The sequence below is a fragment of the Streptomyces sp. TG1A-8 genome (genome assembly GCF_030499535.1).
GTDB lineage: Bacteria > Actinomycetota > Actinomycetes > Streptomycetales > Streptomycetaceae > Streptomyces.
In genome coordinates this window covers 57,672-115,342 of the sequence record NZ_JASTLB010000004.1, presented here as the reverse complement: position 1 = coordinate 115,342, position 57,671 = coordinate 57,672, and the positions used below count along the sequence as shown (strand labels likewise).

At 70.7% G+C, this 57,671-nt stretch carries 34 protein-coding genes and 5 pseudogenes (2 of these 39 cut by a window edge); 20 read left to right on the top strand and 19 right to left on the bottom strand.

From position 1 onward, the window contains the following. The 3 genes from QQY24_RS32490 to QQY24_RS32480 form a co-directional block, all read left to right on the top strand. A protein-coding gene (locus tag QQY24_RS32490; protein WP_301976857.1) for a tyrosine-type recombinase/integrase crosses the window boundary here: on the top strand, window positions 1-496 show its 3' portion. 554 nt of this gene lie to the left of the window's left edge; only the last 496 of its 1,050 coding nucleotides appear in the window; its start codon lies beyond the left edge, outside the window; its stop codon occupies window positions 494-496. Window positions 497-626: 130 nt separating this feature from the next. Further along, on the top strand, window positions 627-2,939 hold the full coding sequence (locus tag QQY24_RS32485) for a site-specific integrase (protein WP_301976548.1): 2,313 nt from the start codon (window positions 627-629) through the stop codon (window positions 2,937-2,939). A 72-nt stretch (window positions 2,940-3,011) separates the two neighbouring features. Beyond that, a complete protein-coding gene (locus tag QQY24_RS32480) occupies window positions 3,012-3,521 on the top strand; it encodes a GNAT family N-acetyltransferase (RefSeq protein ID WP_301976547.1) in 510 nt (169 codons plus the stop codon). On the opposite strand, the gene QQY24_RS32475 is transcribed toward QQY24_RS32480, so the two are convergent. After that, window positions 3,493-3,765 (bottom strand): hypothetical protein, encoded by a 273-nt coding sequence (locus QQY24_RS32475; protein WP_301976546.1) that lies wholly within the window; start codon window positions 3,763-3,765, stop codon window positions 3,493-3,495. The genes QQY24_RS32480 and QQY24_RS32475 overlap by 29 nt on opposite strands. Before the next feature lie 256 nt (window positions 3,766-4,021). On the opposite strand from QQY24_RS32475, the gene QQY24_RS32470 reads away from it, so the two are divergent. The 3 genes from QQY24_RS32470 (at window position 4,022) to QQY24_RS32460 (ending at window position 6,034) form a co-directional block, all read left to right on the top strand. After that, complete coding sequence (locus QQY24_RS32470; protein WP_367658066.1) at window positions 4,022-4,510, top strand: hypothetical protein; 489 nt, start codon at window positions 4,022-4,024, stop codon at window positions 4,508-4,510. 200 nt (window positions 4,511-4,710) lie between these two features. Next, window positions 4,711-5,891 (top strand): IS3 family transposase gene (locus QQY24_RS32465; RefSeq protein ID WP_301976545.1). Its coding sequence is split into 2 segments (ribosomal slippage): window positions 4,711-4,995 and window positions 4,998-5,891, totalling 1,179 coding nucleotides; the frame shifts between segments, so codons are not numbered across the junction. A gap of 35 nt (window positions 5,892-5,926) precedes the next feature. Then, window positions 5,927-6,034, top strand: coding sequence for a DUF6000 family protein (locus QQY24_RS32460; protein ID WP_301976544.1), 108 nt, complete (start codon window positions 5,927-5,929; stop codon window positions 6,032-6,034). A 5-nt stretch (window positions 6,035-6,039) separates the two neighbouring features. On the opposite strand, the gene QQY24_RS32455 is transcribed toward QQY24_RS32460, so the two are convergent. Together QQY24_RS32455 and murJ are read right to left on the bottom strand one after the other, a co-directional pair. Then, window positions 6,040-7,292, bottom strand: a protein-coding gene (locus QQY24_RS32455; RefSeq protein WP_301976543.1) for an IS3 family transposase whose coding sequence is annotated in 2 segments (ribosomal slippage) — window positions 6,040-7,010 and window positions 7,010-7,292 — 1,254 coding nt in all. Because the reading frame shifts where the segments join, the coding sequence is not laid out codon by codon here. 274 nt (window positions 7,293-7,566) lie between these two features. After that, entirely contained in the window at window positions 7,567-9,249 is a 1,683-nt protein-coding gene (gene murJ, locus QQY24_RS32450; RefSeq protein WP_301976542.1) for a murein biosynthesis integral membrane protein MurJ, read from the bottom strand. Between the two features lie 561 nt (window positions 9,250-9,810). On the opposite strand from murJ, the gene QQY24_RS32445 reads away from it, so the two are divergent. After that, the gene (locus QQY24_RS32445; protein WP_301976541.1) at window positions 9,811-10,449 is read left to right on the top strand and encodes an HAD family phosphatase; all 639 of its coding nucleotides are present in this window, start codon (window positions 9,811-9,813) and stop codon (window positions 10,447-10,449) included. A 52-nt stretch (window positions 10,450-10,501) separates the two neighbouring features. Here the strand turns inward: QQY24_RS32445 and istB are convergent, their stop codons facing one another. Beyond that, window positions 10,502-11,284 (bottom strand): IS21-like element helper ATPase IstB, encoded by a 783-nt coding sequence (istB, locus tag QQY24_RS32440; RefSeq protein ID WP_301976856.1) that lies wholly within the window; start codon window positions 11,282-11,284, stop codon window positions 10,502-10,504. A gap of 156 nt (window positions 11,285-11,440) precedes the next feature. Between istB and galE the strand changes: the two genes are divergently transcribed. Then, a complete protein-coding gene (galE, locus tag QQY24_RS32435; protein WP_301976540.1) occupies window positions 11,441-12,436 on the top strand; it encodes a UDP-glucose 4-epimerase GalE in 996 nt (331 codons plus the stop codon). Between the two features lie 64 nt (window positions 12,437-12,500). Beyond that, a protein-coding gene (locus QQY24_RS32430) for an IS5 family transposase (protein ID WP_301976855.1) occupies window positions 12,501-13,306 on the top strand; the annotation gives its coding sequence in 2 pieces (ribosomal slippage) (window positions 12,501-12,846 and window positions 12,846-13,306; 807 coding nt in all). 103 nt (window positions 13,307-13,409) lie between these two features. Here QQY24_RS32430 and QQY24_RS32425 read toward each other — a convergent pair. The 4 genes and pseudogenes from QQY24_RS32425 to QQY24_RS32410 all read right to left on the bottom strand — a co-directional run bounded on the left by QQY24_RS32425 (window position 13,410) and on the right by QQY24_RS32410 (window position 16,905). Beyond that, complete coding sequence (locus QQY24_RS32425; protein ID WP_301970644.1) at window positions 13,410-14,666, bottom strand: IS701 family transposase; 1,257 nt, start codon at window positions 14,664-14,666, stop codon at window positions 13,410-13,412. A 238-nt stretch (window positions 14,667-14,904) separates the two neighbouring features. Then, window positions 14,905-15,120, bottom strand: a pseudogene (locus QQY24_RS32420) (transposase); the annotation flags it as partial. Between the two features lie 43 nt (window positions 15,121-15,163). Then, window positions 15,164-15,766, bottom strand: coding sequence for a recombinase family protein (locus tag QQY24_RS32415; RefSeq protein ID WP_301976539.1), 603 nt, complete (start codon window positions 15,764-15,766; stop codon window positions 15,164-15,166). 89 nt (window positions 15,767-15,855) lie between these two features. Continuing rightward, window positions 15,856-16,905, bottom strand: coding sequence for a LysR family transcriptional regulator (locus QQY24_RS32410; RefSeq protein ID WP_301976538.1), 1,050 nt, complete (start codon window positions 16,903-16,905; stop codon window positions 15,856-15,858). Between the two features lie 137 nt (window positions 16,906-17,042). Between QQY24_RS32410 and QQY24_RS32405 the strand changes: the two genes are divergently transcribed. The 7 genes and pseudogenes from QQY24_RS32405 to QQY24_RS34920 form a co-directional block, all read left to right on the top strand. Continuing rightward, window positions 17,043-17,804, top strand: coding sequence for an SDR family oxidoreductase (locus QQY24_RS32405; protein WP_301976537.1), 762 nt, complete (start codon window positions 17,043-17,045; stop codon window positions 17,802-17,804). Between the two features lie 183 nt (window positions 17,805-17,987). Beyond that, window positions 17,988-18,737 carry an SDR family NAD(P)-dependent oxidoreductase gene (locus QQY24_RS32400; protein WP_367658077.1) on the top strand — a complete coding sequence of 250 codons (750 nt, stop codon included), beginning with the start codon at window positions 17,988-17,990 and terminating at the stop codon, window positions 18,735-18,737. Between the two features lie 132 nt (window positions 18,738-18,869). Further along, window positions 18,870-19,691 (top strand): alpha/beta hydrolase fold domain-containing protein, encoded by an 822-nt coding sequence (locus QQY24_RS32395; RefSeq protein ID WP_301976536.1) that lies wholly within the window; start codon window positions 18,870-18,872, stop codon window positions 19,689-19,691. Between the two features lie 3 nt (window positions 19,692-19,694). After that, on the top strand, window positions 19,695-20,669 hold the full coding sequence (locus tag QQY24_RS32390) for an NADP-dependent oxidoreductase (RefSeq protein ID WP_301976535.1): 975 nt from the start codon (window positions 19,695-19,697) through the stop codon (window positions 20,667-20,669). Between the two features lie 32 nt (window positions 20,670-20,701). After that, the gene (locus QQY24_RS32385) at window positions 20,702-20,857 is read left to right on the top strand and encodes a hypothetical protein (protein ID WP_301976534.1); all 156 of its coding nucleotides are present in this window, start codon (window positions 20,702-20,704) and stop codon (window positions 20,855-20,857) included. Window positions 20,858-20,990: 133 nt separating this feature from the next. Further along, window positions 20,991-21,698, top strand: coding sequence for an IS6 family transposase (locus tag QQY24_RS32380; RefSeq protein WP_301976533.1), 708 nt, complete (start codon window positions 20,991-20,993; stop codon window positions 21,696-21,698). Between the two features lie 63 nt (window positions 21,699-21,761). Next, a pseudogene (locus tag QQY24_RS34920) lies at window positions 21,762-22,481 on the top strand (NAD(P)/FAD-dependent oxidoreductase); the annotation flags it as partial. Between the two features lie 77 nt (window positions 22,482-22,558). On the opposite strand, the gene QQY24_RS32375 reads toward QQY24_RS34920, so the two are convergent. Continuing rightward, the gene (locus QQY24_RS32375) at window positions 22,559-23,905 is read right to left on the bottom strand and encodes a PLP-dependent aminotransferase family protein (RefSeq protein WP_301976532.1); all 1,347 of its coding nucleotides are present in this window, start codon (window positions 23,903-23,905) and stop codon (window positions 22,559-22,561) included. A gap of 511 nt (window positions 23,906-24,416) precedes the next feature. Here QQY24_RS32375 and QQY24_RS32370 point away from each other — a divergent pair. Continuing rightward, window positions 24,417-24,665 carry a hypothetical protein gene (locus tag QQY24_RS32370; RefSeq protein ID WP_301976531.1) on the top strand — a complete coding sequence of 83 codons (249 nt, stop codon included), beginning with the start codon at window positions 24,417-24,419 and terminating at the stop codon, window positions 24,663-24,665. After that, window positions 24,658-25,305 (top strand): LysE family translocator, encoded by a 648-nt coding sequence (locus QQY24_RS32365; protein ID WP_301976530.1) that lies wholly within the window; start codon window positions 24,658-24,660, stop codon window positions 25,303-25,305. Before QQY24_RS32370 ends, QQY24_RS32365 begins: the two co-directional genes overlap by 8 nt. A 71-nt stretch (window positions 25,306-25,376) precedes the next feature. On the opposite strand, the pseudogene QQY24_RS32360 reads toward QQY24_RS32365, so the two are convergent. Together QQY24_RS32360 and QQY24_RS32355 are read right to left on the bottom strand one after the other, a co-directional pair. Continuing rightward, window positions 25,377-25,659, bottom strand: a pseudogene (locus QQY24_RS32360) (hypothetical protein); the annotation flags it as partial. Between the two features lie 73 nt (window positions 25,660-25,732). After that, window positions 25,733-26,439 (bottom strand): annotated as a pseudogene (locus QQY24_RS32355) (IS6 family transposase). Between the two features lie 61 nt (window positions 26,440-26,500). On the opposite strand from QQY24_RS32355, the gene QQY24_RS32350 reads away from it, so the two are divergent. Next, complete coding sequence (locus tag QQY24_RS32350; protein ID WP_301976529.1) at window positions 26,501-27,448, top strand: ParA family protein; 948 nt, start codon at window positions 26,501-26,503, stop codon at window positions 27,446-27,448. After that, window positions 27,445-28,749, top strand: a complete 1,305-nt coding sequence (locus tag QQY24_RS32345; RefSeq protein ID WP_301976528.1) for a plasmid partitioning protein — start codon at window positions 27,445-27,447, stop codon at window positions 28,747-28,749. The genes QQY24_RS32350 and QQY24_RS32345 overlap by 4 nt, the downstream gene beginning before the upstream one ends. A 438-nt stretch (window positions 28,750-29,187) precedes the next feature. Here the strand turns inward: QQY24_RS32345 and QQY24_RS32340 are convergent, their stop codons facing one another. The 8 genes and pseudogenes from QQY24_RS32340 to QQY24_RS32305 form a co-directional block, all read right to left on the bottom strand. Next, window positions 29,188-29,856 carry an O-methyltransferase gene (locus QQY24_RS32340; protein ID WP_301976527.1) on the bottom strand — a complete coding sequence of 223 codons (669 nt, stop codon included), beginning with the start codon at window positions 29,854-29,856 and terminating at the stop codon, window positions 29,188-29,190. Between the two features lie 37 nt (window positions 29,857-29,893). After that, the gene (locus QQY24_RS32335) at window positions 29,894-30,679 is read right to left on the bottom strand and encodes a thioesterase II family protein (RefSeq protein WP_301976526.1); all 786 of its coding nucleotides are present in this window, start codon (window positions 30,677-30,679) and stop codon (window positions 29,894-29,896) included. Continuing rightward, window positions 30,676-30,987 (bottom strand): acyl carrier protein, encoded by a 312-nt coding sequence (locus QQY24_RS32330; protein WP_301976525.1) that lies wholly within the window; start codon window positions 30,985-30,987, stop codon window positions 30,676-30,678. The genes QQY24_RS32335 and QQY24_RS32330 overlap by 4 nt, the downstream gene beginning before the upstream one ends. A gap of 50 nt (window positions 30,988-31,037) precedes the next feature. Beyond that, a pseudogene (locus QQY24_RS32325) lies at window positions 31,038-33,845 on the bottom strand (type I polyketide synthase); the annotation flags it as partial. Window positions 33,846-33,888: 43 nt separating this feature from the next. Beyond that, window positions 33,889-39,693 carry a type I polyketide synthase gene (locus tag QQY24_RS32320; RefSeq protein WP_301976524.1) on the bottom strand — a complete coding sequence of 1,935 codons (5,805 nt, stop codon included), beginning with the start codon at window positions 39,691-39,693 and terminating at the stop codon, window positions 33,889-33,891. Beyond that, the gene (locus QQY24_RS32315; RefSeq protein ID WP_301976523.1) at window positions 39,690-44,735 is read right to left on the bottom strand and encodes a type I polyketide synthase; all 5,046 of its coding nucleotides are present in this window, start codon (window positions 44,733-44,735) and stop codon (window positions 39,690-39,692) included. The genes QQY24_RS32320 and QQY24_RS32315 overlap by 4 nt, the downstream gene beginning before the upstream one ends. Window positions 44,736-44,805: 70 nt before the next feature. Further along, the gene (locus tag QQY24_RS32310) at window positions 44,806-51,480 is read right to left on the bottom strand and encodes a type I polyketide synthase (RefSeq protein WP_301976522.1); all 6,675 of its coding nucleotides are present in this window, start codon (window positions 51,478-51,480) and stop codon (window positions 44,806-44,808) included. Between the two features lie 53 nt (window positions 51,481-51,533). Continuing rightward, window positions 51,534-57,671, bottom strand: partial view of a type I polyketide synthase gene (locus tag QQY24_RS32305; protein WP_301976521.1) — the 3' portion only. Its footprint extends 7,854 nt past the window's final position; 6,138 of the gene's 13,992 nt are visible here — the last part of the coding sequence; its start codon lies off the right edge, out of view; the stop codon is at window positions 51,534-51,536.

Sequence of the window (57,671 nt, the reverse complement as noted above, 5' to 3'; positions counted from 1 at the left end):
GGTTGAACTCGGAGACGTCAACTGGACCAAGGGCCAGTTGTGGGTGATCTCCAAAGGCAGCCGGGCCCGACAACCGGTTCCGGTATCGCCCGAGGCCCTCGCCCACCTCGCCGCCTACCTGGAGGAGGCTGGGCTCCCACCCGACGGCATGCCGCTCTGGCGCACCCGCCGCGGCCAGCCGAGACCGCTGACCTATTGGGCGGCCCGCCGCATCATCCAGCGCGCGGACGAAGCGATCGGGGCGAACTGGACACTGCACGACCTGCGGCACACCGCCGCGACGCGACTCGCCCGCGACCCGGAGCTGACGCTGGTGGAGGTGCAGACGATCCTGCGACATGCCCATATCAGCACCACGGCCCTTTACACCGTGGTCGGACTGGACGACCTGGTGGACAAGCTCGCAGAGCACTACGCACGGCCGGTCCAGCCGGCCACATGGCCGCAGCGATACGAGGCGAGCGACATCGAGGCGGTGTTCGGTGCCGGGCGCTAAAGTCGGCGACAGCCTGCGGCTTCAAGGCCCGACGACCAACCGGGTCCGCCGTCATGAGAGTGCCGAAGGCCGGGTGTCGACCGGAAACTTCGAGCCTACTGCCATCGTTCCCGCCCCTCCGCCACGGCCGATGCGGCCGCCTCGCTCGCTTGGGGACTTCGCGACGGCCTCGGTGGAGGAGATCACCGAGGTGGTCATCGGGCACTTCCTGCCTGCCGGCTCCAAGACGTGGCGAGCACGTCAAGAAATGCAGGAGTTCCTCGGCTACCTGACCGGTTTTCCCGGAGATACCTGGCAGGAGCGCTGGGAAGCGACCGGCCACGATGCGGGCATTCCCGTCGGCCGGGTCGCTGGGGACGACCGTGCCCTGAGTCGTCGGCTGAGCGCGGCGGCAGGCCGTTGCTTCGCCATGCGGTTGATCCGACCCACACTGCTGGGCCTGCGCTCCAACACCTTCACCCGCTACACCCCGTGGTTCCGCAGTATCGCGAATGATCCGTGGCTGGAGGAGTTCTGCGAGCGGGTCGATCAGCTGCCCGTCGGCTCCTCCCGTCGTGGCCGGGCGAAGTCCGACGTCTGCTACGCGTTGACGGTCTTCGGGATCGACCTGGACGGGCTCACGCCCGAGGCCCTGCTGCACTACGCCGTCGAATGCCGAGCCCATGCTCTGGCCGGGGAAGACGCCGAGTCGGGCACCTTCTCCGGCACACTGGCCTGGCCGGTGTTGCACGAGATGGGGCAGTTTCCGCGCTCCGCTCCGCGAACTCTGCGGGCTGCTGTCACCCGCGGGCAGTTGTCGATCGAGGAAGCCGTGGACCGCCATCAGCTGCGCAACCGCGAGGTGCGGGACCTGTTGGTGGAGTACGTACGCCGCCGCTCCGCCGAGCTGAACTACTCGACCCTGCGGCACCTGATCACCCGCCTGGTCAAGACGTTCTGGAAGGTGATCGAGGAGATCAATCCTGAGCAGGCCGACCTGCGGCTGTCGGAGGAGACCTTCACACAGTGGAAGGAGAAGCTGCTGGTCCTGCCCGGCGGCAAGCCGCGTCTGGACATGGACGGCCCGCTGCTGGCGGTCCGGTCCCTCTACCTCGACCTGCACACCTGGTCCGTCGCCGAGCCCGAGCGGTGGGCGAAATGGGTCGCGCCCTGCCCGGTCCGGGACGCCGACCTGCGTCACTTCCAGCTGCGTCGACGCCGCCTCAACGAACGGATCGCCAACCGCACGCGAGTCCGCCAGCCGCTGCTGCCGATCCTCTCCCAGCACGTCAACGACACCTGGCACCAGCGCAGAGAACTGCTCAAGGCCGCGCAGAGCGTGAACCCCGGCGAAGAGTTCGTACAGGACGGCACCACGTGGCTTCGGGTGTCCTGCAACGAGCGCCACAACCGGCCACCAGTCCGTGTGGTCAACCGCTCCACTGGCGACCTCGTACGCGTCTCCCAGGACGAGAACGCCGCGTTTTGGCAGTGGGCCGTCGTGGAGACACTCCGGCTGGCTGGCCTGCGCGCCGAGGAACTCACCGAACTGAGTCACCTCAGCGTCCGGCAGTACCAGCGCCCGAACGGCGAGGTCGTCGCGCTCCTGGTCGTCAGCCCGTCCAAGAGCGACCGTGAACGCGTCATCCCCATGTCGGCCGAGCTGTTCCACGTCATTGCCCAGGTCATCCGCCGCCACCGCGAGGAACACGGCACCGTCCCGGTCTGCGCCCGATACGACCTGCACGAGAAGGTGTGGAGCGAGGAACTGCCCTACCTCTTCCAGACCGTCCACAGCAGCAGCCAGCGCGGCATGTCCAGCACGACGGTGTGGCGCATCGTGCGACGTGCGTGCAATGAGCTGGCCGCCACGCACCCGGAGTTCGCCAACGTGCACTTCGCCCTGCACGACTTCCGACGGCTGTTCGCCACCGAGCTGGTGAACAACGGCCTGCCCATTCACATCGGCGCCGCCCTGCTCGGGCACCTCGACATCCGCACCACTCGCGGTTATGTCGCGGTCTTCGACGAGGACGTCATCAGCCACTATCACCAGTTCCTCGCCCGACGCCGAGCAGCACGGCCGACGGACGAGTACCGAGAGCCCACCCGCGACGAGTGGGAGGACTTCCAGGAGCACTTCGACAAGCGTCGCGTCGAGCTCGGCTCCTGCGGCCGTCCCTACGGCACTCCGTGCGCGCACGAGCACGCCTGCATCCGCTGCCCGATGCTCAGCATCAACCCGAAGATGCTGCCCCGCCTGGACGAGTTGGAGGAGGACCTCCTCGCCCGCCGCGAGCGCGCTGTCGCTGAGGACTGGCGGGGTGAGATCGACGGACTCGATCTCACCCTCACCTTCCTGCGCAGCAAGCGCGAGCAGGCCCGCCGTTTCCAGCGGAGTGGCCAGGTTTCGCTTGGGCTTCCCGTCGTCCCACATCAGAAGTCCCAGATCACAGGGGGGTGAGAGGAGCACAGACGCCAGCAGTGCGAGCTGCGTGATCACATTGGACAATCGCTGCCAACCAGGAGGCCCAGAATGCTGTTGCGCAATGTGGTGCTTGAGGATGTCGACGCTTACATCCGGATGCGATGCGATCCCGACATGATGAAAGATCTCGGGGGTCCACTGCCGCGAGAAGGCATGGATGAGAAGGTGCAGCGCGATGTCCGCCGGGCTGCCGAGGACACCGCCTGGACCAAAATGATCACCCCCGAAGCGGCTGACCCCTCGGTCGTCGCCGGAACTGTCTCGCTGTGGTCCCACGAAGCCGACGACCAGTACATATCCGAAATCGGTTGGATGGTCCTGCCCGCCTTCCAAGGCCAGGGCTACGGCAAGCGAGCCGTGCGGGCACTGCTTGAGATGGCCAGGGAGGACGGCCGCTGGGGACTCATCCACGCCTTCCCCGCAACCAGCAACCTGCCTTCCAATGGCATCTGCCGCGCTGTCGGCTTTACGTTCGTTGAAGAACAGAGCCTGGAGTTCGCCGGTCGCGTTCTGGACACCAATCACTGGATCATCGACCCACGCACCGATTTGACCTGACCATCACTGAGCCGTTGGTGCAGAGAAGGTCCAGCTCCATCAGCGCGGTTCCGGGACCGGAGACGTCCTGGACGGCCTTCGGGTATTCGGTGCCCTCGCCGTCGGCCTTGCGGACGACCGTGGCGTGCTTGATGTAGCCGGTCTTCCCGGCCTTCTCCGCGAGTATCGGCAAGTTCGGATATTCGACCGTGCGGAATAGCGTCCGTGAACTCAATCGTGGGGTGGAGTCGGCGTACACCAGCATCTGCTCAGGACGGTACGAAGGTGCTCAGTTCCCATGGCCGAGACGAGGCGCTCGGCGTAATCCGGGGGCGCTACGGGTGCGGGATGCGGAACACTTCGCTGGGTGATCGTGATGTAGCCCGTCCTGGAGATATACGCACCTGACGGCTTCGACCTCTGGCCTGTCGCCGAGGTCCAGTCGTTTGCCTTTCTGCCTCTCAGCGGTGAGCTCTCGCCCGCGGAGGTCGGGACGGCCATGATGCGCATCGCCAGCTGCAATGACATCGACCCCGACGACGATCGGCCGCCTCGTCCGGCCGACGCACTCGACTCCGTTCTTTCACGGACTGCTGACGTTCGACAACCTCTTCGCGGCCGGTGGCCTGCGGGTCACCGACAACTCCACAGGCGTCACCTTCCTACCCGGTTGCTGCGATGGGCTGGAGGACTGGCGCGACTGGCACCAGTTCGTCGACGACGGCGGCCTGCTCGGATTCGGCCACGACCCCGTGTCACCGATTGCGGAGCGTTTCGGCGACACCGTCCGGCTCACTGTCAACGCCGAGCAGAGCGACAGTCCGGTGATCGAGCTGTGCGTATCTGAGCTCCGCCACCTGCTAACCGGTGCCGAGCGCGACCTGGCCGACTTCCTTGCGCTGGCTGCCGATTGGGCCTCCAGGCACCTGCCTGGCCATTGCGCTGCCCTCACAGCCGCCCTTGCCCGCGTTCTCGACCTTCCCGCGTCGGCCATGTCGCCGGAGCCATAGGACGGCACGGGCTTCGCCGGCCACGAAGGCGGGCCCCTGGATTGTCATCGTGTGCGACGCGGTGAGCATGTTCGTGTGTACCTGCCTGGGCACCGACGTGTACGCCGACAGGTGGCTGTGCGACGCCGGGGCGGGGACTGCTGCACGGATAGGTGACACCTGACCTGGCTTGCTGAGAGGCGGCCTGGAAGGATGTCGCAGTGCCCAAGCCGTATCCGAAGGAGTTCCGCGAGGACATCGTGCGGGTCGCGCGCAACCGCGAGCCCGGCGTCACGCTGGAACAGATCGCCGCCGACTTCGGCGTCCACCCGATCACTCTGTCGAAGTGGCTGCGCCGTGCCGACACCGACGAGGGCGCCAGGCCGGCAGCGGCGTCGGGTGAGTCGGCCCAGCTGCGCGAGGCCCGCAAGCGCATCCGGCTGCTGGAGCAGGAGAACGAGGTCCTCAGAAGGGCAGCGGCGTATCTATCGCAGGCGAACCTGCCGGCAAAATGATGTACCCGCTCGTCCGCGAGCTGGCCGCCGCCGCTGCCCCTCACCGGGTGCCGGTGGCGGTGACGTGCCGGGTGCTCGGGCTGGCCCGCCAGCCCTACTACCGGTGGCTGACCAGACCGGTCACCGACGCCGAGATGGCCGAGGCATACCGGGCCAACGCCCTGTTCGACGCGCACCGCGACGATCCAGAGTTCGGCCACCGCTTCCTGCTCGACGAGGCCCGCGCCGCCGGCGAGGCGATGGCCGAGCGGACCGCCTGGCGGATCTGCCGGGACAACGGCTGGTGGAGCGCCTTCGGCAAGCGAAGAGGCCGCGGCAAGAACGCCAAAGCCGGGCCACCGGTCCACGATGACCTGGTGCGGCGGAACTTCACCACCGACGGGCCGAACCGGTTGTGGCTGACAGACATCACCGAGCACCCAACCGGCGAGGGCAAGCTGTATCTGTGTGCCATCAAGGACGTGTACTCCGGCCGCATCGTGGGCTATTCCATCGACGCCCGAATGAAATCCAGCCTCGCGGTGAGAGCCCTTGAATCCGCAGTGGCCCGTCGCGGCCAGGTCGCCGGATGCATTGTTCATTCCGACCGCGGGTCGCAGTTCCGCTCACGGAAGTTCGTGTCCGTTGTCGTACGTCACAACATGGTCGGCTCCATGGGCCGGGTCGGTGCGGCCGGCGACAACGCGGCCATGGAGAGCTTCTTCGCGCTGCTGCAGAAGAACGTCCTCGACCGCCGTGCCTGGGCCACCCGCCAGGAGCTGCGGATCGCGATCGTCACCTGGATCGAGCGCACCTACCACCGACGCCGGCGTCAAAGACGCCTGGCCCGATTGACCCCCGTCGAGTACGAGACCATCATGACCCCAGCCGCAGCCTTGGCTGCATAAACCCCGCTGTCACCCGATCATGCAGCAGTCCCTTTATGCGAGACCTTCGTGAGGACGCGGGACTCATCACCGCAGATGAGGTCGCCAAGCTTCTTGAGGGCGGCTGGCGGGAGCGGAGAACTGAACCGCCCCGGGTTCGGTAGAGATCTCAGATTGTGGGTGTGACCTGTGGTTTCGTGAGTTCCGTGTAGTAGTTGGTCTCGTACTCAACGGGTGGGACGTGGCCTATCTCACCGTGCAGGCGTCGGTGGCGGTACCAGTCGACCCACTCGGCGGTGGCCAGCTCGACCTGGGAGAGTGTCTTCCAGGGTCGCTGTGGCTTGATCAACTCGGTTTTGAACAGGCCGATCGTGCTCTCCATCAGGGCGTTGTCGTAGGCGTCGCCGACGGAGCCGATCGAGGCCGCGATGCCGGCCGCGTCGAGGTGTTCGGCCAGCTTGAAACTGGTGTATTGGCTGCCCGCATCGCTGTGGTGTATCAACTCGCCCCGAATGTGGGGGCGTTCATCGCGGTCGCGCTGCCACAGCGCCATCTCCAGAGCGTCCAGGACGAGCTGGGTCTCCTTCGACGTCGCGGCGGACCAGCCGACGATACGGCGGGAGAAGGTGTCCACGACGAAGGCGACGTAGACCACCCCGGCCCAGGTCGCCACGTGCGTGAAATCCGCGACCCAGCAGCGGTTCGGTGCCGTGGCGACGAAGTCGCGGTCCACCCGGTCCGGTGCCCGCCCGGCTTGCTGGTCCGGGACCGTAGTGATGACCTTCTTGCCGCGGACGGCGCCGGCGATGCCCAGCTCGCGCATCAGCCGCTCCACGGTGCAGCGGGCCACCTCATGACCCTGCCGGTTCAGTTCCCGCCAGATCTTCCGTGCCCCGTAGACACGGTAGTTGTCGGTGTAGACCTGCCGGATCAGCTCCTTGAGTTCCGTGTCCCGCACGGTACGAGCGGACGGGGCGGCCAGTCGTTTCTTGTAGGCGTAGTAGGTGGAAAGGGCGATCTTGCAGTCGTGCTCGGTGAGCGTCCTGCAGATCGGCTCGACCCCGCCGAAGCGGTCCCGGTGCTCGTCGATGAACGCTACGAGCGCAGGTGTGGCCGGTCGAGCTCGGCCGCGAAGAAACTCGCCGCCGCCTTCAGGATCTCGTTCGCCCGCTTCAGCTCGGCGATCTCCTTCTTCAGCGCCTTGAGCTGGACCGATTCCTCCGTCGTCGTCCCCGGCCGTGTCCCCGCGTCGATCTCCTGCTGCTTCAGCCAGTTCCGCAGTGTCTCGCGGGAGCCGATGCCGAGCTTGTCGGTGACCGCCTGCAGGGCGGCCGTCTCGTTCGGGTAGTCGTCGCGCACCTCGGCGACCATGCGCACCGCACGACGGCGGAGCTCAAGCGGGTAACGGGAAGGTCGTGCCATGACTCGATCCTTTCATGAAATCGAGTCTCTATTCGAACCGGGGCGGTTCAAGAATCTGCGGCGGCATGCTCGGCCGTCCGTTCGCCGACGGATACATGTCCGCGAACATCCCAGCCGGGAATAGCCCGCCGCGATGCTCGGCCAGGAACGCAAACACAGCATCGACAACGCGACGGACTGGGCGAATTTCGTCAAACGCAACTGGACTGACTACATCGCCAGCCGCACGCAGGACCGTCCCTGAAGCACGCCTCCTTGCATCGTCTGCCTGGACTCAGCGCATCCCGGGCAGGCGACGCAACTCGTTGACCTTCATCAGCCGGGCGAGAAGGAGGTACCCCGCGGCTGTCGCCAGCGTCCCGGTTGCCAGTGCGACGGCCGTGGGCCACGTTCCACTTCCCAGGCCCGCACACGCACGCGCTGCAGCCCAGCCCAGCCCAGCAGCCGGGCCCGCGGCGCAGAACAGTTTCCCGTAGGTGCGGCGCAGGCCGCCGTCGTCGATGCGACCCTCAAGCCTCCTGCGCAGCAGATGCGCGGTGAGTGCGAGACCGGCCACGTAGGAGAGGGTGTAGGCGCCGGCCATCCCGACGACCGCCCAGCGGGCGGGCAGGAGCACATGACAGGCGGTGGCCAAGGCGATGTTCACGCCCGCGATCCAGGCCGCCATGAAGAACGGAGTGCGGGTGTCTTCGAAGGCGTAGAAGCCGCGCAGCAGCAGGTACTGGGCGGAGAACGGGACGAGCCCGAGTCCGAACGCCTGCAGCATGTACCCCAGCGGGCGGGCCGAGGCGGCGTCCGCCGCCCCGTGGGCAAACAGCAGTGATGAGATCTGCGGCCCCAGAGCGAGGAAAAGGAACGCGGCGGGCACAATGACCACGCCGCTGATCCGCAGCACCCGGGACAGGTCAGCGCGTAGATCCGGGATGCGCCCCTCAGCGACGGCCCGGCTCATACGCGGCAGCAAGGCCGTCACCAGGGATACCGTCACGATCGACTGCGGCAGCATCCAGATGGTCTGCGCGTAGGTGTAGGCCGAGTAGCCCGCGCCGGCCTGCGGCAGCTCCTGGTCGGCGGCGTTGGCGTAGTTCGTGACCACCGTCAGGGCGACCTGGTTGGCTAAGACGAACAGCAGCGTCCACTTCGCCGCGTGGACGCTCTTGCCCAGGCCGGTGCCCCGCCAGTCGAACCGCGGGCGGAAACGGAAACCGGCAGCCCGCGCGAACGGGATCAGCGCCAACGCCTGCACGGCGATGCCTACCGTCGTCCCGATCCCCAGCAACTGCACCTGATCGGTCGTGATGTCCTCCACCCGGTCGGGCGCCGTCATCAGTCCCAAATAGGCGGCGAACATGCCGACCAGCACGACGTTGTTCAGCACCGGGGTCCACATCATCGCGCCGAACTTCTCGCGAGCGTTCAACATCTGCCCGTAGATGCTGAACAGCCCGTAGAAGAAGATCTGCGGCAACAGGAACCGCGCGAACGTCACCGTCAACGCGAACGCCTCGTGACTGTTCGGGGTGTCCCGCATGTACAGGCCCACGATCTGCGGCGCCGCCCATACCGCCAGCGCCGTCCCCACACCCAGTACACAGACCACGAGCGTGACCAGACGCTGCTCGTAAGCGCGTCCGCCATCGGGCTGCGTTGCCCTGGCTCGGACCAGCTGCGGCACCAACACGGCGTTGAGCGCCCCACCGATCAGCAGCGTGTACAGGCTCGTCGGCACGGTGTTCGCCGTGTTGTACGTACTGGCCAGCAAACCTGTGCCGAGCGCTGCGGCCTGCAGCACCTGACGGATCAGTCCCGTCGCTCGTGACACCACGGTGCCAACAGCCATCAGTAAGGACGAACGAGCCAGCCCGCCCTTGTCCTTCTTCCGTCGGGCGGCATGCCGCCCCCTTCTCTGCTGCTCCTGCGGCATGGTCTGCGCCGCGGAGTTCGCCCCCTCGATCATGCCGTCAACCTATGCCCCGAGGTCTCGGGGGCCCAGTTGGTCCCCTCCCGCACAGTCGTGCAGCGACATCGCCGCGACCGTGGACCAGGAATACGACAGCAACGGAACAAGTGCTCTGCGCCACTAGCGTACATCTCGTACGGCACGGTAGTTGCGCCGTCGGTCTGCCGGTCGGACGTCCCGGTGCGGGTGAAGCCAGCTTTGAGATGCACAGGCCGCAGGCGATGTGCACGCAGCTGATGCTGCTGGACCGTGACCCGCAGGTGGTGGGTCCGTTCGCGCGGCCGGTGCGGCTGATCTGGCGTGGCTTCGTTCATTTCTTTTGGCAGCGTTTGTTAACGAGTTCTGACGGCATCGTCCGGTTGGGGGCTTCGCAGATCGTCACGAGTTTTGAAGGCACCTGCTGTCTGAGGCCGGTCGGGTCGACGGGTTGCGACAGGGATGTCACAAGCTTCGAAGATCGCTTGACCTTGCCCCAGAGGGAGGGACGACAGTGACTCTGTCGATCACACGAGCGGGCGGTCTGTGCTCGCTGGTCAAGGACGAAGAGGGGGAGTTCGCGTGACCGCGACCTGCGTCATTCTCGACATCGGCGGCGTGCTGGAGATCACGCCGGAAACCGGGTGGGTGCAACGGTGGGAAGAGCGGCTGGAGCTGCCACTGGGCACTGTCCATGAGCGGCTGTGCGACGTGTGGCGGGCTGGGAGCCTCGGGAGCATCAGCGAGCGCGAGGTGCACGAGCAGGTGGCACTCCGGCTGGGTCTCGACGCTCCGCAGGTTGAAGCCTTCATGGCCGATCTCTGGGCGGAGTATCTGGGGACGCCGAACGAGGACCTCATCGACTATGTGCGGGGGCTGCAGGGACGCTGCAGGCTGGGCATCCTGAGCAACAGCTTCGTCGGCGCCCGGGAGCGGGAGACGGCGCTGTATCACTTCGACGAACTGGTGGAGCAGATCGTCTATTCCCACGAGATCGGCATCGAGAAGCCCGACCTGCGTGCCTTTGAGGCCGCATGCGCCAGCTTGAACGTGCGGCCGGAGGACTGCCTGTTCATCGACGATGTCGCAGTCAACGTCGAGGCAGCCCGGGCGGCGGGCATGCAAGCGCACCTGTTCGAGGACAACGTCCGGACCATCACGCGCATCGCGGCTCACTTGGACGCCGGGCCCTTGGTCCCAGGGCGTGTCCCGCTCGCGTGACGTCGGCCTGGCCGGCCTTCAGCGGTTGCCGGCCAGGCGTTGCAGTGCTTGATCAGCCCGCTGCGGTCTGTTCTGCTCGTGCCCGTGTGCTGGCGAGGCGGTAGGAGTCGGTGCCCGTCTCGATGATGGTGCCGTTGAACGTGAGCCGGTCAACGATGGCCGCGCAGAGACGAGGATCGGTGAACGTCTTCGTCCAGCCGCCGAACGACTCGTTCGAGGCGATCGCGACGCTGTTCTTCTCCTCTCGCTCGGTGAGGACTTGGAAGAGGAGTCCAGCGCCGTGGCGGTCGAGTTCCATATAGCCGAGCTCGTCGATGCAGAGCAGGTCGACGCGCCCGTAGCGGACGATCGTCTTGTTGAGCTGCTTCTCGTCGGCCGCCTCGACCAGCTCATTCACCAGCTTCGTGGCCAGGGTGTAGCGGACGCGGTAGCCCTTCATCGCCGCCTCGGTGCCAAGAGCGATGAGCATGTGGGACTTGCCGGTGCCGGAGTCGCCGATCAGGCAGAGCGGCTGTCCCTTCTTGATCCACTCGCAGGAGGCGAGGGTGTGGATGGTGGCCGGGTCGATGTTCGGATTGGCGTCGAAGTCGAAGGTCCGTAGGGACTTCTCCCTCGGGAAGCCGGCCGCCTTGATCCGCCTCTCGGAGCGGCGGCGGGCCCGGTCGTCGCACTCGGCCATCAGCAATTCGGCGAGGAAGCCGCGGTAGGTCATCTGGTCCTTCACCGCCCGGTCGGCGATGTCGGGAAACTCGTTGCGGATCGACGGAAGCCTCAGTGCCTGTTTTCGAACCTCGCAGCTCGGATTGCTACGGATGAGTGCCGTAGTTGCCGGAATGGGACGATGGAGTGATTTACCGGGCGCAGGCGGCACCTGCGCCTGAGAGCCGGTCCCGGCCGGATCAGCCCCGAGCTGTCGCTCCCTCACCAATTGTCTCCGTTAGCCTTGCCGTTGATCGCCATCTGGGGCTGAAACGAGGCCGGGAGAGACATCGTGGTGAAGGTCCTTATTGCCGGTGGAGCCGGTTACATCGGCAGCACGGTCGCCTCTGCCTGCTTGGACACAGGCATCACCCCAGTGATCCTCGACAACCTCGTTCGGGGCCGCCGCGAGTTCACTGAGGGCCGTACCTTCTACGAGGGCGACATCGCGGACGGGGCACTGGTCGACCGGATCTTCTCGGAGCACCCGGATATCTCCGCGGTGGTGCACTGCGCAGCGCTGATCGTGGTGCCCGAGTCTGTCGCGGACCCGATCGGCTATTACGAGGCCAACGTGGCAAAGAGCCTGGCCTTCGTCAGTCACCTGCACCGCAACCGATGTGACCGCATCATCTTCAGCAGTTCAGCCTCCATTTATCAGGCCGCGGACGGCTCGCCCGTTGACGAGGACTCGCCGTTGGCGCCCCAGAGCCCCTACGCACGGACCAAGGCCGTGTGCGAGGAGATGTTCGCCGACATCGCCATGGCAGGGCCGCGAGTGTTGTCTCTGCGCTACTTCAACCCGGTCGGGGCCGACCCGGAGCTGCGTACCGGGCTCCAGCTCAAGAGGCCCAGCCATGCCCTGGGTGTGCTCATCCAGGCACACGAGGAAGGCCGTCCATTCCCAGTCACGGGGACGGACTACCAGACACGTGACGGCTCGGGTATCAGGGACTATGTCCACGTCTGGGATCTCGCCGCAGCCCACATCGCGGCGATCGAGCGTTTCGACTCTATCCTTGAGGGGTCGAAACGCTCGATCGCGATCAACCTGGGCACCGGCTCGGGCACCACGGTTCGGGAGCTGTGCGCCGCGTTCAACAACGTCGTCGACACACCCGTGGCAACCATCGACACCGATCGGCGGCCCGGTGATGTCGCCGGCGCTTATACCAAGAGCGACCGGGCGGCTGAGCTGCTGGGGTGGACGCCGAAGCTGTCCCTGGAGGACGGCATCCGGTCTGCCCTGGACTGGATGCCCGTGCGCGGCGAGCTGTTGAAGGATTGATATAAGAGGGTGTCTCACGTGGTGTGAGGTTGATGCGGCATGATGCCGTGCCATGGGTGTTGGTTTGTCGCAGCGGTTGGTTCCTGACGAACTCTGGTCGCTCGTGGCACCGTTGCTGCCTTCGTTCGCTTCCCGTCCGCAAGGCGGAGGCACGGCCCCGGTGGATGAGCGAGCGGTGTTCACGGCCGTGGTGTACGTGCTGACCAGCGGCTGCGTCTGGCGGCACCTGCCGGAGACGTTCGGCGTCTCACCGGCCACCGCCCACCGCCGGTTCTCCGCATGGACCAAGGACGGGCTGTGGCGGCGGCTGCACCAGGCCGTCCTGGACGAACTCGGCGCCCGCGGCGAGGTGGACTGGACCTCGGTGATCGTGGACGCCGCCTCCGTCCGGGCGAAAAAGGGGGATCGCTGACCGGGCGCAATCCGGTCGACCGGGGCAAGAAGGGCAGCAAGCTCCACGTCCTGTCCGACGCCCAGGGCCTCCCTCTCGCCCTTGGCGTCTCGGGGGCGAACGTCCATGACAGCCAGGCACTCCTGCCGCTGGTGCTGGGCATCCCCGCCGTCCGTTCCCGGCGCGGCCCTCGCAGACGCAGGCCCGGCAGGCTTCGCGCGGACAAGGCGTACCACTCCGCCGAGAGGCTGAGGTGGCTGCGTGAACGGGGCATCGTCCCGCGCATCGCCCGACCCGGCATCGAGTCCGGCGAGCGTCTCGGCCGGCACCGCTGGAAGATCGAACGGACGATCTCCTGGCTCTTCGGCTACCGCCGCCTGACCGTCCGCTACGAGCGCAAAGGCAGCCACTTCCTGGCCTTCCTCGGGCTCGCAGCGGTCCTGACCTGCTACAAGAAACTCGCAAAGATCGCCACGTGAGACAAGCTCTAATACTCCAGCAGCGGTTCGTGGCCTGAGGTGCGTTTTCGGTAGTGGCAGCGGCGGGCGATGGCCTGGCGGTGTCTTCTCCAGGCGGACCAGTTCAGTGCGTGGGTGATGGGATCGCGGTCGGCTCGTGGGTGGGGCAGGAGAGTGTCCAGGAGCCGCCGGATCTCTGCCACGGTGAGCGGGACGGTGGCTGATCCGTTTCTGCAGCCCCCTTTGCCTCCCCGCCGGCCTGGGCTTGTGCTGCGAGTGCGGCCAGGACGGCGTGGGCGAGCATGGCCAGGGTGATGTGCCGATACCAGCCGACATAGCGGCGGACTTCGTACTCGTCCAGGCCGCACTCGTTCTTCGCGGCCTGGAAGCACTCCTCGATCGCCCAGCGGGAGCCGGCGATGCGGACCAGCTCGGCGATCTCGACACCCACGGGTGCGTAGGCCAGGTAGTAGGCCACATCTTCGGGGTCGGACAGGCTGCGGCGGGCCATCACCCACCGGTGATGGGTCGGCGGATCCGGATCGAAGATGATGTTGGCGGGCAACTTGGCCCCGGCCCAGTCGTAGATCCGCGGGCCCTTCGCCCCATCGCCGCAGGACAGCCGCTGCCAGGCATCATCGGGTGCTTCATCGATGAGATGGTCGATGCGCCAGATGCCGGCCAGGGACTTGATCTGCTGGGACTTGGGCACCGCCACCACGTAGCCGACGCCCGTCTGCTCGAGCAGGCGGCGGAAGTGCCAGTCCTGCCCGTAGGCCTCATCCGCGGTCACCCACGACGCCGGCAGGCCGGCGGCCAGGCAGCGGCGGACGATGTCCCGGGCCAGTTCCCCCTTGGTCGCAAAGCCTCGCCCGTCGGGGATCTTGGCCGCCCGGCAGCGGTCACGGTCGGACGTCCAGGCTTTGGGCAGGTAGAGCTCCCGGTCCACCAAGGCCCGGCCTGAGCTGGTGGCGTAGGCGGCGAACACGCCGATCTGACAGTTGTCGATCTTTCCTGAGGTGCCGGTGTACTGCCGACTGACCCCGGCTGAGGTGGTGCCCTTCTTGATGAATCCCGTGTCGTCGATGATCAGCACACCGCCCGGTCCGAGCCGTTCGGCGACGTAGGCACGGACGTCGTCACGCAGGGCGTCCGCGTCCCAGACACTGCTGTTCAGCAGCCGCTGAAAGCCGTCCGGAGTGCGGTGACCTGCCCATTCCGCAAGCTGCCAGCCGTTCTTGCGTGTCGCCCGCCCCAGCAGACCACGGACGTAGTCCCGCATCCGCCACCGCAGATCCGCCCGAGTGAACCTGCCCGCCACCCGAGCGAACACCAACTCCAACTCGCCGGCCCAGCAAGCGGCTTCACTCATCCCCTCCATACCAGGACAACGACAACCACCAGCTCAGGACACGAACCGCTGCTGGAGTACTAAGTACCTGCTTTCAGTCCTGAGCTGCGGTGCAGGCGTTGGCGGTGGTGGGAAAGTGGTGCTCCAGGGCCGCAGTTCAGCCGCAGTTCAGGCCGGTGCAGGGGCAAGGTGATGGTTCTGGCCTTGAGGACGATCAGTCCCGCTGGGCTTCGCGGGAGGCCGGCTGTCCGCTTCTGCGGGAGCTTTGACGGGTGATTCGCCTGGTCATGAGCGTGATGGCCGCCCAGGTGATCAGCGATTCGGAGTGCTGGATGAGCCGTTCGTAGTCCCGCGCATGCCGGCGGGCGTGCATGATCCAGGCCAGGGAGCGCTCGACGACCCAGCGACGGGGAAGGATGACGAACCCGACAGCGTCCTTCGGGCGGCTGACGGTCTTCAGGGTCATTCCGAGGTTCGTCTTTGCCGGCCCCGGACTCCTATCTCTGACCCCAGGTGCAAAGTAGCGATCAGGGCTTCGTGGCCACGATCTTCTTGGGCTGACGGGGCACAGTCTTGTTCTTGTCGAGGTGCCCGTACACCGTGGACCGCGGCACGCCGAACATGTCGGCGATCTGCTGGACGGTCTTCTCCCGCTCGTCGTATAGCCGTTGGGCGAGCGCGGCCTGATCCGCCGTGAGGCGCGGCCGGCGCCCGCCGACCCGGCCACGAGCCCGTGCGGAGGCGAGCCCGTCGTTGGTGTTCGCCACGATCAGTTCGCGCTGGAGTTCGGCGAGCACGGACAGCATCCCGAACATCGCGCGGCCCTCCATGGTGGCGGTGTCGATTCCCTGCTCGATGACGTGCAGCCCGATGCCGCGCTCGCGCAGCTCGGCGCCGAGCGTCACCAGGTGCAGCACGGAGCGGGAGAGCCGGTCGAGCCGGGTGACCTTCAGGGTGTCGCCCTCGCGGAGCATCTGCATGACGAGGTCGAGCTTCGGGCGGGACGCCTTCGCGCCACTGGCGACGTCGACGTGGATGTTGTCGCGGTCGACGCCGTGGCGAAGAAGAGCGTCGATCTGATGATCGGGGTTCTGGTCGGCCGTCGATGTGCGGCAGTAGCCGATGAGCATTGTCGGAAACTACCTGAAGGACCTTTCTCCGACGTTGATTTCCGACGCGAGTTGCCGACACTGCCCACCTGCGGGTTCGTGATGGCGATCTAGAGTGTCGGCAGACGATCGTTTGCCGACATTCGATATCCCATGGGAAGGCGCGTACGAATACCTCGCGCCTGGTTGACGCACCCGACAGCGAGATGCTCCCGGTGATCAGCCTGTCTCCCCACCTGTCCCCCAGGAGCCGGTTCCGGCAGTTCGGCCGTGACGGCGCGGACGGTGTCCCGGAGCCAACGCTGCCCCAGGTCGCCGTCGAGGCGCGGGTGCCAGGCCATCTGGTAGTGCAGTGGGCGGATCTCCTCGGGCGCGGGCAGGATCCGGATTTCGGTGTCCGGGCGCTGCTGTGCGAGCAGCCTCGCGGGCAGGGTGAGGATCAGCCGGGTGCCCAGGACGGAGTGAGCGGCCAGGGAGTGGTAGGGCACGGTCAGCCCGGCCCGGCGGTGTGTCCCGAGGCCCTCCAGGCGCCCCTCGATCGCAGTCTGGCGTTCGTCGGTGGTGCCGACGATCACGTGAGTGGCGTTCAGATACTCCTCCAGGGCGATCTCCGGTTGCTCGGCCAGTGGGTGGTCCGCGGACAGGACGCAGACAAACCGGTCGTCGAACAAGTGCTCCGTGCGCAGCGCGGCGACCGGCCCCGGCCCGGCATGGAACACCAGGTCGACGACGCCTCGGTCGAGATCCTCGTAGATGGCGTTGTGCCACGTGCGGAAGTGCAGCGTGGAGCGCGGTGACTCCTGGAAGACGCGCTGGAAGACCGCGGGGGCGAACACCCGGGCGTAGTCGGTCCCGGCGACCCGGAATGCCTCGGCGGCCACGGCGGGGTCGAACTCCTCGGGGGCGAAGAGGCTTTCCAGCTGCGGCAGCACCGCTCGCAGCTGGCGCTGCACGCGCTCGGCCCGTGGGGTGAGCCGGTAGCCGCCCGGCGCGCGCACCAGCAGTTCGTCGCCGAGCGTGTCGCGTAGCCGTTGCAGCGCCCGGCTCATCGCCGGCTGGCTCATCCCGGCAAGTTCGGCGGCGTGCGAGACGTGCCGTTCCTCCAGCAGTGCGGCCAACGGAGCCAGCAGATTCAGGTCGACCCGTTCGATATTCACCATACGCATAATGTAAATGAATTTCATGCATTAGACAAATAAGCGCGTGGGGCGGAGGGTGGATCACGTCGCCGGGCAAATCGCCCGCGAACGGCCTCATCACAATGGGCATCCGTCCGGATGCCGGGATCGGAGCAGTCATGGACGGCGCGACAGCGGAGAACGGATCCGGCCGGCCCACGGTGGCCGTGGTGATCGGCGGCTCGGGCGGCATCGGCGGCACGGTCGCGCGCCGGCTGGCCGCGAACGGTACGGCCGCCATAGTCCACTACGCGGGCAGCGCGGCCAAGGCCGAGGCGATCGTCGAGTCGATCACCGCGGCCGGGGGCACAGCAATTGCCCACTCCGGCGACGTCGCCGAGCCGGCGGAGATGGCGGAGCTCTTCGACGCCGCGGAAGCGCGTTTCGGCGGCATCGATGTCGTCGTCAACACCGCGGGGATCATGCTGCTCGCCCCGCTCGCCGAGATGGAGCTGGACGACTTCGACCGCATGCACCGGATCAACGTCCGGGGGACCTTCGTCGTCTCCCGGCTCGCCGCCCGCCGACTGCGTCCCGGCGGCTCGCTGATCAACTTCTCCACTTCTATCACCCGGCTTCAGCAGCCCGGCTACGGCGGCTACGCGGCCACCAAGGGCGCGGTTGAGGCCATGACCCTGATCCTGGCCCGCGAGCTGCGCGGCCGGGACGTCACCGTCAACGCAGTCGCCCCCGGGCCGACCGCGACGCCGCTGTTCATCGAGGGCAAGAGCGAGGAGCTGATCGCCCGGATCGCCGCCGCCGCACCCCTGGAGCGGCTCGGCACCCCCGAGGACATCGCCGAGGCGGTGGCCTTCCTGGCCGGGCCCGGCGGCCGCTGGATCAACGGCCAGGTGCTGTACAGCAACGGCGGTATCGCCTGACCTCTCGATCCCACCCCACCTCACCGATCGGAAGACCACCATGTCAACCGTCCTCATCACCGGTGCCGGCACCGGCATCGGCAACCTGACCGCGCGGGCGCTCGCCCGGGCCGGCCACCGCGTCTACGCCTCGATGCGAGCCCCCGGCACCGCAACGCCGCCCGCGCCGAGGAACTCAACCGCCTGGCAGCGGCCGAACGGCTCGACCTGCACGTGGTCGAACTCGACGTCACCTCGCAGGAATCCGCCGACCACGCGGTGGCGGCCGTGCTCGACGACGCGGGCACGTTTGACGTCGTCGTCCACAACGCCGGTCACCTGGTCACCGGATATGTCGAGGCGTTCACCGCCGAGGAGATCGCCCACCTGATCGACGTCAACACCCTCGGCGTCCAGCGGCTGAACCGGGCCGTGCTGCCGCACCTGCGCGCCCAAGGCCACGGCACCCTCCTCTACGTGGGCAGCACCATCCCGGTGACCACCCCGCCGTTCCTCGGCCCGTACGTGGTCTCCAAGGCGGCCATGGACGCGCTGGCGCTGGTCACCTCCTACGAGGTGGCCCCGCTCGGCATCGAGACCGTGATCGTCATGCCCGGTGCCTTCACCCAGGGCACCGACCACTTCCCCAAGGCGGCACGGCCCACGGACACCACCGATGTCGCCGCTGGGTATCGGGCCCTGGACCCGTTGGCCGCACGCAACGAGGAAACCACCGAAGGTCTGTTCACCCCGGGCGCGCAGGCCGACCCGGTGGTGGTCGCCGAGGAGATCACCAGGATCCTGGCCCTGCCCTTCGGCGAGCGCCCCTTCCGCAGCGTGGTGGACCTGACCAACTCGATGGTGGAGCAGGCCAACTCCGCGGTACTGGAAGCCCGTACGGACTTCGTGCGGCGCATGGGCTTCGAAAAGGTCCTGCACGTCGCCCGGGCGTAGGCCGCCCCGCACCCTTCCCTCCGCCAACCACTGCCCCTCGCAAGGACTCAGTGACATGACCTGTGATCAGCTGAATGCCGTCTCCGACCTGCTGCGGAACTCCCCGCTGGACCTGGGCGGCGACGTGGGAAGATGCGCCGCGTCTTCGACGAGATGCTGGGCTCCGCGCCGCTGCCCGACGACGTCCGCACCCGGACCATCGAGCTGGGCGGGGTGCCCGCCGTCGAGGTGCGGGCCGGCGCCGCGCCGCCGGCCGGCACCGCGCTGTACTTCCACGGCGGCGCCTACGCGATGGGTTCGGCCGCCGCCAGTGTCGGCCTGGTTTCCGAGATAGCCCGGCGCGCCGCGGCCACCGTCCTCTCCGTCGACTACCGGCTCGCCCCCGAGCACCCCTTCCCGGCCGCCGTCGACGACGCCCTTGCCGCCTGCCGGGCGCTGCTCGACGGGGGTGTCCCGGCCGGGTCGGTCGCGGTCACCGGAGAGTCGGCCGGTGGCGGACTGGCCCTCGCCCTGCTGCTGGCGATCCGGGACGCGGGGCTGCCGCAGCCGTCGTCCGCGACGGTTCTGTCCCCGTGGGCGGACCTGACCCAGTCGGGCGGCACCATGTCGACCCGGGCGGAGGCGGATCCGGCGCTCACTCGCCGGGCCCTTCAGATCCGGGCCGCCGACTACCTCGCCGGGGCGGATCCGCGCACCCCGCTCGCCAGCCCGCTCCACGCCGATCTGCGCGGACTGCCGCCGCTGCTGATCCAGGCCGGCGCCCGGGAGATCCTGCTCGACGACGCCCTGCGGCTGGCCGCCCGCGCCGCCCGCGCCGACATCCTGGTCACCTTGCAGACCTTCCCCGGGGCACCGCACGTCTTCCAGGGCTTCGCCCCCCTCGTCGAGGAGGCCGCGCGCGCCCTTGACCACGTCGCCGCCTTCCTCAACAGCCACATCCACCCGGAGGGCTGACCCATGCGAGCCGTACGCTTCCACCGCTACGGAGACATCGACGTGCTCGGCGTCGAGGACGTCGAACCGCGTCCGCTCGGCCCCCACGACGTCCTGGTCCGGGTACGGGCCGCCGGCATCAACCCGGGCGAGGCCAAGATCCGCACCGGGGCCCTGCACGAGCACTTTCCTGCGACGTTCCCTTCCGGACAGGGCAGTGACCTGGCCGGCACCGTCACCGCGACCGGGGCCGCAGTGGCCAGTTGGGCACTGGGGGACCCGGTCCTTGGCTGGTCCTGGGAGCGGTCCAGCCACGCCGAGTACGTTGTCGTCCCGGCGGACCAGCTCATCCGCAAGTCCGAGACGCTCCCCTGGGCCGCTGCAGGTGCCCTCTACGTCGCGGGCAGCGCCGCCTGGGCGGCCGTCGCTGCGGTCGCCCCGCAGGCCGGGGAGACGGTCGTGGTCAGCGGGGCCACGGGTGGGGTCGGCAGCTTCGCCGTTCAACTCCTGCGCCTGCGCAGGGCGCGCGTGGTGGCGGTCGCCTCGGCCCGGCACCAGGACTGGCTGGAGTCCCAAGGCGCCGCCCTCGTCGGCTATGGAAGCAGGGTCGACGAACGCCTTCGCCGGGCGATCGAAGGCGACGGCGGCGGCACAGCGCACGCCTTCCTCGACTTCCACGGCGGCGACTACCCGCGCATCGCGCTGTCCCTGGGGGTGCCGCCCAGCCGGGTCAACACGCTCGACTACGGCGCCGCCGCCGCGCTCGGCACCCGGTCGCACGGCAGCGCCGAGGGCACCGACCGGGCGGTACTGGCCGAACTGGCCGGGCTGGCGGCGGTCGGCAGGATCGAGGCGCCGATCAGCCGGACCTACCCGCTGACCGAGGTCCGGGCGGCCTTCGCCCACTTGGAACACGACCACCCGTTGGGCAAGGTCGTCCTCCTGCCAAACGCCACCCCGGGCGGTAATGCCGGGGACGCACGGGACGCAGCCGGGTGACGTTGGCTCAGGCCGGGCGAAGTCGCCCGGGAGTGCCCAGCGAAGAGATCCTTCCCCTTCCGGCGGCGGCTCTGGCCCAGGGGCCGTGGGAACAGGTCATCGCCCACCTCTTCCCCTATGGGAACTTTACCCGCGGCAACCTGATGCCGATCTTCGACAGCGCGGAACCCGGTGCGGACGAGAAGTGACGCCCGCCCCGCCCGGCTGTGGGCCGAGATCGAGGGCGCTGCGTAACCGTCGAGCAGCAACCTCGCGGGCACTGTCACGTTGACTGACCGGGTGGGATGATCTTCTGGTTGGTCATGCCGGGAGGGGTCGTCCGTGGGCAGCGCGCCGTCGTCGTACAAGGGGCACCGGTACCCGGTGGAGATCATCGCGCACTGCGTGTGGCTGTACTTCCGCTTCCCGCTCAGCTTTCGCGGGGTCGGGGAACTGATGCTGGAGCGCGGCGTGCTCGTCTCCTATGAGACGGTCCGCCGCTGGTGCGCCAAGTTCGGGCAGACCTACGCCAACGGCCTGCGTCGCCGGCTGCCCCGCCCCGGGGGCAAATGGCACCTGGATGAGGTCTTCATGAAGATCAACGCAGAGCGGAAGTACCTGTGGCGGGCCGTGGACGCCGACGGCACCGTCTTGGACATCCTCGTGCAGAGCCGACGGGACACCGCTGCGGCCCGGCGCTTCTTCCGCAGGCTGCTGAAGAAGACCCATACGGTGCCCAGGGTGGCCGTCACCGACAAGCTGCGCTCCTGCAGCGCGGCCCACCGCGAGGTCATGCCCTCCGTTGAGCACCCCTCGCACAAGGGCCTGAACAACCGGGCGGAGAACAGTCATCAGCCGACAAGGCAGCGTGAACGCGCGATGAAAGGCTTCCGCAGTACCGGTGGGGCCCGACGGTTCCTGGCTGCCTTCAGCGGCATCTCACCGCACTTCCGGCCCCACCGCCACCTGATGACCGCTCCCGGCTACCGAGCTGAGACGACCCTCCGCTTTGCAATCTGGGACCAGGCCACCGGCGCCGCCGGGACCTGAACACCGCTTCGAAACCCGGTCCCGCCCCATACCTCACGCGCTGCCAGAAAACCACTCAATAACGTGACAGTGCCGCTGGAGCGGGATCAGTGTCCGGGTTTCGTCCACGGCGTGGAGGTACAGGAGCAGTGTGCCGCCGTCAACGTGGTCACCGAGAACGAGCGGGTTACGGGGCTGCGCCACCGCCCGGAGGAGGGCCCGGCCTGTACGGTGGCGGCCCGCTATGTGGTGGACGCCTCGGGCAGCGACAGTCTGTTGCGCCGTCATGTCGCCGGTGCCCGTGGCTCGTCCGGGCTGGCCGTGTACGCCTGCTTCAAGGCCGACCACAGCCAGGCAAGAGGCCCGCAGCGCTTCCCGTTCGGCGGCGGCTGGTTCTGGATCGCACCGGTCGGCTGCGGGCTTACCCGTGTCGGGGCGGTGGTGCGGCAAGATTTGGCGGACCGGGTGCGCGAGGATCCCGAGGGCTCGCTGTTCGAGTTCGTCGAGGAGTGTCCTCCGATCAGGGCCTTCCTGACGGGGGCCACACGGGTGCGCGGCGGCCGTCACGGGCAGATCCGGGTGCGCCCGCACTGGTCGTACGCCGCCGACCGGCTGTGGCGTCCCGGGATGGTGCTTGTCGGCGACGCCGCGTGCTCCGTGGAGTCGGACTCGCTCCCGTCCCGTGGGGTACATCTGGCCTGCCGCGGCGCCTGGCTCGCGGCCCACGCCCTCGACGGGCATCTGCGCGGAACGGCGGACGAGGGAGCCACCTTCGCGGAGTTCGAGAGGCGGTACAAGGAGGCGTACGGCGAAGTCCTCCACAGCGACGGCCCGTACCCCCCCGCTGCCGGACTTCCCCGCCGTGCCCGCCCGGGCGGGCGTCAGTCGGTGACGAGGTCCTCCGGCGCGGACCTGGCGAGCCCGGCGAGCGTACCGAGCGCCTGGGAGAGGACGTCTCGCTGGGGCGAGGCGAGTCCCAGGCGGATGGCGTTGGGGGCGTGGCTGCCGCCGGCGGTGAACGCAGCGGCGGGCACCACCCCGATGCCGTGCCGCGCGGCGGCGACGACGAACGTGTCCGCGCGCCACGGGCGCGGCAGCTGCCACCAGCAGTGGTAGGAGCGTGGATCGCTCTGCACCGCGAAACCGGCGAGGCGCTGGGCCGCGATCTTCTGCCGTACCGCCGCTTCCCTCTGCTTGGCGTCCACCAGCTTCTTCACAGTGCCGTCCTGCTGCCAGCGGTGGGCGGCCTCCAGGGCGAAGCGCATGGGGGTCCAGCCGCCCGATCGAAGGGCGGCGGCGATCTCGCTCGCCAGGGTGTCGGGCGCCACCACGAAGCCGAGGGTCAGGCCGGGGGCGATGCGCTTGGACAGGCTGTCGATCAGTACGGTCCGCTCGGGGGCATAGGCGGCGAGCGGTGGCAGTTCGTCGTGCAGGAACGCCCAAATGGCGTCCTCGACCGCCGGGATCCGGAGCCGCAGCAGTACGTCGGCCAGCCGCTCGACTCGCTGCGTGGACATGGTGAGCGAGAGCGGGTTGTGCAGCCTCGGCTGCACGTAAACCGCGTGCAGCGGGGCGGCGGCGTGGGCCTCCTCCAAGGCCTCCGGGACCAGTCCGGCACTGTCCATGGCAAGCGGGACGACGGTGATGCCGAGCCGGGCGGCGACGGCCTTGATCACGGGGTACGTCAGCTCCTCGACGCCGAGGCGCCCACCCGGTGGCACCAGGGCGGTGATGACGGCGGAGATGGCCTGCCGCCCATTGCCCGCGAACTGGATCCGCGCGGGGTCGGCACACCAGCCGCCGCGGGCGAGGATGCCGGCGGCGGACTCTTGCACGGCCGGGAGGTCGGACGCACCGACCGGCCGCAGGGAGTATCCGAGGGCGTCGGGCCGCAGCAGCCCACTGAGCCCTTCGGCGAGGAGTGTGCTCTGCTCGGGTACGACCGGGTAGTTGAGCTCGAGGTCGATCCGGCTGCCGGCGGATTCAGTGAGCGCGGGAGTGGAGACACTGGACTTCGCGGACACCGCGCGGACGAAGGTGCCGCGTCCCACCTCACCCACCGTCAACCCGCGGCGGGCCAGTTCCTGGTAGACGCGCGTGGCGGTGGAGTTCGCGATGCCGTGCTGCCGCGCAAACTCGCGCTGCGGAGGAAGCCGGTTGCCGGGCCGGAGGGCGCCGGCTTTGATCTCCTCGGCCACTGCGTCGGCGACGCTCTGATAGTCCTTCACGGCGCGCTCCCCTCGTCCGTCCGGGTGGACTCCATCGAACCACAAAATTGCACTGAGTGCAATGTATGGGTTGCATCGAGCATTGCTCTGCCCGTACGCTCCAGACATTGCTCCGAGGCCAGGAAGGGAGGGGACTGGGCTCAGTGAACACGACCACGCGATCCCGGTCACTGCTCGACCGGACTCCCCTACCCCCGCCCGACTGCCGACGCTGCGGCTTCACATCCGACCTGATCAGGCAGGATGCGATCGCCGACGCGCTCCGGGAGTACACAGCAGGCTGGCAGCAGCTCCTGCGGGACTCGGCAGTCGGCACGCAGGCTCGCCCGCCTGGTCGCCCCTGGAATCGGGCTGCCACGTCCGGGATATGTGTCTGCTGTTCCACACCCGACTCGATGCAATCCTAGGACAATCACCGACTGCACCGAGATTACGGACTGGGGCGGAGACCGGGGCATCCGCGGATCGCCTGGACGCCGTCCGGCGCTACCGGGACGAGGAGCCGCAGCAGGTGGCGGAGGAGCTGGGGCGTGCCGCCGAGGCCCTGGCGCTCCGCCTGGCCACGCTCACCGCCGACGACTGGGACCGCGACGATCCGCGCCTGGCCGACCCGCGGCTCACCGTCGATCTCTTCACCCGCCACCTCCTCCACGACATTGCCCACGACCTCGCCGAGGCCATGCACGACGACCGCGCCGACGGAGCGCGTCCAGAGGATGGCGACACAACGCACCAGCAAATGAGGGGTTTTCATGGTTGAACTGAGCGGGATTCTCGGCGTGGTGGTGGTGGCTCTCGGCATGGTGCTCACCCCCGGCCCGAACATGATCTATCTCGTCTCCCGCAGCATCACGCAGGGCAGGCGCGCCGGCATCGTCTCCCTCGGCGGTGTGGCGCTCGGCTTCATGGTGTACTTGGTCGCCGCGAACCTGGGCCTGTCGGTCGTCTTCATCGCCGTACCCGAGCTGTACTTCGCTGTGAAGCTCGCGGGCGCAGCCTACCTCGCCTACCTGGCCTGGAACGCCTTGAAGCCTGGCGGCGTCTCCGTCTTCGCCCCGCAGGACGTGCCACACGACTCACCACGCAAGCTGTTCACGATGGGCCTGATGACGAACCTGCTCAACCCGAAGATCGCCATCATGTACCTCTCGCTCATCCCCCAGTTCATCGACCTGAACAAGGGCCGCGTCCTCCTCCAGGGCCTCATCCTCGGCTCGATCCAGATCGTGGTCAGCGTCGCGGTCAACCTCACCATCGTCCTGGCGGCCGGCGCGATCGCCGTCTTCCTCTCACGCCGCCCCTCCTGGCTCAAGGTGCAGCGCTACGCGATGGGCGCCGTCTTGGGGGCGCTCGCCGTCTCCCTGGCCATCGGTACCTCGGGCCCGACCAAGGTGAGCTGACGACACGGCAGCAAGGCCGAAGGGCCGGCGCAACGCGCCGGCCCTTCGGTTTTGTCCCTCTGACCTCGGCACTACCGCGCCGCGGTCAGGTGTTCGGCGTGTTCCTGGAGGGAGCGCACGCCCACGTCGCCGCGGTTGAGGGCGTCGATGCCCTGGACGGCGGCGGCGAGCGCCTGGACCGTCGTCAGGCACGGCACGGCACGGCACGGACCGGGCCACGGCGGCCGTACGGATGTCGTAGCCGTCGAGGCGGCCACCGGTGCCGTACGGCGTGTTGACGATGAGGTCGACCTCGCCGTCGTGGATGAGCTGGACGATGGTCTTCTCGCCGTTCGGGCCGGTGCCCTCGGACTGGCACTGTCACGTTATTGAGGGGTTTTCTGGCAGCGTGTGAGGTATGGGGCGGGACCGGGTTTCGAAGCGGTGTTCAGGTCCCGGCGGCGCCGGTGGCCTGGTCCCAGATTGCAAAGCGGAGGGTCGTCTCAGCTCGGTAGCCGGGAGCGGTCATCAGGTGGCGGTGGGGTTGGAAGTGCGGTGAGATGCCGCTGAAGGCAGCCAGGAACCGTCGGGCCCCACCGGTACTGCGGAAGCCTTTCATCGCGCGTTCACGCTGCCTTGTCGGCTGATGACTGTTCTCCGCCCGGTTGTTCAGGCCCTTGTGCGAGGGGTGCTCAACGGAGGGCATGACCTCGCGGTGGGCCGCGCTGCAGGAGCGCAGCTTGTCGGTGACGGCCACCCTGGGCACCGTATGGGTCTTCTTCAGCAGCCTGCGGAAGAAGCGCCGGGCCGCAGCGGTGTCCCGTCGGCTCTGTACGAGGATGTCCAAGACGGTGCCGTCGGCGTCCACGGCCCGCCACAGGTACTTCCGCTCTGCGTTGATCTTCATGAAGACCTCATCCAGGTGCCATTTGCCCCCGGGGCGGGCAGCCGGCGACGCAGGCCGTTGGCGTAGGTCTGCCCGAACTTGGCGCACCAGCGGCGGACCGTCTCATAGGAGACGAGCACGCCGCGCTCCAGCATCAGTTCCCCGACCCCGCGAAAGCTGAGCGGGAAGCGGAAGTACAGCCACACGCAGTGCGCGATGATCTCCACCGGGTACCGGTGCCCCTTGTACGACGGCGGCGCGCTGTCCACGGACGACCCCTCCCGGCATGACCAACCAGAAGATCATCCCACCCGGTCAGTCAACGTGACAGTGCCGTACGACAAGCTGAAGCGGGACTGCAAGTCCAGCGGGATCTCTTACAACCAGGGTATTGCTCAGTCGATCCGGCTGTGGCTCGACGAACATCCTTCACCGCGGCCCAAGCCCCAGCGGGTCACCGGGGCGCGCCGCATCATTTTCGGTAATCAGAAGGGCGGTGTCAGTAAGACCTCGGTGTCTGCCGGCGTCGCCCAGGCTCTCGCCGAGTCGGGTCATCGCACTCTGCTGATCGACTTCGACCCGCAGGGTCACCTGACCAAGCAGCTCGGTCACCCGCTCATCGAAATTGATGCCCCCAGCCTTGCCAAGCACATGCTCGGTGAGGTCAAGGACGGTGAGCTCACGGACCTGCTGGTGCCGATAAGGGGCGGGGACTTCGAGGATCATCTCTGGCTGCTCCGGGCCTGCAAGGACGCCTTCCTCCTCGATGCCAAGCTCGCCACGAGCCGCTTCGTGCGGATCAAGGAGACGGCGCTGGAGAAGGCCTTGGAGCCGCTGGAGCACGATTTCGACTTCATCGTCGTCGACTGCCCGCCAAGCCTCGGCTACAGCATGGACACGGCCATCTACTACTGCCGCACCCGGGAGGGCGAAGAGGACGGCGCCTCGGGCATCGTCATCCCTGTTCTGTCCGAAGACTCGTCCGCCGACGCCTACGACATGCTCGAAGAGCAGATCGCGGACCTGATCGAGGACATGGAAGTCGCCATCAGTCAGCTCGGTTTCGTCGTCAACATGTACGACAGCCGCAAGGGCTATGTGGCGACATCCTCTCTGGAGGAGTGGCGGAAGATCGGTGAGCCCCCGGTCCTGGCTGTCGTGCCAGAGCTGAAGGACCAACGAGAAGCGGCACGGGTGAAGGCAGCCCTGCTAGCCCATGCCCCTTACTGCGAGCAGGTGGAAGCAATGCGGACGATCGCACGGAGGATCAGCGGATGAGCGTCGCCGACCGGCTGGGAGCCGGGTCTTCTTTCACCGAACGACGCGGCCGCAGTGCTCGCGGACCCGCAAAGGCAGTGACCCAGGGAGACGTTCCCGTCTACGAGTTGGTTCGGTTGCAGCTGGATGAGGTCTCCCCTACCCTCCTCAACCCGCGCCGCAACTTCGGCACCGACGAGGAAAAGACGCGCTTCGGCGAGGAACTGCGTCGCGCTCAGCTGGCTGCATGTGTCGCTGTGACCCGAACCGCCTACCTTGCACTGTGGCCCGACCACGAGGACCGCATCGACAACGCCGCCCACGTTCTGATCAACGGTGAGCGACGTTTCCACAGCGCTGTCCACGTCGGCTTGGAGGCGCTGGACTTCGTTGTCCGTGACGATCTGGCCTCAAGCCGTGAGGAATTCATCAACCACCTGCTGAAGGAAAACCTTGAGCGGGAGGACTTTGACGTGATCGAGCGTACTCGTGGTGTGGAGCAGCTCGTAGCCGTGTGCGCGGAAACCTCGGAGCGTGGGGCCCGGACCCGGGCAGCCGAGCAACTCGGCAAGGACCGCTCATGGGTGACCAACCAGCTGGTGCTGCTGGAGTTGCCGGCGGAGCTGCAGGCCATGTTGAGCGCAGGCACGCTTGCCGAGCGCGACGGGCGGATGTTGGCTCGCTACTCCAAGGAGAACCCCGGGCTGGGAGCAGCCAATCTACTGGATTATCTAAAAGCAACGAAGGAAGCCGCAGCCTTGGCCAAAGCCGAGGAACGTCGGCAGCTGCAGACGCTGCGCTCCGCTGGGGACACTGCCTTGTTGTCCGCGGACAACAAGGCGGAAGATCAGCAATCGCTCGCGGCAAGCGCTCTGCCGGACGCTCCTCTGTCAGGCAACGTGAACCGCAGCTTGTTGTCCGCGGACAACAAGGAAACCACGTCGTCGGCGCACTCGCACCCGGCGTCGACTTTGTTGTCCGCGGACGGCAAACCAGTCGGTGAGGCGGTGCACAGTGCGGCCAGGCCGCCAGCTCAGCGTCAGCCGACGCAGAAAGATGCCGAACTCTCTGCTCCTGGCCCTGCCGATGCAGTGGAGAGCTCCAGCGAAGGCGGGTCGGATGGACTGGGCGGTCAAGGGCAGCCACGTCAGCTGCCGTATGACGATGCCTTCTACGTCGTCAATCACCTGCACCTGAAGATGGAGCCGTCGGTCTTCGCTGAAGGCGTTCGGCTGTGGTTGGGAATCATGCGTGAACAACATCCCGACGAGTACAAAGCGCTGCTTCGTGAGCTGTCCCAGCAGGAGGAACAACCGGTCTGACCACCCAACCACTACGGCCCGCCCCCGCACACTGCGGGGCGGGCCGTAGTGGTTGGGTGGTCAGACATGCTGAAGGTGCTGGCGCCTCGTGACGGATGCGTCCAGTGCCCGGGGCGGCTGCCCCATGAGCCGATGCGCCGGCTGTCTCGGGGCCTGGTGCACGTCTCATCGGCCCACCCTCAGTGATGATGAAGAAGCTGCGTGGCCCAGCCCGCCCAGCCGCCCAGTCGCGCTGCCCTCCAGCCCCCGATCCGCCAACGGCTGTTCGAGGAGGCGGCCCAGTACAAGATCATGGTGCTGCGGGAGAGCCTCGACCTGGGCTCGGAAGCCCATATCGACTACGGCCTTCTGGGACAATGGATTGACCGGGCCGCCAGGAAAGGGCACCGGATCCAGGCGTACGTGATGGTGTCGCCCGCTTCGCGGCACATATTCGTCTCAGGCACTCTTCTTGCGGACCAGCGTGATGCCATCGGCCATGACCAGCAGGCTGAGTTCCACACGCTCGTCGTCCCGCAGCAGCTTGTTCAGATCGCGCACGGCACAGGTGTCGGGGTCGGTGGCGGCCGGGTCGGCGACCCGGCCGAAGAACAGGGTGTTGTCGAGGACAATCAGACCACCCGGGCGCACCAGGTGCAGGCAGGTCTCGTAGTACTCGGGGTAGTGGGCCTTGTCCGCGTCGACGAACGCGAGGTCGAAGCCGCCTTCCCCGTGCTCCTCGTGGAGCCCCGCCAGGGTGTCATGCGCGTCTCCGACCCGGGCGTCGATCCGGTCGGAGACCCCGGCCCGGTCCCAGTACGAGGCCGCTATCTCGATCCATTTAGGGTTGAGTTCGCAGGTCACGACCTGCCCTCCGGGAGACAGCGCGCGAGCCATACACAGGGTGCTGTACCCAGTGAAGGTACCGATCTCCAGGACGCGGGCCGCGTCCGTCAGCCGCACCAGCAAGGACAGCAGCTGGCCTTCCTCGGCCATCACCTGGAGGGACGGGCCACCGGGCAGCTGGGCGTTCAGCTCGCGGAGGTCGGCGAGCACCGGGTCGTCCCTGAGGGAGATCTCCCGTGCGTAGGCGAGCAGTTCGGGGCTTTGGTGGGTGTGAGTGGCCATGATGGAGGTGATCCGTTCGTCGTGATCGAGGTCGTGGTCAGTGCGCCGGTGTCGGTTTCGGCTGGTGCAGTGGTCGGGAGGCCAGCAGGCCGGTGACCGTGTCGGTGAACTCCTCGCGCCGCGTGTCCAGGTAGAAGTGCCCGCCCTCGAAGATCCGCAGGTCGAAGGGTCCGTGCGTGACGTCCGACCAGCCGGCGGCCTCCTCGACCGTCACCTTGGGGTCCGACGCACCGACCAGCGCCGTCACCGGGCACGACAGCCGGGGTTCAGGGCGGTGGCGGTAGGCGCGCAGCGCGGCGTAGTCCGCGCGCAGCGGCGGAAGGAACATCTGCAGGACATCGCTGTCGTCGAGCAGTTCGGGGCTCGTCCCGCCGAGCAGCGCCAGTTCGCGCACCAGCGCGTCGTCGTCCAGCTCGGCCACCGGTCTGCTGCTCTGCAGCTCGGGTGAACGCTGACCGGAGACGATCACCTGGTCCGGCCCGGGCGAGGCGGTCGCCTTCAGTACCCGCGCCAGTTCGTAGCCGACCGTGGCTCCCATGCTGTGGCCGAAGACCGACAGCGGGCGGTCGGCCCATGCGGACAGCTCCTCGGCGATCCGCGCCGCCATCGCCCGGATGCCCAGCTCCATGGGCGCCTCACGCCGGTCCTGGCGGCCCGGGTACTGGACGGCGACCACCTCAACCCGTGACCGGTCGGCCAGTTCCCTGGAGAGCGGGAAGAACGTGCTCGCGGAACCGCCCGCGTGCGGGCAGCACACCAGGCGCGCCACCGGGTCCGGCACGGTGTGGAAGCACCGCAGCCAGCTGTCGTTCGGCAGGCTCACCGGTTCAGCTCCTCGTCCAGGAAACGCGCCATGTCCTCGATACGAGGGTGGTCATAGACCAGCGTGGGTGGCAGGTCCAGCGCCAAGGCCTCTCCCAGGCGCGTGCGCAGCTCCACGGCCATGAGCGAGGTGATGCCCAGGTCGAGCAGCTCGGCGTCGCCGTCAAGCGGTTCGGGGCCCTCGTGGCCGAGGGTGTCCGCCGCGGCCTCCGCGACGATCCGTATGAGTGCGGCGAGGCGTTCGGAGCCGGACAGAGCGGCGATCTCCTGGCCCGGCGTCTCCTGCGGGGGGTGCTCCTCGGTTTCCACCACTTTGACCGCAGCCGCCGTCCCCCCGTCCTCGCCGCTGGCTGGTCGGGCTCCAGCCAGTACCGGCGCCGCTGGAAGGCGTACGTCGGTAGTGCCGTGAGGAACCTCGGACGCCGTTCGTCGAAGAGCGGGCTCCAATTGACGGTCCTTCCCTGGGCGTGGAGGTCGCCCAGGGCGGTGAGGAAGGAGACCGGTTCGGGCCGGTCGCGGCGCGCCACGGGGACGGCCCGGGCGGTGCGGGCGGCCTCGTGGCCGGACAGGCACTCGGGCACTATCGAGGACAGCACGGTGTCCGGGCCGAGTTCGAGGAAACCGCGCACGCCGTCCGCCGCCAGTTCGAGCACGCCGTCGGCGAACCGCACCGGCTCCCGCACATGGCGCACCCAGTAGGCAGGGTCCGTGAGGTCCTTCTCGGCAGCGATCCGGCCGGTCAGGTTGGAGACCACCGGTACGGTGGGACGTTGGTAGTCGAGCTGCTCGGCCACCCTCAGGAAGTCGTCCAGTATCGCTTCCATGTGCGGCGAGTGGAACGCATGGCTGGTCCGCAGCCGCTTGACACGCCGACCGTGCGCGACGGCCCAGGACTCGATCTCGGCGACGACGTCTGCGTCCCCCGAGACCACGGTGGACTCGGGGCCGTTCACAGCCGCGATCGAGACGCGGTCCTCCCGGCCGACGAGCAGGGGCCGGATGTCCGCCTCAGTGGCGCGCACCGCAAGCATGGCGCCGTTGTCGCACGGCAGGGCCTGCATCAGCCGCCCACGGGCCGCGACGAGTGCCGCTGTGTCCGCCAGCGACCACACGCCCGCCACATGGGCCGCGACCAGCTCTCCGATCGAGTGGCCGACGACGGCGTCGGGCGTGACACCGAACCGCCGAAGCAACCGGTATTGCGCCACCTCCAGGGCGAACAGCGCGGGCTGGGTGTACTCGGTCCGGTCCAGCAGCGCGGCTGTGGCCGTGCCCGGTTCCGCCCACAGCACCTCGCGCAGCGGCTGGTCCAGGTGTGGGTTGAAGTGCGCGCAGACCGCCCGCAGTTCCTCCGCGAAGGCGGGGAAGGCCCGGCTCAGCTCGCGGCCCATGCCCGGCCGTTGGGCGCCCTGCCCCGCGAACAGCAGGGCGAGCCCGCCCTGTGCGGCGCCGCCGCCACGCAGCACCCCCGTGCCGAGCCCGCCCTCGGCCAGCAGGTCGAGTCCGTGCAGCAGCTCTTGGCGGTCCTCGGCGACAACGACACCTCGCTGTGTCAGCAGGGAGCGGTGCCCGGCCAGCGAGTACGCCAGGTCGGTGAGGTCCGTGTCCGGGTGGTCCAACAGATGGCGGCGCAGGCGGGCCGCCTGCGCGCGCAGGGCTGTCGGGGTCTTCGCGGACAGGGGCCAGGCGAGCGCGGACGTGTCGCGACCGGTCCGCTCGGGTCCGCTGGTGAGCATCGGTTCACTGGTGTGCTCCGGCTCTTCCTGCGGGACCTGTTCCACGATGACGTGGGCGTTGGTGCCGCTGACGCCGAAGGAGGAAACTCCGGCGCGGCGCGGCCGACCCGTGGCCGGCCAGGGCACGGGCTCGGTGAGCAGCCGGACAGCACCCGCCGACCAGTCGATGTGCGGGCTGGGGTCCTCAGCATGCAGGGTCCTGGGCAGCAGGCCGTTGCGCATGGCCAGCACCATCTTGATGACACCGCCCACACCGGCGGCGGCCTGGGAATGGCCGATATTGGACTTCAAGGTTCCCATGTACACGGGGAGTTCGCCGTCGCGGTCCTGACCGTAGACCGCCATGATGGCCTGCGCCTCGATCGGGTCGCCCAGCCTCGTCCCGGTGCCGTGCGCCTCGACCGCGTCCACCTCCCGCGGGCTCAGACCGGCGTCCGCGAGGGCCCGTCGGATGACCCGCTCCTGGGAGGGGCCGTTGGGGGCTGTCAGGCCGCTGCTCGCGCCGTCCTGGTTGATCGCGGTACCGCGCACCACGGCGAGCACGGGGTGCCCGTGGCGGCGTGCGTCGCTCAGCCGCTCGACCAGCAGCAGGCCCACGCCCTCGCCCCAGCCGGTACCGTCGGCCTGCGCGGAGAACGCCTTGCACCTGCCGTCCGGGGCCAGGCCGCGCTGTCGGCTGAACTCGATGAAGGGGCCCGGCGTGGACATCACCGTCACGCCTCCGGCGAGCGCAAGCGTGCATTCCCCCCGGCGCAGGGCCTGGGCCGCCAGGTGCAGCGTCACCAGGGAGGAGGAGCAGGCGGTGTCGACCGTGACAGCGGGGCCTTCGAAACCGAAGGTGTAGGCGAGCCGCCCGGACGCCACGCTTGGGGCACTGCCGTTGCCGAGGAAGCCCTCGTAGCCTGCGGGAGCCGGCTGGAGGCGGGAGGCGTAGTCGTTGTACATGACGCCGACGTACGTGCCGACGGGCTCGCCGCGCAGGGTGCGCGGGTCGATCCCGGCGCGTTCGAGCGCCTCCCACGCGCATTCCAGCAGCAGCCGCTGCTGGGGGTCGACGGTCAGCGCCTCGCGGGGCGCCATCCCGAAGAACTCCGCGTCGAAGTGGGCGGCTTCGGCCAGGAAACCGCCTCCCTTGCTGGAGCACTTGCCAAGCGCCTCCGGATCGGGGTCGTACAGGTTCTCCAGGTCCCAGCCCCGGTCGTCGGGGAAGCCGCCGACGGCATCGCCGCCTGCGGCCACCAGCTCCCACAGCTCCTGCGGGGAGCGCACCCCACCGGGGAAGGCGCAGGCCGTGCCCACGATGGCGATGGGCTCGTGCTCCCGCTCGCGCAGTTCGTTCAGCTGCCGGCGCGCCGTACGGAGCTCGGCCGTAGCGCGCCGCAGATAGTCCACAAGTTGTTCGTTCGAGGGAGTCGCTTCCTCGGCGGTCATGCAGCACCTCTCAAGGTTGGTCGCGCGGCCGTGGGACGGCGGCTCACGACGGGCCGAGCTCGTCGTCGAGCATTGCGAAGAGTTCCTGGGTGGAGGCGGTCGCGATGTCCGGCCCCGTCTCCTGCTCCTGCCGGGCGTCCGGTACCTCCACGGTGCGCAGCAGTGCGCGCAGGGCTGCCGCCACCGCCCGCCGATCCGCCTCGTCCCGCGGCGTCTCTGCGAGCAGTCCGGCCAAGGTGTCCAGTTCCTGGCGTACGCGGGAGGAGGCCACCTCCGACGGGCCGCCAGGGGCGAGTTGCCCGCGCAGGTGGGCGGCGAGGGCGGCCGGACTCGGATGGTCGAACACGGCGGTCGCCGGCAGGCGCACCCCGGTCAGCCGGGTGAGCCGGGTGCGCAACTCCATCCCGGTCAGCGAGTCGAATCCGAGGTCCAGGAAGCCGCGGTCCATGTCGATCGTCCCGGTGCCCGGGTGACCGAGGACGTCGGCGGCGGTGGACCGTACGGCATCCAGGAGCGCGGCGTCCAGGTCGGCTCCGGAGAGCCGGGCCAGGCGGGCGCGGAGATCGGAGCTCGGCGCCGGGTCTGTCACCCGGTGCGCCGGCGCCGGGACGAGGGCTCGGAGCAGATGCGGGACCGGCACGGTGCGGGCGCGGGCCCTCAGCGCGGCGGTGTCGAGCTTGAGGGGTACCAGTACCGCCTCGTGCGCCTCGCGTTGGGTGCGGAAGGCATGGCCGAGCGCCGCGTCGAACAGGGCCAGCCCATCCTGCTCCGAGAGGGGGATCAGGCCCGCCTCCCGCATGCGCCGGCGGTCGGCGGCACCGAGCCGGCCGGACATGCCTGCGGACTGGTCCCACCAGCCCCAGGCGAGGGACACGGCGGGCAGACCGAGAGCCCGGCGATGGTGGGCGAGGGCGTCGGTGACGGCGTTCGCGGCCGCGTAGTTGCCCTGGCCTGCCCCGCCCAGGAGGCCGGACGCCGAGGAGAAAAGCACGAAGGCGGACAGGTCCCGGTCGCGGGTCGCCTCGTGCAGATGCCAGGCGCCGTCCGCCTTGGCGCGGAGCACGGCGTCGACGCGGTCGCCGTCCAAGACGTCGACGGGAGCGTCCCGGACGACGCCCGCCCCGTGCACGACCGTTCGCAGGGGGCGGTCGGCCGGGAGTTGCGCGAGCAGCCGGTCCACGTCGCCGCGCTCGGCCACGTCGCAGGGGGCCACGGTGACCCGGGCGCCGAGCCGCGTGAGCTCCGCCGTCAGCTCAGCCGCGCCGTCGGTGGCCTCACCCCTGCGGCCGACGAGCACGAGGTCCCGTACGCCGTACCGCTGCACCAGGTGACGAGCGATCAGGGAGCCGACGGCTCCAGTGCCGCCGGTGATCAGTGCCAGGCCATCGGGGTCGACGACCGGGGTGTCGGCGGGGTCGGCCGGTGCGCCGACGGGGCCGAACGGCAGGCGCTCCAACCGGGCCACGCACAACGTGCCCCCACGGAGAGCGAGTTGGGGTTCACCGGCGGCAAGCGCCTCGGTGATCAGGTCAGCGGCGCCTTCCGCGGTCTCCTCGGCGCCGACGTCGAGCAGCACAAAGCGGTCCGGGTGTTCGGACTGGGCCGAGCGCAGCAGTCCCCACACCGCGGCCTCGGCTGGATCGGGCGCGCGATCACCGGGCCGTGCTGCGACGGCCCCGCAGGTCATCACCACGAGTCGCGCCTCGGCGAGCCGGTCGTCGGACAGCCAGCGCTGGATCAGGCCCAGCGTGAGGCCGAGGCGCCGGCGAACGCCTCGGTCGGGCGCGGAGGAGTCCGGGGGCGTACCGGGCAGGGGCGGCAGCACCACCACGGACGGCGGCGCCTGCTCCCTGCCGTCCTCGCCGTTTCCGCCGAGGGCGGCGCACAGGGCATCGAGGTCCGTGTGCAGCGCCGTCGCATGCGCGCCGAGCGCCTTCTGCCAAGCCCCGGGATGGGCGCCGGTCCCGGCGGACGGGGCGGACAGCAGGGCCCACCCGTGCGCGGCGGGCTCCGCCACCTGCGCGGGCGGCAGCGGATGCCAGCCGAGGCGCAGCAGCGGGCCGCCGGCCGCCGCCGCGGCGCCCGCGATCCGGTCGGGGGACTCCGGGCGCAGCGCCAGGGCGGCCACGGACGCCACGGGCGCGCCGGTGCCGTCGGCCAGGTCGATGGCGACGGCATCGGGGCCGGTGACGCGGAATCGGGCACGCAGCGCGCCGGCCGCCGTGCCCCGCCAGGTGACTCCGGTCCAGGAGAACGGCAGTCCGTGCCGGCGCCGCCCGTCCTCCGGACCGGTCTCCGCGAGGGCGCCGAGGGCGACCGGCCGCAGCACCGCGTCCAGCAGGGCAGGGTGCACCGCGAACGCGTCCTGGGATCCGCTCAGTTTCTCCGGCGACCGGGCCTCGACGTAAACCTCCTCGCCCCGGCGCCAGGCGCGGTGCAGCCCGAGGAAGGCCGGTCCGTAGCCGAACCCGGTCCCGGCCATGTCGCCGAGGAGCAGGTCGAGGTCGATCTCGGTGGTGCCGTCCGGTGGCCAGACGTCGGCGGTCCAGGGCGTCTGGTGGGCGTCGTCGGGCTCGGAGGCGAGCAGGCCGGTCGCACAGCGGGTCCATTCGCAGGTGTCGAGCGGGTCCTCACCGTCGGTCGCGAGGCGGCCGTACACGGTGAAGGCGCGCCCGTTCGCTGCTTCTTCCCCGTCCACCCCGGCAGACGGATCCACCACGACCTGGAGGTGGATCTCCCGTCCGTCCGGCACGACGAGGGGGTGCAACAAGGTGAGTTCGGCAAGGTGCTCGTATCCCAGCCGGGCTCCCAAGGCACGCAGTAGTTCCGCCACGGCGGTCCCCGGCACGACGACGGTGCCGGTGACGGTGTGGTCGGCCAGCCAGGGCTGCCGTCGGGGGGAGAGGACCGAGGTGAACGTCCAGCCCTGCCCGTCGGCGCGGCCGAGCGCTGCGCCGAGCAGCGGATGGTCGACGGAGGTGAGTCCGGCCGCGCCGGGCAGCCGTGCGGGAGCGGGCTCGGTGAGCCAGTAGTGCTGGTGGACGAAGGCGTAGGTGGGCAGCGGCGTTCTGCGCGCAGCTGTCCCGGCGAGCGTGGCGGGCCAGTCAACCGGCGTGCCGCGCACATACAGCTCCGCGAGCGCCGTCAGCAGCGCTCGGCCCTCGGAGCGGTTGCGGCGCACTGCGGGGATCACGCACGTGCCGCCGTCGTCGTCCGTGCCGTCCGCGCTCTCGGGCAGGGACTGCCGTGCCATGGGTGTCAGTGCGGCGTCGGGGCCGACCTCCAGGAACTGGGTGACGCCCTCCCGGCGCAGGGCGGCCACGCAATCGGCGAAGCGGACGGGCAGCCGTACATGCCGGACCCAATAGTCGGCCGAGCAGATGTCGTCCGGCTCGGCGGGCCGGCCGGTCACGTCCGAGACGAGGGGAATGCGCGGCGGGTGGTAGGTCAGCCGTTCGGCCACAGCACGGAAGTCGTCGAGCATGGGGTCCATCCGGGGTGAGTGGAAGGCGTGACTCACCCGTAGCGAGGTCGTCTTGCGGCCGCGCTCTGTGAAGTGTTCGGCGATCCGCCGGACCGCGTCGGTGTCGCCGGCGACGACGGTGGCGTGCGGACCGTTGATCGCGGCAAGCGAGACGTCCACCTCGTGTCCGTGCAGCAGGGGCAGCAGTTCCGCCTCGGTGGCCTGGAGCGCCACCATCGAGCCGCCCGCGGGCAGGCGGCCCATCAGCCGTCCGCGCGCGGCCACCAGGGCGGCGGCGTCGGGCAGCGAGAACACTCCGGCGACCGTCGCCGCAGCGATCTCGCCTATGGAATGCCCGGCGACCACGTCGGGGCGCACGCCCAGTGACTCCAGCAGTCGGAACAGAGCGACCTCGAAGGTGAACAGGGCGGGCTGGGCCCACTGGGTGAGGTCGACGAGGCCGGCGTCCGGGGAGTCGGCCTCGGCGAACACCACTGCGGACAGGGGGCGTTCGAGATACGGGTCCAGATGGGTGCAGATCTCGTCCCAGGCCTGGGCGAAGACGGGGTGGCGTGCGTACAGATCCTGTCCCATGCCCGGCCGTTGAGCACCCTGCCCGGTGAACAGGAAGGCGGTCTTCGGCTCGCCGCGCACGACGCCGCGGACCTCGCCGCCCGTCGGCTCGCCCCCGGCGACGCCGTCCAGTGCGCGCAGCAGTTCGGTGTGGTCCTCACCGATGACCACCGCCCGGTGCTCCAGCGCGGCGCGGGTGGTGGCGAGGGACAGGGCGGTGTCGGCGACCGGGACCTCTGGACGGGCGGCGGCGAAGTCCCGCAGCCGACGTGCCTGTGCCCGCAGCCCGTCCGGGCCTCTGCCGGAGAGGGTCCAGGCCACGAGGGTCGGCCGTGCGTCCGCCGGGACGTCGTCCGGGGTGTGCTCGGACGGCTGCGGCGGCTGCTCGATGATCACATGGGCGTTGGTCCCGCTGATGCCGAAGGAGGACACCGCTGCCCGGCGCGGCTCCCCGGTCTCCGGCCACGCGACCGGCTCGGTGGCGAGCCGGACCGCTCCCGACGCCCAGTCGACGTGCGGGGTCGGCGAGGTGACGTGCAGGGTCCTGGGGACGGTGCCATGTCGGATTGCCTGCACCATTTTGATCACCCCGCCGAGGCCGGCGGACGCCTGGGGGTGCGCGATGTTGGACTTGATCGACCCGAGCCAAAGCGGGGGCCGGCCGGCTCCCCTGGTGCCGTAGGTGGCGAGCACCGCCTGGGCCTCGATCGGGTCGCCGAGAGTCGTCCCGGTGCCGTGCGCCTCCAGGACGTCGACCTGCTCGACGGTGAGGCCGGCATCGTGCAGCGCGTCCCTGATGACCCGCTGCTGGGCGAGGCCGTTGGGCGAGCTGAGCCCGTTGCTGGCACCGTCCTGGTTGACGGCGGTGCCGCGCACGACCGCCAGCACCTCGTGCCCGAGCCGGCGCGCATCGCTGAGCCGCTCCAGCACGAGTACGGCGACGCCCTCGCCCCAGCCGGTACCGTCCGCATCGGCCGAGAACGACCGGCACCGGCCGTCAGGGGCCAGCCCGCGCTGCCGGCTGAACTCGACGAACGCCCCTGGGGTGGCCATGACCGCGACGCCTGCGGCCAGCGCCAGACCGCACTCCTCGGCGCGCAGGGAACGCATGGCGAGGTGGAGGGCGACGAGCGACGAGGAGCAGGCCGTGTCCACGGTGAGGGCGGGTCCCTCCAGACCGAGTGCGTACGAGACCCGCCCGGAGAGCACGGCGGGCGAGCCGCCCGTGAGCAGGTACCCCGCCACGTGCTCGGGCACCTCCTCGTGGACCCGCGGCCCGTAGTCCAGTGCCCTGCCGCCCACGAAGACGCCGGTGCGGCTGCCCCGCAGCGACAGCGGGTCGAGGGCCGCGCGTTCGAGCGCCTCCCACGCCACTTCCAGCAGCAGACGCTGCTGCGGGTCCATGGCCACGGCCTCGCGCGGCGAGATGCCGAAGAACCCGGCGTCGAAGGCGCCCGCGTCGTCGAGGAAGGCGCCCTCTCGGACGTAGCTCTTGCCGGCGCCGCCGTCGGGGTCGTACAGCTCCTCGGTGTTCCACCCCCGGTCGGTGGGGAAGGGGGAGACCGCGTCGACGCCCTGGGCCACGAGGTCCCACAACTCCTCGGGGCCGCGCACCCCGCCGGGGAACCGGCATGCCATGCCGACGACGGCGATCGGCTCGCGCGCCGCCTCGGTGAGCCGCCGGTTCTGCCCACGCAGCCGCTCGTTGTCCTGGAGGGCGACGCGCAACGCGTCCACGAGCCTGTCGGGAGTCGCCGCCATGGCCGTCCTCTCCTCGTCGGGCAGTTCCGTCTCATGCCGAGGGCCGGTCATGATGCCGCTCCTCGGTACGCCATGGCGATCAGATCCTCGGCGTCCATCGCCTCGATCTCCTTGGCTTCGGACGGGACTTCGGGCTCTTCGGCCTCGGACGGGGTGTCCGGCTGTTCGGCGAGCCGCAGCAGCTGTGTCACCAGCCCCATCGCACGCAGCCGCTCGAACGGGACGGACGCCAGCACCCGCCGTACCTCCCGCTCCTCCGGGTCGTCGGGCTCCTCGCCGGTTCCAGGTCCCGGAGTCGGCTCGGGCAGCAGCTCCGCGAGGTGGGCGGCGAGCCGTCGCGGCGTCGGATGGTCGAAGACGACGGTGGTGGGCAGCGGCAGCCCGGTGGCCTTGCGTAGGCGGTTGCGCAGTTCGACGGCCGTCAGCGAGTCGATGCCGAGTTCCCGGAAGGCCCGCCCCGCCTCGACTCGGTCGGTGCCGGCGTGGCCGAGGGCGCCCGCGACATGTTCGGTGACGGTCTGCAGCAGATGACGGTCGCGGTCGGCGGCCGGTAGCGCCAGCAGGGCCTCCCGCAGCGTCGCGCTTGCCGACTCGCCGTCGGGGTCCTCGGTGCCGTCGCCCAGGACCTCCCGTACGGCGGGCAGATCCGCGAGCAGCGGACTCGGCCGCGCAGCGGTGAACCCGGGGGCGAACGCCCGCCAATCCATGTCGCTGACGACCACGCAGTCCTCCTGGTGCTCGACGGCCTGGCGCAGCGCGGCGACCGCCCCGGCCGGGGCCATCTTGCGAAGCCCGTTGCGGCGCAGCACCTCCTCCATCACCTCGTGCGTCGCCATGCCCCTGCCGTCCCAGGCCCCCCACGCGACAGAGGTGACGGGCACGCCGCGGGCCCGGTGGCGCTGGGCGAAGGCATCCAGGTAGGCGTTGGCCGCCGCGTAGGCGCCCTGGTTGCCGCCGCCCCAGACCGCGGCGACGGAGGAGAACACGACGAAGGCATCCAGCGCCGTGTGGTCGACGGCGGCGGCCAGGTTCTCCGCACCGGCCACCTTCGCCGCCACTACAGCGGCGACCTCGTCCGACCCGGTGCCGTCCAGCGGGGAGAACTGGCCGACGCCCGCCGCATGGACCACCGCACGGATCACCGTTCCACCGGCTGTCACCCGAGCCACCAGCTCGGCGACGGCGTCGCGGTCCGCGATGTCGCAGGCGGCGAGAGTCACCCGAGCGCCCGCCTCCTCCAGTTCGGCCCTCAGCTCGCCCGCGCCCGGGGTCCGCTCCCCGCGGCGGCCGACCAGCACCACGTGCTCAGCCCCCTCGCGGGCGAGCCAGCGCGCGACCTGCCCGCCCGCGGCACCCACGCCACCGGTGACCACGGCGGTGCCCCGGGGCCGCCACTGCGCCCGGGCGGCGCGCCCGGCCAGCGGTGCGGACGTGAGTCGGCGCGCCCACATACCGGCCGCGCCGACGAGCAGCTGGTCCTCGCCGCCCGGGGCGCCGAGGGCGGTGCACAGGCGCCGGCGCGCCGCCTCGTCGGCGGGGTCGCGCAGATCCACGAGCCCGCCCCAGCGCTCAGGGTGTTCAAGAGCGACGACCCTGCCCAAGCCCCAGATCTGGGCCTGCGCGGGCCGGACGTCCGTCTCGCCAGGCAAGGCGACGGCCCCACTGGTCAGGCACCACAGCGGCGCCCCCAGCCCGGCGTCGCCGACGGCCTGTGCCAACGCGTGGCTGGCGGCCAGACCGGCGCTCACCACGGGGAAACGGGCGCTGGGACGCTCGTCGAGACCGAGCAACGAAATCACCCCGGCGGTCCGCCCGTCTGGCTCCTCCGCAGTGCTGTACGCCTCCCGGGCCGCAGCAGCCAGGTTCTCGGCGAGGGCGCCACGCTCGGCGGTGACCGCGTCCACGCCCACCCGCGTCGGCCGGGCGCCGTGCGCCGACAGGGCTTCCAGCACGCCGTCGACGATCTCGGCGGCCTCCCCGTCCGGAATGCCGTCCGGGGTGACGACCAGCCAGGTTCCGGTGAGCGTGGGCTCGCCTTCCACCACGGGAGTCCAGGTGACGCGGTAGCGCCATGCGTCCAGGACGGCGTGCTCCCGTTGCCGTTTGCGCCACGAGGACAGGGTGGGCAGCACGGTGCCCAGCGGCCGGGTCAGGCTCTCGTCGCCGGCCACGTCCAGCATCCGGGCCAGCGACTCCAGGTCCGTGCGCTCCACCGCTTCCCAGAACCCGCTCGCCGTCGGGTCACCGGGGGTACTGCCGGCGTCCGGGGCGGCTGCGGCGGGCTCGGCCCAGTACCGGCGGCGTTGGAAGGCGTAGGTGGGCAGGTCGACCCGGGATGCCCGGACGGCGGAGGGCAGCGTGCGCCAGTCGGGGTGGACACCGCGGGTCCAGGCTTCGGCCACCGAGGTGAGCAGGCGGTGCAGACCACCGTGCTCGCGGCGCAGCGAGCCGACGGTGACGATCTCGGCGCCCTCGTCCTCGGCCGTCTCCTCCAGCGAGGGCGTCAGCAGCGGGTGCGGGCTCATCTCGACGAACGAGCGGTGCCCGTGGGCGAGTAGTTGGCGCGTGGCCCGCTCGAACTCCACCGGCTCGCGCATGTTCCGGAACCAGTAGTCAGCGTCGAGCAGCACGGTGTCCAACCGGCCGCCCGTCAGGGTGGAGAAGAACGGCACCTCGGACGTCTTCGGACTGATCGGGCCGAGCCCGTCGGCGAGCGCCTTGCGCAGCGCGTCGACCTGGGGGGAGTGGGAGGCGAAGTCCACTCCGGGGATCGGCCAGCGCAACACGCCCAGCTGCGAGAGGCGGACGCCGAACTCGCCGAGCGCCTCCGGGTCACCGGCCACGGTCACCGTGGCGGGGGCGTTCACGGCAGCGACGGCGATCCGGTCGGACCAGGGCTCGATCCACTCTCTGACCTGGGCGGCGGGGGCGAGGACCGACACCATGCCGCCCTTCCCGGCGAGCCGGGCCCACAGGCGGCTGCGGACCGCGATGAGCCGCGCCGCGTCCGGCAGGCTCAACGCGCCCGCCACGTAGGCTGCGGCGATCTCGCCCTGGGAGTGGCCGACCACAGCCGACGGTTCGATCCCGTACGACCGCCAGGCGGCCGCGAGCGAGACCATCACCGTGAACAGCAGCGGCTGGACGACGTCCGCCCGATCGATGGGCGGGGTGCCCTCGGCCGCGCGCAGCAGATCGGGCAGGGACCACTCCAAGTGCGGGGCCAGCTCCTCGGCGCAGGCTTCGGCCTCACGCCGGAAGGCGGGGCAATTGTCCAGCAGTTCGACGGCCATGCCCGGCCACTGCGATCCCTGACCGGGGAAGACGAACACCGGCCGCTGGTCGCCGCCCGGTGTGCCGCGCACCAGCAGGGGAAGTTCGGCGTCCGCCGCGAGCGCGTCGAGTCCCTCGGCGATCTCGGCGTGGCGGGATCCGACCACGGCGGCACGGTACGACAGCGCGGCGCGCGTGGTCGCCGCGGAGAATGCCAGGTCGCCGAGCGGGACATCGGGGTGGGCTGCGAGATGGTCGGCCAACCGGTGGGCCTGCGCACGCAACGCCGCCTCACTGGCCCCGGAAACCGGAATCACCATAGGCCCCACGCCCCCGCCACCGGCCACGGAGCCGTCGCGATCGCCACCGGCGGACGCGGAGTTCTCCCGGCCGGAGACACCGGCCGCGTCACCGTTCCCGTCGGAGGGCCCAGGGGCCGGGGCTTCTTCCAAGATCACGTGGGCGTTGGTGCCGCTGATGCCGAACGAGGAGACACCTGCCCGGCGCGGCCGCTCACCCGCGGGCCAGGGCACCGGCTCGGTCAGCAGGCGCACCGCGCCGGACGACCAGTCGACGTGCGGGCTCGGCGCGTCGATGTGCAGGGTGCGCGGCAGCCGGCCGTGCCTCAGAGCCATCACCAGTTTGATGATCGAGGCGACGCCCGCCGCGGCCTGGGTGTGTCCGATGTTCGACTTCAACGAGCCGAGCCACAGCGGCCGTTCGTCCGGGCGGTCACCGCCGTAGACGCTGAGCAGCGCCTCGGCCTCGATGGGATCGCCAAGCTCGGTGCCGGTTCCGTGTGCCTCCACAGCGTCGACCTGGTCGGAGGTGATCCACGCGTCGCGCAGCGCCTGCTGGATGACGCGTTCCTGTGCGGGTCCGCTCGGGGCGCTCAGTCCGTTGGTGGCGCCGTCCTGGTTGGTGGCTGAGCCGCGGACCACGGCGAGCACCGGATGCCTCAGCCGTTCGGCGTCCGAGAGCCGTTCGACGAGCAGCACGCCGGCGCCCTCTCCCCAGCCGGTGCCGTCGGCGCCCGCGGCGAAGGCGCGGCAGCGGCCGCTCGGGGACAGCGCGCGCTGCCTGCTGAGCTCGACGAAGGCGCCGAGCGTCGGCATCACGGAGGCGCCACCAACCAGGGCCATGTCGCACTCGCTGCGGCGCAGCGCGCGGATGGCCAGGTGCAGAGCGACGAGCGAGGAGGAGCAGGCGGTGTCGACCGTGACGGCGGCCCCCTCCAGCCCGAGCGTGTACGCCACCCGCCCGGAGGCCACGCTGCTCGTGGTCCCGGTGAGCAGATGGCCGCCGAGCTGCGCGTCGGCCTCCTGGAGCGCCGGGCCGTACTGCTGAGCGATCACGCCGAAGTAGACGCCGGTGCGCGTGCCACGCAGGGACCGCGGGTCGATGCCGGCCTGCTCGACCGCCTCCCAGGAGGTCTCCAGCAGGAGCCGCTGCTGCGGGTCCATGGCGGCGGCCTCGCGCGGGGAGATGCCGAACAGCTCCGCGTCGAACTTGTCCGCGTCGTGGATGAATCCGCCCTCGCGGACGTAGGAACGACCTGGTGCGGCAGGGTCGGGGTCGTAGCGCCCCTCGGGCTCCCAGCCCCGGTTTACAGGGAACGGGCCGATCGCATCCTGGCCCTCGTCCACCAGCCGCCACAGATCCTCGGCGCTGGCGACACCGCCAGGTAAGCGGCAACCGATACCAACGACGGCGATCGGCTCCCGTTCGCGCGACTCGGCGGCTGCCAGCTCCCGCCTGGCCTGGCGCAGGTCGGCGGTGGCCCGCTTCAGGTAGTCGCGGAGCTTTTGCTCGGTGGACACTGCGGTCAACTCCTAAGAAACAAACGGGGAAACAGCGGAGGGGCGGCGCGACCGCCACCGGGTGGGCAGGTCAGGCAAGGCCGAGTTCGCTGTCGAGCACGTCGAAGAGGGCGGCGTCATCGGCGTCCGCAAGATCCGGCTCCGCCTGCTCCGACGGGCGGGGCTCGGCGCCGGTGGGCCGGTGGTGGTCGTCCCACTGCGCGACCAGGCCGCGCAACCGCACGGCCACCGCGCCGTCCGCCCTGCCCGCGGGGGCGGTGAGGAGCAGACCGGCGAGCCGGTCGATCTCCTCGAGCAGGGACGGGCCGGTCGGCCGGTCCGCGTTCGTCTCGTCGGCGGGCGCGGGCCCCAGGCGCGCGAGCAGGTGTTCCGCGAGGATCGCCGGAGTGGGCTCGTCGAAGACGAGTGTGGCCGGCAGGCGCAGCCCGGTCGCCGCGCTGAGCCGGTTGCGTAGTTCGACGCCGGTGAGCGAGTCGAAGCCCGACTCTTTGAACGTGGTGTCCATGTCGACGGATTCGGCGGAGGAATGGCCAAGCGCTGCGGCCACCTGGGTGCGGACCAGTTGGCGCAAGGCGCGGGCGCGCTCCGGCACGCTCATCCGGGCCAGCCGGTCGGCCATCCGCTCGGTGCCGTCGCCACCGACCGCGCCGTCACTGTCTGCGACGGCTGCCCGGCGGACCGGCGCCGCCTGGACCAAGGAGCGCAGGAGTGGCGTCGGCAGTTCCTCGGCCGTCCGTCCGCGCAGAGCCGAGGTGTCGAGCCGGGTTGGCACCAGCAGGGCGTCCGGGGCCTCGATGGCGCTGTCGAAGAGGGCGAGACCGGCCTCCGTCTCCAGCGGCAGCACACCGCCGCGGCGCATCCGGGCCAGATCGCCGTCGTCCAGATGGCCGGTCATGCCACTGCGTTCGGCCCACAGCCCCCATGCGAGGGACAGCCCGGGCAGTCCGGCGGCGCGCCGGCGGGCCGCGAGGGCGTCGAGGAACGCGTTGGCGGCGGCGTAACTCGCCTGGCCCGCGCCGCCGAGGACGCCCGCGGCGGACGAGAAGAGCACGAAGGCGTCCAGCTCCCAGCCCCGGGTCAGTTCGTCGAGGTGGACGGCGGCGTCCACCTTCGGCCTGAACACCCGGTCGACCCGCTCGTCGGTGAGCGAGGCGATGACGCCGTCGTCCAGGACACCGGCCGCGTGGACCACCGCCACCAAGGGATGCTCCGGCGGTATCGCGGCCAGCAGCCCAGCAAGTGCGTCCCGGTCCGCGGTGTCGCAGACGACGACCTCCGCTCGTGTCCCCAGAGCCGTCAGCTCGGCGCACAGCTCGACGGCGCCCGGGGTGTCCGGGCCGCGGCGGCCGGCGAGAACCAGCCGCCGTACGCCGTGCTCGGTCACCAGCCGCTGGGCGACCCGGCGGCCGAGCGTGCCCAGGGCGCCGGTAACCAGGACGGTGCCCTCCGGGCGGAGCGGCGCCGGCAGGGTGAGCACGACCTTGCCGATGTTGTGGCCCTGACTGAGGTGGCGGAAGGCGTCCGGGGCGTGGCGGACGTCCCAGGCGGCAATCGGCATCGGGGCGAGGGCCCCGCTGTCGAACAGGCCGGAAATCTCGTCGAGCATCCGCTTGATCCGGTCGGGCCCCGCCTCACCGAGGTCGAAGGCCCGGTAGCGCACACCGGGGAAGGCGCCGGTGACCTCGTCGGCGTCGCGGATGTCCGTCTTGCCCATCTCGATGAACCGGCCGCCCCGCGGCAGCAGCCGCAGCGAGGCGTCCACGAACTCCCGCGCTAGGGAGTTGAGCACGACGTCGACTCCGCGTCCGTCGGTCTGCTTGAGCACATCGGCCTCGAAGTCCAGGCTGCGCGAGGAGGCCACCCGGTTGGAGGCGACGCCGAGCGCGCGCACCGCGTCCCACTTCGGGGGGCTGGCGGTGGCGTGCACCAGTGCGCCCCAGTGCCGGGCGAGCTGTACGGCGGCGTGTCCGACCGCGCCCGCGGCGGCGTGGACGAGCACGGATTCCCCCGCCTTGAGGCCGGCCAGGTCGGCCAGTCCGTAGTAGGCGGTCAGGTAGGCGACCGGGACGGCCGCCGCCTGGGAGAGGGACAGGGCGGCCGGTACCCGGGTGACCAGGCGGGCATCGGCGACCGTGACCGGCCCGATTCCTCCGTGGAACAGGCCCATGACCCGGTCGCCCGGCGCCAGCCCAGTGACGTCGTCGCCGACCTCCAGGACGACGCCGGCGCCTTCGCCCCCCGGCAGCCCGGCCGTCGGAGGGACCATCCCCAGGGTCATCAGCACGTCGCGGAAGTTGACCCCCGCGGCCCGCATCCGGACCCGCACCTCACCCGGCCCGAGAGGCGCGGAGATCTCGGGCGCCGCAACCAGTGCGAGGCCGTGCAGTGTGCTGCGCCCGGCGAAGTCCAGCCGCCAGGGGCCGCCATCGGCCGGGGGCGTCAGTTCACCCTCCCGGCCGATGTCCGCCTGGGTCAGGCGCGGGCAGAGGATCCGGCCGTTACGCAAAGCCAGTTGGGACTCGTCCAGGGCCAACGCCCGCGGCAGGGCGTGCCGGGAGGTGTCGCTGCCATCGGTGTCCAGCAGCCCGAACCGTCCGGGGTTCTCCGCCTGGGCCGAGCGCACCAGGCCCCAAACGGCGGCCTGCACCGGGTCGGGGGGCGTACCGCCGCTTCCGGTGGCGACTGCATCGCGGGTCAGGAACACCAGGCGGGAGTCGGCGAACCGCTCGTCGGCCTGCCAGTCCTGGGCAAGGTGCAGAGCCTGGCGCACGGTGTCACGTGCAGCGCGGGCCGGGGCGGCGGGGCCGCCCGCCCCATTGGGTCCGGCGAGGGCAGTGAGGTCCGCGAGGACCGTCCTTGGTGTGGTGACGCCCTCGTCCAGCGCGGAGCGCAGCGCTGCGAGGTCGGGGAGGCGGTCCAGGCCGGCGTCCGTCGTGTCGAGCGCGGCCGACAGCAGAGCCTGACCGTCCTGGTCCGGGCGGAGCAGGACGTGGGTCCTGGTCTCCGGCTGTCCGGCTCCGGTGGACGCGTCCTGCCAGGTGACGCGGTGGAGATGGCCGGCAGCGGAGTTCCGTACGCCGAGGGCGGACGGCGCCGGCCGCAGGATCAGCGATGCGACGGCCGCCACAGGACCGGCCGCGTCGGCCAGTTCCACGCGGTAGGTGTCGGGTGCCAGCCGGGTCAGCCGCACCCGCAGCCGGGTGGCGCCCGTAGCCCACAGGGAGACGCCGCTCCAGGCGAACGGCAGCAGGAGCGCCGGCCGGTCGTAGGCCGCGGCGAATGCGGTGGCGTGCAGGGCCGCGTCCAGCAACGCGGGGTGAAGTCCGAAAACGTCGGCCTGCTCGCGCTGGTGCTCCGTAAGGACGACCTCGGCGAGCACGTCGTCACCATGGCGCCAGGCTCCGCGCAGGCCGCGGAAGGCGGGGCCGTAGTCGTAGCCGCGCTCGGCCAGGGCTTCGTAGTGGCCGGTGAGGTCGAGCGGCTCCGCGTCCGCAGGCGGCCACACGGCTGGGGCGGCGGACGGGCCGGTCGGCGGGGCCACGGTGGCGGCGGCGGTACCGCGGGCATGGTGCGTCCACGGCCCGTCATCGGTGGCGTCCCGGTGGGCGGAGTAGATGTCGACCGTTCGGGCACCGGTGGCGTCCGGCGCGCCCACCGCCACCTGCAGGCGCACTCCGCCGTCGGGCAGGGCGAGCGGCGCCAGCAGGTCCAGCTCGACGAGGTGGAGAGCGCCGACGAGCCCCGCCGCGTGCAGGGCGATGTCCACCAGCGCCGCACCTGGCACGAGCACGGTCCCGGCCACCCGGTGGTCGGCGAGCCAGGGGTGCGACTCCAGTCCCAGGGAACCCGTGAGCAGCAGGTCGCCGCTGTCGGCGAGCCGGACCGCAGCGCCGAGCAGCCCGTGCCCGGCGTCGGTCAGGCCGAGCCGGTCCGCTCCCGCCACCGGCTCGACGGCCTCGATCCAGTGCCGCCGCCGCTGGAAGGGGTAGAGCGGCAGCTCGACGCGCGGGGCATCGGGGCTGGGCAGCGCCGGCGTCCAGTCCACGTCGACGCCCTGGACGTGCGCCTGGGCCAGGGAGGCGAGGAAACGGCGCGGGCCGCCGTCGTCGCGGCGCAGCGACTCCAGGACCACGGCCTGCGTGTCGTGCTCCTCGATCGCCTCCTGGAGGCCGACGGTGAGCACTGGATGGGGGCTGATCTCGACGAAGCAGTCGTAGCCGCGGTCGAGCAGCGTGTACACCGCGCGCTCCAGCTGCACGGGGCGCCGCAGGTTGCGGAACCAGTACGCGGCGTCGAGTTCGCCGGTGTCGATCGGTTCGCCGGTGACGGTGGAACAGAACACGGTGTCCGCGGGACGCGGTCGCAGTCCGGAGAGCGCATCGGCCAGTTCCTCGCGCAGCACGTCCACATGGGGGGAGTGGGAGGCGTAGTCGACCGGGATCATCCGGGCCCGTACTCCGTCGCCGTCGCACGCTGCACGCAGTTCCTCCAGCGCGGTCCGGTCGCCCGAGACGACCGTCGACCGGGGGCCGTTGACGGCCGCGACCGCGACACGGCCCTGCCAGCGGGCCAGCAGCGGGGTCACCTCCGGTGCGGGCAGTGCGACGGACATCATGCCGCCCGTGCCGGACAGCCCGGCGAGTGCGCGGGAGCGCAGGGCGACCACGCGGGCGGCGTCGTCGAGGCTGAGCGCGCCCGCGACACAGGCCGCGGCGATCTCGCCCTGACTGTGGCCGATCACAGCGGCGGGCCGCACCCCGTAGGTCCGCCACAGCTCGGCGAGCGACACCATGACCGCGAACAGCATGGGCTGTACCACGTCGACCCGGTCCAGGGACGGCGCGCCGGCCTCGCCGCGGGCCACGGCCAGCGGGTCCCAGTCGATGTAGGGGCGCAGCGCGTCGGCGCAGCGGCGCAGCGATGCCGTGAACACCTCGCTGCGGGCAGCCAGTTCACCGGCCATGCCTGCCCACTGCGAGCCCTGTCCAGGGAAGACGAAGACAGTACGGCGCCCGCTCTCGGCCACCGCCCGCACCAGTCCGGGGCCCTCCTTCCCCTGGGCCAGGGCGGTCAGGGCGCGGGTGAGGTCCGGGACGTCCGCGCCCAGCACCACGGCCCGGTGCTCGAACTGCGAGCGGGTAGTGGCCAGCGCACAGGCCAGACCGGCCGCCCGCGGGGCGTCGGCGCCGTCGAGCAGGGGCAGCAGCCGGCCCGCCAGGTCCCGGAGCGCGTCACTGCCGCGGGCGGAGACCAGCAGCGGCAGCACACCAGCCGGTGCGGTCGCGGCACCGGAGGGCGGTATGACAACGCTCTCCGCGGCGGACGGGGGAACGATGTCTTGTGCCAAGTCGTCCGCCGCAGGGACGTATTCCTCCAGGATCACGTGGGCGTTGGTGCCGCTGATGCCGAACGAGGAGACCGCCGCCCGGCGCGGGGCCCCGTCGGTAGTCCACGACTGGTTCTCGGTCAGCAGGGACACCCCGCCGGACGCCCAGTCCACGCTGGTCAAGGGCCGTTCCACGCGCAGGGTGCGGGCCAGGGTGTGCCGCCGCATCGCCATCACCGTCTTGATCACCCCGGCGGCACCGGCGGCGGCCTGGGTGTGGCCGAGGTTGGACTTCACGGCGCCCAGCCACAGCGGTCGCCCCGCGGCGCGCCCGGCGCCATAGACGGACTGGAGAGCCTGCACCTCGATGGGATCGCCGAGGGCGGTGCCCGTGCCGTGCGCCTCCACTACGTCGATATCCGCTGGGTCGAGCCGGGCCGCCTGGAGCGCCTGCCGTATGACCCGCTGCTGGGAGGGTCCGTGCGGGGCGGTGAGGCGGCTGCTCGCGCCGTCCTGGTTGACCGCCGCCCCCGAGACCACCGCGAGGACGGGGTGGCCGGCGCGGACGGCGTCGGAGAGCCGCTCCAGCAGGAGGATCCCGGCGCCCTCCGACCATCCGGTGCCGTCGGCATCGGCGGAGAACGGCTTGCACCGGCCGTCCGGCGCCAAGCCGCGCTGTCTGCTGAACTCCACGAAGGTGCGGGGGGTCGCCATGACGGTGACCCCGCCGGCGAGGGCCAGGGAGCATTCGTGCCGGCGCAGCGACTCCACGGCCATGTGCAGGGCCACCAGTGAGGACGAGCAGGCGGTGTCGACGGTGACGGCGGGCCCTTGGAACCCGAAGGTATAGGCGATGCGCCCGGAGGCGACGCTCGGGGCGCTGCCACTGCCGACGTACCCCTCGTATTCGGCGGGCACGGTGTGCAGCCGGGAACCGTAGTCGTCGTACATGACGCCCACGAACGTGCCCGTGTCGCTGCCTTTGACCTCCTTGACGCCGATCCCTGCGCGTTCCAGCACCTCCCAGCAGATTTCGAGCAACACGCGCTGCTGCGGATCGGCGGCGGTGGCCTCGCGCGGGTTCATGCCGAAGTGCGCCGCGTCGAACAGGTCGGCGTCGTGTAGAAATCCGCCGCGCCGGGTGTAGGTCCTGCCGACCGCCTCGGGGTCGGGATCGTACAGCGCGTCGGTGTCCCAGCCGCGGTTGACCGGGAAATCCGAGATGACGTCCTCGCCGCGTACCACCAGGTCCCACAGATCCTCCGGCGACGCGATCCCGCCGGGATAGCGGCAGGCCATCGCGACGATGGCGACAGGCTCGCGCTCGTCCTGCTGAAGCTTCCTGAGCTGTCGGCGGGTGCGTTGTAGGTCCGCGGTTACCCTCTTCAGATAGCCGCGAAGCTTTTCCTCGTTCCCCATGGGGGATTCACTCCTCGCGCGGAAGGACTCTGTCGACGCGGAACCGGCGGCGCTCATGAGGAGACCCCCAGGTCGTTGTCGATGAGGTCGAAGATCTCGTCGTCGTCTGCGGCGTCGATGCGCTCGGTCAGCACGTCGTCGTCCGGCTCGCCAGGGGCGGCCGCACCGGTCCCGGTGCCCGGCGCCGTGCCGGCCAGGAGCCGTTGCAGGCGCTGGACCACCGGGTTCCGGGTTGCGTCGTCGGCGAGCGCTGCCTCGATCCACTGCTCCAGGCGGTCCAGGTCGAGCGGCGAACTGCCGACGGCTCCGGCCGGGCTGTCGGCGGGGCGCTGGCCCGGTGTCGCTGCGGCGCCGAGTTCCTCGTCGAGCCGTGCCGCGAGAAGCATCGGCTCGGGGTGGTCGAAGAGGACGGTCGGCGGCAGGGACAAGCCCGTGAGCCGGTTGATCCGATTGCGGAACTCGACCGCGGTCAGCGAGTCGAAGCCGAGTTCCAAAAAGCCCCGGTCCGCCGGGACCGCCTTGGCGTTCGGGAAGCCGAGGACGCCGGCCGCCTGGGAGCGGACCAGGGACAGCAGTTCCGCGGCGCGGTCGGCCGGGGACAGCCGGGCCAGCCGGCCCGCGAGCGGTTCCCGCGCCGGGGCGTCGGGCCGGGACGTCCGGGTGGCGCCGGGGTGCGGAACCAGGGCGCGCAGAACCGGCGCCACCTCGGCGCTGCGGGCCCGCAGCGCTGGCAGATCGAGATGGACGGGGACGGCGACCGGTGCGCGGTCCGCGCAGGCGGCGTCGAACAGGGCGAGCGCCTCGGGCACCGCGAGTGCGACGACCCCGGACCGCGCCAGCCTGCGCCGACCTGCGTTGCCCAGGTCGGCGGCCATGCCGTCGTCGGTGTCCCACAGGCCCCAGGCGAGTGAGGTCGCGGGCAGCCCTATGGCTGCGCGTGCCTCGGCAAGGGCGTCCAGGAAGGCGTTGGCGGCGGCGTAGTTGGCCTGTCCCGCAGTGCCGAGGACCCCAGCGGCCGAGGAGAACAGCACGAAGGCCGTGAGGTCCAGCGCCCGCGTCGCATCGTGCAGATGGAGCGCCGCGTCCGCCTTGGCCCGCAGCACCTTCCGCACCCGCGCCGGTGTCATGGCCGGCAGAACGCCGTCGTCCAGGACGCCTGCGGCATGCACGACGGCCTGCAGCGGGTGGTCGGCGGGCACCGCCGCAAGGACCGCATCGACCTGGGCCCGGTCGGCCAGGTCGGCAGCGACGAGGGAGACGCGGGCGCCCAGCTCCGACAGGTCGCGGGTAAGCGCGGAGGCGTCCGGCGCTGCGGGCCCGCTGCGGCTGACAAGAAGCAGGTCGCGCACCCCGTGCGCCGTGACCAGGTGGCGGGCGACCAGTCGGCCGAGCGCACCGGTCGCGCCGGTCAGCAGCACGGTGCCGTCCCCGGAGAACGGCAAGCCGCCGTCGTCCCCGGCCGACGGCGCGGGGAGCGGCTGCCGGACGATCCGCGGCACGTACCGGGCCTCCCCGCGCACCGCGATCTGCGGTTCGCCCGTCGCGAGAGCCCGCCCCAGCAGACCGGTGAGGTCGTCCAGAACGGGGGCCTGCGCCACGTCGACAAGCGTGAACCGTCCAGGGTTCTCCGTCTGGGCGGTGCGCACCAGACCCCACACGGCGGCATGGGCCAGGTCGTGGGGACCCTCGTCACCGGTCAGGCCGACCGCGCCCCGGGTGAGCACCACGAGACGGGTCCGGGCGAACCGTTCGTCCGCGAGCCAGGTCTGGACGTCGCCCAGCGCGCGCACCACCGCCTGCTGGACGGCGTCGCCCGTGACGGCGGAGTCGTCGCCGTCCGCGGCGGCCGTGAGGACCACGGCGTCCGGCACCGGTGCACCTGCGTCGAACGCGGCGCAGCAGGCCGCCAAGTCGGGGTGGCCGGGGACGTCTGCCGGCAGAGCGCCGAGCAGACCGCTCGCGTCGACGACCGCCCAGGTGCGCGGCACCGTCGTGGACCCGTCCGGCGCGGGAGCGGCGACCCAGTCCAGGCGGTGCAGCGTCCGGGAGCCTCCGGCGGCTCGGCGCATGGCGTCTGCCGATACCTGCCGCAGGGACAGTTCCTCGATGAGCAACACCGGACACCCTTCGACGTCGTATGCCTCCACGCGGTGGCCGCCCGAGGGCCGCGGGACCACCCGGACCCGCAGGGCGTCAGCGTCCGTCGGGTGCAGCACGGCCCCGGAGAAGGCGAACGGCAACCGGCCGTCGTCCCCGCCGTCGAGCTTCACCGCGTTGAGCGCGGCGTCCACCAAGGGCGGCCAGATCCCGAACGCGCCCGCGGTCGAGTCCGGCCGATCGGAGAGCGCCACCTCGGCGAAGATCTCCTTGCCGCGCAGCCAAGCCCGCTGCAGACCCGCGAAGGCCGGTCCGTAGACGAAACCGGCGTCGGCGAGGCGGTCGTAGAGCCCGTGCAACGGCACCTCCACAGCGCCGTCGGGCGGCCACGCCACAGCCGTGCCGGGCTCCACGGTGGCCTCCGGGCGGAGCGTTCCGGCCGCATGCCGCGTCCACGGCCGGTCGTCGACGGCACCGGCATCCGCAGCGCCGTCCGCGGCGGGGCGCGCGTACACGGCGATCGGCCGCGGGCCCGGCCCCGCCCCCGGGGCGCCGACCACCACTTGTAGGTCCACCGCGCCCTTCTCAGGAAGCGCCAAGGGCGCTTCCAGGACGAACTCGGCGACCTGCGGGCAGCCGGTGCGTCCGCCGGCGTGCAGGGCGAGTTCCAGCAGCACGGCGCCCGGCACGAGGACGGTGCCCAGGACCGCGTGGTCGGCGAGCCACGCCTGCCAGCCGAGGGAGAGCCGCCCGGTGAACACCACCGTCGCGGAGTCGGCCGGTGACACGGCGGCGCGCAGCAGCGGGTGGCCTCCCGGCGCGAGTCCGGCGGCGGGCAGACCGGCCTGGCCGTCCCCGGGCACCGGCCAGTAGCGCTGGTGCCGGAAGGGGTAGGTCGGCAGGTCGGCCGCATCCCGGTGGACCGGGTCCCGGCCGAGCAGGGCACCCCAATCGACGTCCGCGCCATGCGCGTGGGCCCGGGCCACGGCGTCGACGAGGGTCCGTACCTGCGGACGGTCCTTTCGCTGAGCGGGCACGCACGCGACGCCCGCGCCATTCCCGGCCCGCGCGGCCAGCGTCTCCTGCGCCATCGCGGTCAGCACACCGTCGGGCCCTATTTCGACGAACAGCGTCGTGCCCAGATCCGCGAGGGTGTCCACGGCGTCGCTGAAGCGCACAGCGGCCCGCGCGTGCCGCACCCAGTACTCGGCGTCGGCCGGCTCCTCGCCCAATGGCTGCCCGGTGACCGAGGACACGAAGGACAGGTGCGGCGCACGATGGTCGATCCGTTCGGCCACGGCACGGAAGTCGTCCAGTACGGCGTCCATGTGCGGGGAGTGGAACGCGTGGCTGACCCGCAGCCTGCGCACCTTGCGGCCCTGGGCACGGACCTGCTCGGCGATCTCGAGGACCGCGTCCTCGTCGCCCGCGACGACCACGGACGCCGGCCCGTTCACGGCGGCGACCGACACGGCGTCCGTACGGCCCTCCAGTAGGCGCAGCACGTCGGCCTCCGGGATCTGGAGCGCCGCCATGGCACCGCGGGCGGGCAGTGCCTGCATCAAGGAGCCGCGCGCCGCGACCAGTTTCGCCACTTCGGCCAGCGACAGCATGCCCGCGACATGGGCGGCGGCGATCTCTCCGACGGAGTGCCCGGCGATGTGGTCCGGGTGAAGGCCCCAGCTCTCCAAGAGGCGGAAGAGCGCCACCTCGTAGGCGAACAGGGCCGGCTGAGTGAACCCGGTGCGGTCGAGGTCCCCGGCGCGTTCTGGGCCCGCGGCGCCGAGCAGAAGGGGGAGCAGCGGTGCGGGCAGCCACCGGTCGAGCTGGGCGCAGACTTCGTCCAGCGCGGCCGCGAACACCTCGTGACGCTCGTAGAGTTCGCGTCCCATCCCCTCGTACTGGGCGCCCTGTCCGGTGAACAGGAACGCGACCGTCGGCTCGGACGGCACGGGCATCTCGCCGTGCTCGGGGGCCTCCGCCGCGAGGACGTCCAGGCCGGCGAGGAGTTCCTCAGGGCTCGTGCCGGTGACGACTGCGCGGTACTCGAACCGGGCCCGGCCGAAGGCCAGAGCCCTGCCCACGGCCGCCGGGTCCAGGTCGGTGCGGGAACGGACGAACCCGCCGAGCCGTACAGCCTGTTCGCGCAGCGCTTCCGGGCTCTTCGCGGTCAGCGTCCAGGCGACGGCGCTTTCGCGGGCCGCCGCGTCCGCTGCCCGGTCCGGCCGGGGCGCGGCCTCGGGTACGTCCGGTTCCGCGACCGCTTCCGCATCGAGCTCCAGGATGACGTGGGCGTTGGTTCCGCTGATCCCGAAGGAGGACACGCCTGCCCGGCGTGCCTGCCCGGTGTCGGGCCAGGGGAGATGCTCGGTGAGCAGCTCGACGGCGCCCGTGCTCCAGTCCACGTGCGTGGAGGGCTGGTCGATGTGCAGGGTCTTCGGCAGGATGCCGTGGCGCATCGCCATCACCATCTTGATGACGCCGCCGACACCGGCGGCGGCCTGGGCGTGGCCGATGTTCGACTTGAGCGAGCCGAGCCGCAGCGGGCGGTCGGCCGGGCGCTGGCGCCCGTAGGTGGCGAGGATGGCCTGCGCCTCGATCGGGTCGCCGAGTCGGGTTCCGGTCCCGTGCGCCTCGACGGCGTCCACGTCTACGCCGGCGAGGCCTGCGTCGCGCAGCGCGTCCCGGATCACGCGTTGCTGGGCGGGGCCGTTGGGTGCGGTCAGGCCGTTGCTCGCACCGTCCTGGTTGACGGCGGAGCCCCTGATCACGGCCAGCACCCGGTGTCCGTGGCGCCGGGCGTCCGACAGCCGCTCCAGCAGCAGCACTCCGGCTCCCTCGGCCCAACCCGTTCCGTCGGCGGCATCCGCGAAGGACTTGCACCGGCCGTCCGCGGCGAGGCCCCGCTGCCGGCTGAACTCGATGAACGTGCGTGGCGTCGCCATGACCGTCACCCCGCCCGTGAGGGCGAGGCCGCACTCGCCGCGCCTCAGCGCCTGGGCCGCGAGGTGCAGGGCGACCAGGGAGGAGGAACAGGCCGTGTCGACCGTGACGGCGGGCCCCTCCCAGCCGAAGGTGTAGGCCAGGCGCCCGGAGAGCACGCTGCCGCTGGTGCCGATCAGGACATAGCCCTCCACGTCCTGTCCCTGCTCCGCCGAGGCGACTGGGTAGTCCGAGGCCATGGCGCCGATGAACACCCCGGTGCGGCTGCCCTTGAGCCCCCACGGGTCGAGGCCGGCCCGTTCCACGGCCTCCCAGGCGGTCTCCAGCAGCATCCGCTGCTGCGGGTCCATCGCCAGCGCCTCGCGCGGGGAGATGCCGAAGAACGCGGCGTCGAACCCGGCCGCGTCGGCGTCGTCGAGGAACCCGGCGGCGGAGGCGTAGAACGTGCCCTGGTGTCCGGGGTCGGGGTGATACAGGTTCTCCAGGTCCCAGCCGCGGCCGCCGGGGAAGTCGCCGATGGCGTCCGTTCCCGTCGCCACCAGCTGCCACAGCTCCTCCGGGGAGCGGACACCGCCGGGGAAGCGGCAGCTCATACCGACGATCGCTATCGGTTCGTCGGCCGCCACGCCCGGGCCCCTGCCGCTTTCGCCGCTCTCGGCCGGGGACGGCTCCGCCCCGGCGTACTCGGCCCGCAGGCGCGCGGCCAGCGCGAGGGGGGTCGGGTGGTCGAACAGCAGCGTCGCCGGCAGGCGCAGTCCCGTCGCCTCGTTGAGCCGGTTGCGCAGCTCGACCGAGGTGAGGGAGTCCATGCCGAGGTCCTGGAAGGTGCGGTCCTTCTCGACGGTCCTGTCCGCCGGATACCCGAGCACGGCTGCGGCGTGCTGCCGTACGAGCTCCAGCAGTGCCTCCTCCTCCGGCGCCGCGGGCAGGGCGGCGGGGATCGCGGCTCCGGCCGCTCGGCGGGCCGGGGCACGCACCAGTCCGCGCAGGAGCGGCGGGACGGCCGACCCGGAAGCCGCCCGCTCACGCACCGCCGACAGGCTCAGACGGGCCGGGACCGCCTCGGCACCGCCGACGGCCAGGGCGCGGTCGAACAAGGCCAGCCCCTCCGCGGCGTGCAAGGCGGCCACCCCCGCGCGTGCCATGCGGCC

Coding starts and splice junctions, on each gene's coding strand:
- QQY24_RS32485 (WP_301976548.1), top strand. CDS start 627: ATGCGGCCGCCTCGCTCGCTTGGGGACTTCGCGACGGCCTCGGTGGAG.
- QQY24_RS32480 (WP_301976547.1), top strand. CDS start 3,012: ATGCTGTTGCGCAATGTGGTGCTTGAGGATGTCGACGCTTACATCCGG.
- QQY24_RS32475 (WP_301976546.1), bottom strand. CDS start 3,765: ATGCTGGTGTACGCCGACTCCACCCCACGATTGAGTTCACGGACGCTA.
- QQY24_RS32470 (WP_367658066.1), top strand. CDS start 4,022: ATGACATCGACCCCGACGACGATCGGCCGCCTCGTCCGGCCGACGCAC.
- QQY24_RS32460 (WP_301976544.1), top strand. CDS start 5,927: ATGCGAGACCTTCGTGAGGACGCGGGACTCATCACCGCAGATGAGGTC.
- murJ (WP_301976542.1), bottom strand. CDS start 9,249: ATGATCGAGGGGGCGAACTCCGCGGCGCAGACCATGCCGCAGGAGCAG.
- QQY24_RS32425 (WP_301970644.1), bottom strand. CDS start 14,666: ATGGAGGGGATGAGTGAAGCCGCTTGCTGGGCCGGCGAGTTGGAGTTG.
- QQY24_RS32415 (WP_301976539.1), bottom strand. CDS start 15,766: ATGCTCATCGGCTACTGCCGCACATCGACGGCCGACCAGAACCCCGAT.
- QQY24_RS32410 (WP_301976538.1), bottom strand. CDS start 16,905: ATGGTGAATATCGAACGGGTCGACCTGAATCTGCTGGCTCCGTTGGCC.
- QQY24_RS32405 (WP_301976537.1), top strand. CDS start 17,043: ATGGACGGCGCGACAGCGGAGAACGGATCCGGCCGGCCCACGGTGGCC.
- QQY24_RS32395 (WP_301976536.1), top strand. CDS start 18,870: ATGCGCCGCGTCTTCGACGAGATGCTGGGCTCCGCGCCGCTGCCCGAC.
- QQY24_RS32390 (WP_301976535.1), top strand. CDS start 19,695: ATGCGAGCCGTACGCTTCCACCGCTACGGAGACATCGACGTGCTCGGC.
- QQY24_RS32365 (WP_301976530.1), top strand. CDS start 24,658: ATGGTTGAACTGAGCGGGATTCTCGGCGTGGTGGTGGTGGCTCTCGGC.
- QQY24_RS32345 (WP_301976528.1), top strand. CDS start 27,445: ATGAGCGTCGCCGACCGGCTGGGAGCCGGGTCTTCTTTCACCGAACGA.
- QQY24_RS32340 (WP_301976527.1), bottom strand. CDS start 29,856: ATGGCCACTCACACCCACCAAAGCCCCGAACTGCTCGCCTACGCACGG.
- QQY24_RS32320 (WP_301976524.1), bottom strand. CDS start 39,693: ATGACCGGCCCTCGGCATGAGACGGAACTGCCCGACGAGGAGAGGACG.
- QQY24_RS32310 (WP_301976522.1), bottom strand. CDS start 51,480: ATGGGGAACGAGGAAAAGCTTCGCGGCTATCTGAAGAGGGTAACCGCG.